51 protein-coding genes and 2 tRNA genes (2 of these 53 cut by a window edge) are annotated in these 57671 nt (G+C 68.9%); 37 read left to right on the top strand and 16 right to left on the bottom strand.

Annotated elements, in window-relative coordinates:
* From htpX to purH, 4 genes are all read left to right on the top strand, one after another.
* Positions 1-127, top strand: the end of a protein-coding gene (gene htpX, locus P2T65_RS12015; RefSeq protein ID WP_276199849.1) for a zinc metalloprotease HtpX. It extends 791 nt beyond the left edge of the window; the window shows 127 of its 918 coding nt (coding positions 792-918); the start codon falls outside the window, past its left edge; its stop codon occupies positions 125-127.
* Positions 128-130: 3 nt separating this feature from the next.
* Entirely contained in the window at positions 131-1486 is a 1356-nt protein-coding gene (locus tag P2T65_RS12010; RefSeq protein WP_346348317.1) for a transcription antitermination factor NusB, read from the top strand.
* Between the two features lie 137 nt (positions 1487-1623).
* Positions 1624-3402, top strand: coding sequence for a heparinase II/III family protein (locus tag P2T65_RS12005; protein ID WP_245280549.1), 1779 nt, complete (start codon positions 1624-1626; stop codon positions 3400-3402).
* A gap of 125 nt (positions 3403-3527) precedes the next feature.
* Entirely contained in the window at positions 3528-5120 is a 1593-nt protein-coding gene (gene purH / locus P2T65_RS12000) for a bifunctional phosphoribosylaminoimidazolecarboxamide formyltransferase/IMP cyclohydrolase (RefSeq protein WP_071923154.1), read from the top strand.
* A 64-nt stretch (positions 5121-5184) separates the two neighbouring features.
* Here purH and acs read toward each other — a convergent pair whose 3' ends face one another.
* The 6 genes from acs to hemC form a co-directional block, all read right to left on the bottom strand.
* Positions 5185-7134, bottom strand: coding sequence for an acetate--CoA ligase (gene acs / locus P2T65_RS11995; protein WP_055459818.1), 1950 nt, complete (start codon positions 7132-7134; stop codon positions 5185-5187).
* A 420-nt stretch (positions 7135-7554) separates the two neighbouring features.
* Positions 7555-7630, bottom strand: a tRNA-Thr gene (locus P2T65_RS11990).
* A 98-nt stretch (positions 7631-7728) separates the two neighbouring features.
* Positions 7729-9585 (bottom strand): heme biosynthesis HemY N-terminal domain-containing protein, encoded by a 1857-nt coding sequence (locus tag P2T65_RS11985; RefSeq protein ID WP_276199848.1) that lies wholly within the window; start codon positions 9583-9585, stop codon positions 7729-7731.
* 10 nt (positions 9586-9595) lie between these two features.
* Entirely contained in the window at positions 9596-10912 is a 1317-nt protein-coding gene (locus P2T65_RS11980; protein WP_276199847.1) for a hypothetical protein, read from the bottom strand.
* 114 nt (positions 10913-11026) lie between these two features.
* Positions 11027-11746 (bottom strand): uroporphyrinogen-III synthase, encoded by a 720-nt coding sequence (locus P2T65_RS11975; protein WP_071923151.1) that lies wholly within the window; start codon positions 11744-11746, stop codon positions 11027-11029.
* A 2-nt stretch (positions 11747-11748) separates the two neighbouring features.
* On the bottom strand, positions 11749-12678 hold the full coding sequence (gene hemC / locus P2T65_RS11970) for a hydroxymethylbilane synthase (RefSeq protein WP_276199846.1): 930 nt from the start codon (positions 12676-12678) through the stop codon (positions 11749-11751).
* Between the two features lie 213 nt (positions 12679-12891).
* Here hemC and tsaD point away from each other — a divergent pair, with 213 nt between their 5' ends.
* The 8 genes from tsaD (at position 12892) to P2T65_RS11930 (ending at position 19218) form a co-directional block, all read left to right on the top strand.
* On the top strand, positions 12892-13932 hold the full coding sequence (tsaD, locus tag P2T65_RS11965) for a tRNA (adenosine(37)-N6)-threonylcarbamoyltransferase complex transferase subunit TsaD (RefSeq protein ID WP_063188111.1): 1041 nt from the start codon (positions 12892-12894) through the stop codon (positions 13930-13932).
* Positions 13929-14927 (top strand): NAD(P)H-dependent glycerol-3-phosphate dehydrogenase, encoded by a 999-nt coding sequence (locus P2T65_RS11960; RefSeq protein ID WP_063188109.1) that lies wholly within the window; start codon positions 13929-13931, stop codon positions 14925-14927. Before tsaD ends, P2T65_RS11960 begins: the two co-directional genes overlap by 4 nt.
* Positions 14928-14943: 16 nt before the next feature.
* Entirely contained in the window at positions 14944-15357 is a 414-nt protein-coding gene (locus tag P2T65_RS11955) for an EVE domain-containing protein (RefSeq protein ID WP_055459825.1), read from the top strand.
* A 66-nt stretch (positions 15358-15423) separates the two neighbouring features.
* Positions 15424-15918: a TerB family tellurite resistance protein gene (locus tag P2T65_RS11950; RefSeq protein WP_157672340.1), complete on the top strand. Its 495-nt coding sequence runs from the start codon at positions 15424-15426 to the stop codon at positions 15916-15918.
* A complete protein-coding gene (locus P2T65_RS11945; protein WP_063188103.1) occupies positions 15918-16694 on the top strand; it encodes a glutamine amidotransferase in 777 nt (258 codons plus the stop codon). Before P2T65_RS11950 ends, P2T65_RS11945 begins: the two co-directional genes overlap by 1 nt.
* A 59-nt stretch (positions 16695-16753) precedes the next feature.
* Positions 16754-18160 (top strand): adenylate/guanylate cyclase domain-containing protein, encoded by a 1407-nt coding sequence (locus tag P2T65_RS11940; RefSeq protein ID WP_063188101.1) that lies wholly within the window; start codon positions 16754-16756, stop codon positions 18158-18160.
* A 19-nt stretch (positions 18161-18179) separates the two neighbouring features.
* Complete coding sequence (locus tag P2T65_RS11935) at positions 18180-18530, top strand: 4a-hydroxytetrahydrobiopterin dehydratase (RefSeq protein ID WP_063188099.1); 351 nt, start codon at positions 18180-18182, stop codon at positions 18528-18530.
* 55 nt (positions 18531-18585) lie between these two features.
* A complete protein-coding gene (locus P2T65_RS11930) occupies positions 18586-19218 on the top strand; it encodes a MarC family protein (RefSeq protein ID WP_276199845.1) in 633 nt (210 codons plus the stop codon).
* A 416-nt stretch (positions 19219-19634) separates the two neighbouring features.
* On the opposite strand, the gene P2T65_RS11925 is transcribed toward P2T65_RS11930, so the two are convergent.
* A tRNA-Ala gene (locus P2T65_RS11925) sits at positions 19635-19710 on the bottom strand.
* A 147-nt stretch (positions 19711-19857) separates the two neighbouring features.
* Between P2T65_RS11925 and P2T65_RS11920 the strand changes: the two genes are divergently transcribed.
* From P2T65_RS11920 to P2T65_RS11880, 9 genes are all read left to right on the top strand, one after another.
* Positions 19858-20148 (top strand): YggT family protein, encoded by a 291-nt coding sequence (locus P2T65_RS11920; RefSeq protein WP_063188095.1) that lies wholly within the window; start codon positions 19858-19860, stop codon positions 20146-20148.
* A 22-nt stretch (positions 20149-20170) separates the two neighbouring features.
* A complete protein-coding gene (locus tag P2T65_RS11915) occupies positions 20171-20497 on the top strand; it encodes a DUF167 family protein (RefSeq protein WP_276199844.1) in 327 nt (108 codons plus the stop codon).
* Positions 20494-21405, top strand: a complete 912-nt coding sequence (folD, locus tag P2T65_RS11910; RefSeq protein ID WP_276199843.1) for a bifunctional methylenetetrahydrofolate dehydrogenase/methenyltetrahydrofolate cyclohydrolase FolD — start codon at positions 20494-20496, stop codon at positions 21403-21405. The genes P2T65_RS11915 and folD overlap by 4 nt, the downstream gene beginning before the upstream one ends.
* Before the next feature lie 94 nt (positions 21406-21499).
* Complete coding sequence (locus tag P2T65_RS11905) at positions 21500-22546, top strand: MaoC family dehydratase (protein ID WP_276199917.1); 1047 nt, start codon at positions 21500-21502, stop codon at positions 22544-22546.
* A gap of 137 nt (positions 22547-22683) precedes the next feature.
* Positions 22684-23097 carry a succinate dehydrogenase, cytochrome b556 subunit gene (gene sdhC / locus P2T65_RS11900; protein WP_055459833.1) on the top strand — a complete coding sequence of 138 codons (414 nt, stop codon included), beginning with the start codon at positions 22684-22686 and terminating at the stop codon, positions 23095-23097.
* 11 nt (positions 23098-23108) lie between these two features.
* Entirely contained in the window at positions 23109-23504 is a 396-nt protein-coding gene (sdhD, locus tag P2T65_RS11895) for a succinate dehydrogenase, hydrophobic membrane anchor protein (protein ID WP_055459834.1), read from the top strand.
* Between the two features lie 4 nt (positions 23505-23508).
* Positions 23509-25533 carry a succinate dehydrogenase flavoprotein subunit gene (gene sdhA / locus P2T65_RS11890; protein WP_276199842.1) on the top strand — a complete coding sequence of 675 codons (2025 nt, stop codon included), beginning with the start codon at positions 23509-23511 and terminating at the stop codon, positions 25531-25533.
* Between the two features lie 75 nt (positions 25534-25608).
* The gene (locus P2T65_RS11885; RefSeq protein ID WP_055459835.1) at positions 25609-26394 is read left to right on the top strand and encodes a succinate dehydrogenase iron-sulfur subunit; all 786 of its coding nucleotides are present in this window, start codon (positions 25609-25611) and stop codon (positions 26392-26394) included.
* Positions 26395-26602: 208 nt separating this feature from the next.
* Positions 26603-27277 carry an AprI/Inh family metalloprotease inhibitor gene (locus P2T65_RS11880; protein ID WP_245280551.1) on the top strand — a complete coding sequence of 225 codons (675 nt, stop codon included), beginning with the start codon at positions 26603-26605 and terminating at the stop codon, positions 27275-27277.
* A 43-nt stretch (positions 27278-27320) separates the two neighbouring features.
* Here the strand turns inward: P2T65_RS11880 and P2T65_RS11875 are convergent, their stop codons facing one another.
* Entirely contained in the window at positions 27321-27908 is a 588-nt protein-coding gene (locus P2T65_RS11875; protein WP_055459837.1) for a GNAT family N-acetyltransferase, read from the bottom strand.
* Positions 27909-28096: 188 nt separating this feature from the next.
* On the opposite strand from P2T65_RS11875, the gene P2T65_RS11870 reads away from it, so the two are divergent.
* From P2T65_RS11870 to lpdA, 9 genes are all read left to right on the top strand, one after another.
* Positions 28097-28723: a glutathione S-transferase gene (locus P2T65_RS11870; RefSeq protein ID WP_055459838.1), complete on the top strand. Its 627-nt coding sequence runs from the start codon at positions 28097-28099 to the stop codon at positions 28721-28723.
* A 62-nt stretch (positions 28724-28785) separates the two neighbouring features.
* Complete coding sequence (gene zapE, locus P2T65_RS11865) at positions 28786-29994, top strand: cell division protein ZapE (protein WP_276199841.1); 1209 nt, start codon at positions 28786-28788, stop codon at positions 29992-29994.
* Positions 29991-30614, top strand: a complete 624-nt coding sequence (locus P2T65_RS11860) for a TetR family transcriptional regulator (protein ID WP_055459839.1) — start codon at positions 29991-29993, stop codon at positions 30612-30614. The genes zapE and P2T65_RS11860 overlap by 4 nt, the downstream gene beginning before the upstream one ends.
* 302 nt (positions 30615-30916) lie before the next feature.
* Entirely contained in the window at positions 30917-31882 is a 966-nt protein-coding gene (gene mdh, locus P2T65_RS11855) for a malate dehydrogenase (protein WP_055459840.1), read from the top strand.
* A 100-nt stretch (positions 31883-31982) separates the two neighbouring features.
* Positions 31983-33179: an ADP-forming succinate--CoA ligase subunit beta gene (gene sucC, locus P2T65_RS11850; RefSeq protein ID WP_071923147.1), complete on the top strand. Its 1197-nt coding sequence runs from the start codon at positions 31983-31985 to the stop codon at positions 33177-33179.
* Between the two features lie 3 nt (positions 33180-33182).
* Positions 33183-34067: a succinate--CoA ligase subunit alpha gene (gene sucD / locus P2T65_RS11845; protein ID WP_055459842.1), complete on the top strand. Its 885-nt coding sequence runs from the start codon at positions 33183-33185 to the stop codon at positions 34065-34067.
* Between the two features lie 203 nt (positions 34068-34270).
* A complete protein-coding gene (locus P2T65_RS11840; protein WP_055459843.1) occupies positions 34271-37231 on the top strand; it encodes a 2-oxoglutarate dehydrogenase E1 component in 2961 nt (986 codons plus the stop codon).
* A 72-nt stretch (positions 37232-37303) separates the two neighbouring features.
* On the top strand, positions 37304-38530 hold the full coding sequence (gene odhB, locus P2T65_RS11835; protein WP_055459844.1) for a 2-oxoglutarate dehydrogenase complex dihydrolipoyllysine-residue succinyltransferase: 1227 nt from the start codon (positions 37304-37306) through the stop codon (positions 38528-38530).
* A 100-nt stretch (positions 38531-38630) separates the two neighbouring features.
* Positions 38631-40031, top strand: a complete 1401-nt coding sequence (gene lpdA / locus P2T65_RS11830; RefSeq protein ID WP_276199840.1) for a dihydrolipoyl dehydrogenase — start codon at positions 38631-38633, stop codon at positions 40029-40031.
* Positions 40032-40327: 296 nt separating this feature from the next.
* On the opposite strand, the gene P2T65_RS11825 is transcribed toward lpdA, so the two are convergent.
* Positions 40328-41260 (bottom strand): tyrosine recombinase XerC, encoded by a 933-nt coding sequence (locus P2T65_RS11825; RefSeq protein ID WP_063188075.1) that lies wholly within the window; start codon positions 41258-41260, stop codon positions 40328-40330.
* 70 nt (positions 41261-41330) lie between these two features.
* Here P2T65_RS11825 and P2T65_RS11820 point away from each other — a divergent pair, with 70 nt between their 5' ends.
* Entirely contained in the window at positions 41331-43535 is a 2205-nt protein-coding gene (locus P2T65_RS11820) for a primosomal protein N' (RefSeq protein ID WP_082831651.1), read from the top strand.
* Between the two features lie 20 nt (positions 43536-43555).
* Here P2T65_RS11820 and P2T65_RS11815 read toward each other — a convergent pair whose 3' ends face one another.
* Together P2T65_RS11815 and P2T65_RS11810 are read right to left on the bottom strand one after the other, a co-directional pair.
* The gene (locus tag P2T65_RS11815; RefSeq protein WP_055459847.1) at positions 43556-44476 is read right to left on the bottom strand and encodes a pseudouridine-5'-phosphate glycosidase; all 921 of its coding nucleotides are present in this window, start codon (positions 44474-44476) and stop codon (positions 43556-43558) included.
* Positions 44473-45390, bottom strand: a complete 918-nt coding sequence (locus tag P2T65_RS11810; protein ID WP_276199839.1) for a carbohydrate kinase family protein — start codon at positions 45388-45390, stop codon at positions 44473-44475. The genes P2T65_RS11815 and P2T65_RS11810 overlap by 4 nt, the downstream gene beginning before the upstream one ends.
* Before the next feature lie 304 nt (positions 45391-45694).
* Here P2T65_RS11810 and P2T65_RS11805 point away from each other — a divergent pair, with 304 nt between their 5' ends.
* The 5 genes from P2T65_RS11805 (at position 45695) to P2T65_RS11785 (ending at position 50694) form a co-directional block, all read left to right on the top strand.
* Positions 45695-46255 carry a F0F1 ATP synthase subunit delta gene (locus tag P2T65_RS11805; RefSeq protein WP_055459849.1) on the top strand — a complete coding sequence of 187 codons (561 nt, stop codon included), beginning with the start codon at positions 45695-45697 and terminating at the stop codon, positions 46253-46255.
* Complete coding sequence (gene atpA / locus P2T65_RS11800) at positions 46255-47784, top strand: F0F1 ATP synthase subunit alpha (RefSeq protein WP_063188069.1); 1530 nt, start codon at positions 46255-46257, stop codon at positions 47782-47784. Before P2T65_RS11805 ends, atpA begins: the two co-directional genes overlap by 1 nt.
* A 56-nt stretch (positions 47785-47840) precedes the next feature.
* Positions 47841-48722, top strand: coding sequence for a F0F1 ATP synthase subunit gamma (locus P2T65_RS11795; protein ID WP_055459851.1), 882 nt, complete (start codon positions 47841-47843; stop codon positions 48720-48722).
* 35 nt (positions 48723-48757) lie between these two features.
* The gene (gene atpD / locus P2T65_RS11790; RefSeq protein WP_055459852.1) at positions 48758-50209 is read left to right on the top strand and encodes a F0F1 ATP synthase subunit beta; all 1452 of its coding nucleotides are present in this window, start codon (positions 48758-48760) and stop codon (positions 50207-50209) included.
* A gap of 83 nt (positions 50210-50292) precedes the next feature.
* Entirely contained in the window at positions 50293-50694 is a 402-nt protein-coding gene (locus P2T65_RS11785; RefSeq protein WP_055459853.1) for a F0F1 ATP synthase subunit epsilon, read from the top strand.
* A 68-nt stretch (positions 50695-50762) separates the two neighbouring features.
* Here the strand turns inward: P2T65_RS11785 and P2T65_RS11780 are convergent, their stop codons facing one another.
* From P2T65_RS11780 to P2T65_RS11760, 5 genes are all read right to left on the bottom strand, one after another.
* Complete coding sequence (locus P2T65_RS11780) at positions 50763-52379, bottom strand: acyl-CoA synthetase (RefSeq protein WP_276199838.1); 1617 nt, start codon at positions 52377-52379, stop codon at positions 50763-50765.
* Positions 52380-52458: 79 nt separating this feature from the next.
* Entirely contained in the window at positions 52459-53205 is a 747-nt protein-coding gene (locus P2T65_RS11775) for an ABC transporter permease (protein WP_063188321.1), read from the bottom strand.
* Positions 53206-53303: 98 nt separating this feature from the next.
* Complete coding sequence (locus tag P2T65_RS11770) at positions 53304-54092, bottom strand: ABC transporter ATP-binding protein (RefSeq protein ID WP_063188063.1); 789 nt, start codon at positions 54090-54092, stop codon at positions 53304-53306.
* A 79-nt stretch (positions 54093-54171) separates the two neighbouring features.
* On the bottom strand, positions 54172-55233 hold the full coding sequence (locus P2T65_RS11765; protein ID WP_276199837.1) for an ABC transporter substrate-binding protein: 1062 nt from the start codon (positions 55231-55233) through the stop codon (positions 54172-54174).
* Between the two features lie 201 nt (positions 55234-55434).
* Positions 55435-55893, bottom strand: a complete 459-nt coding sequence (locus P2T65_RS11760) for an Lrp/AsnC ligand binding domain-containing protein (protein ID WP_055459856.1) — start codon at positions 55891-55893, stop codon at positions 55435-55437.
* 123 nt (positions 55894-56016) lie between these two features.
* On the opposite strand from P2T65_RS11760, the gene putA reads away from it, so the two are divergent.
* On the top strand, positions 56017-57671 hold the 5' portion of the coding sequence (putA, locus tag P2T65_RS11755; RefSeq protein WP_276199836.1) for a bifunctional proline dehydrogenase/L-glutamate gamma-semialdehyde dehydrogenase PutA. The gene runs 1462 nt beyond the window's last position; 1655 of the gene's 3117 nt are visible here — the first part of the coding sequence; its start codon is at positions 56017-56019; its stop codon lies off the right edge, out of view.

Genomic DNA, 57671 nt, shown 5'->3' with positions numbered 1-57671 from the left:
GGCGACGGAGAACCGCATCGCCGCCCTCATCGACCTCGCTCGCCGCATGGGGCTGGGCGCGGCCGGCGGGAACGTGCCGCGCGGTCCCTGGGGTGGCAGCCAGCGGCCCCGCGGACCCTGGGGCTGAGCGCTGAAACCCGCCCGTCCCCCTCACAACGCGCGTATAAGGCCCACGCAGCCGGCGGGCCTTGCCGCGCGCGTCATCGCTGCCGAAGCGCTCGATGCGGTGCTGCGCCAGCGCGCGCCGCTCGACGAGACGCTGGAGCGGCTCGCCGTACACCACGACGAAGCGGGCCAACGGGACCGCGCGCTCGCCCGCGCCATCGCCACCGTCGCCTTGAGGCGGCTCGGCACCATCCGTCTCGGCCTCAAGCGCTTCCTCGAGCGCGGCCTGCCGCGCAATGCCGGGCTTCTCGAGGCAATCCTCATCGGGGGCGCGGCACAGCTCCTCTTTCTCGAGGTGCCCGACCATGCGGCGGTCGACCTCGCCGTGCGCCAGGCACGGGCGGACAAGCGCGCCTTCCCCTATGCCAAGCTCGTCAATGCCGTGCTCAGGCGTGTGGCCGGCGCGCGGGCGGAGATCCTGGCGGCCGGCGAGGCGCCGCGCATCGATACGCCCGACTGGCTCCAGCGGCGCTGGACGACGGCCTATGGCGAGGCGACAGCCGATGCCATCGCGGCCGCCAACAGGCACGAGGCCGCCGTCGACATCTCAGTGAAGCACAACCTTCCCGGCTGGGCCGAGACGCTCGGCGCCCACATCCTGCCCACCGGCTCGCTGCGCCTGCCGCAGCGCGTGCCCGTGACGGACCTGCCAGGCTATGCCGAAGGGGAATGGTGGGTGCAGGACGCTGCCGCAGCCCTGCCGGCGCGGCTCATCGCCGCCAAGGCAGGCGAGCGCATCATCGATCTCTGCGCCGCGCCAGGTGGCAAGACGGCGCAGCTCGCGGCCGCTGGTGCCTCGGTGCTCGCCGTCGACCGCTCACCCGAGCGCTTGGAACGGCTCGCCGAAAACATGCGGCGCCTGTCGCTGACCGTCGAGACGCTGGCCGCCGACGCGCTTTCCCTCGACGTGCCCGCGGCAGATGCCGTGCTGCTCGATGCCCCTTGCTCGGCGACTGGCACGCTGCGCCGCCACCCGGACGTCGCCTGGACGAAGCGCGCGGAGGACATCACCTCGCTCGCGCAGCTGCAGGCGCAGCTGATCGACAAGGCCGCAAGCCTCGTGCGCCCGGGCGGGCGGCTCGTGTACTGCACCTGCTCGCTCGAGCCGGAGGAGGGCGAGCGCCAGGTCGCGGCCTTCCTCGACCGCCATCGCGACTTCACGCGCCTGCCGGTCGCTGCGGAGGAGATCGGCGGGCTCGCGCAGTTCATCACCGCCGACGGCGATCTGCGCACCCTGCCGCACGCACTGCCGGGCGCAGAGCCGCGCCTGTCCGGCCTCGACGGCTTCTACGCCGCGCGGCTCGTGCGCGCTTCATCATGAGCAGCAGGCGGCAGCGGCACGGGACGGTCAAAGGGCACGTGAGCGCGAACGGAAACGTTAACCATCCTGCAGTAATTTATGTGGGCTAAGTGTTGACGAAAGCGCAAGCGATGCACGCGGACAAGGCGGGAGCGATCGTGGCCGGAAGCGCCGATCGGTGGCGGCTCATGGGACTTGCCCTCGGCGAGATCGCTCGGCGTGCGCGCAACCTCGCCACCGGCTCGCTGCGCGCCCTGCTGCAACCGGTGCGCCGTCAGGCGCCGAGCCGCCTCATCATCGCCCCGCAGGACCTGCGCACCACCGATCCGACCGTCGCAGGCGACATTTACGCCGGCTATTTCGCCTTCGCTGGCCGCGTCGTTCAGGCCCAGGGGCGCTCGCCCTTCGAGGCGGCGCCGCCGAGCCGGGCCTGGGCCGAACAGCTCTACAGCTTTGGCTGGCTGCGCCACCTACGTGCCGCCGATTCCGCCCTGGCCCGTGCGAACGCGCGTGCGCTCGTCGACGATTTCCTCGCCAGCGGCCATGACCGGCGCGGTCTCGCGGCAGAGCCGACCATCGTCGCGCGCCGGCTCATCGCCTTCCTCACCCAGTCGCCGCTGCTGCTCGAGGGGGCGGACCATGCCTTCTACCGGCGGCTGATGAAGGCGCTCGGCCGCTCGGTCAGTCAGCTGCAGCGGGCGCTCGCCGGCGGCGCGCGCGGCGAGGAGCGGCTGACCGCGGCCATCGCCCTCGCCTATGCGGGCCTGTGCCTCGACGGCTATGCCCGGCTGCAGCGCGGCGTCAGCCGCACGCTCGCGGACGAACTGTCGCGCCAGATTCTGCCCGACGGCGGCCATGTCAGCCGCAACCCGCGCGTCCTGATCGACCTCCTTGCCGATCTCCTGCCGCTGCGCCAGACCTATGCGGCGCGCAGCGTCGAGCCGCCGGCGCCGCTCCTGCGCGCCATCGATCGCATGATGCCAATGCTGCGCCTCTTCCGGCACGGGGACGGCTCCATTGCCTTGTTCAACGGCATGGGCGGCACGGCGCCGGATCTCATCGCGACCCTCCTCGTCTATGACGATGCCCGCGCGCAGGGCATGGAGCACGCGCCACACAGCGGCTACGAGCGGCTGCAGGCCGGTGGCACGGTGGTCATCGCCGACACCGGCGGCCCGCCGCCCGCCGCCTTCTCGGGCGAAGCCCATGCGGGCTGCCTCTCCTTCGAGCTGACGGCCGGCTTCTGCCGTATCGTGGTCAATTGCGGCGCGCCGCGCGGCACGGGGCCGGTTCCGATCGCCACGCGTTCTACCGCCGCCCATTCAACGGCGACGGTGCACGATGCTTCCTCCTGCCATTTTGCCGGAGCGGGCGACGACCTGTCGCTCGGCGCCCGCCTCGGCCGATGGATCGGCGCGCCCATCCTCTCCGGCCCGCAGGACGTGCCGGTGTCGCGCAAGGACGAGGACGGCGACGTCATTCTCGTCGCGGCGCACGACGGCTACGTGCAGCGCTTCGGCATCGTGCACGAGCGCCGCCTGCGCCTCGCCGCCGGCGGCGAGCAACTCGCGGGCGAAGACACCTTCATCCTCATCGATCCGACGCCGGGCATGACGGATGTCACCATCCGCTTCCACCTCCACCCTTCCGTGCGCGCCAGCCGGCTGCAGAGCGGGCAGGCGGTGATGCTGCTTCTGCCCGATGGCGAGGCCTGGACCTTCGAGGCCGAACATGTGCCCCTTGCCATCGAGGAAAGCGTCTTCTTCGCCGCCCCGGACGGCACGCGCCGGACCGAACAGATCGTGCTCTCGCTCGATGCGGCCGAAACCCATGCGGTGCGGTGGTCCTTCCAGCGCATCGGCCGCCACAACAGCACAGACGCAAGGCGCTCGGCCGCCCGCCCGGACGAGGAACCGCTGCCCCTCCGGGGCATCTGACAGCGCCTCGCACCCGCATCCGCGTTTTGTCGGCGACGCATTCGTGCTAAGCGCCGGGGCGACGGCGCCGGCAGAAGGCTCTGCGGCCGGCTGCCGGGAGCCAGAATGCCGAAGGACATCGCGTAATGCCGAGTGAAGTCAGGCGCGTCACCCGCGCCCTCCTGTCCGTCTCCGACAAGACGGGCCTCGTCGAATTCGCCGCCGCGCTCGCGGCCCGGGGCATCGCCCTCGTCTCGACCGGGGGCACGCGCAAGACGCTCGTCGACGCCGGCCTCACCGTGGCTGATGTCTCGGACGTGACAGGCTTCCCCGAGATGATGGACGGGCGCGTCAAGACGTTGCACCCGGCCGTACACGGCGGGCTCCTCGCCGTCCGCGCCAATCCCGAGCACCAGGCGGCCATGCTCGCCCACGGCATCGGACCCATCGACCTGCTCGTCGTCAACCTCTATCCGTTCGAGGCGACGGTGGCGAAGGGCGCCGCCTATGACGACTGCATCGAGAACATCGACGTCGGCGGCCCGGCCATGATCCGCGCCGCCGCCAAGAACCACGACGACGTCGCCGTGGTCGTCGAGCCCGACGACTATGCCGCCGTGCTGACCGATCTCGAGGCGCATGACGGCGCGACGACTCTGACGCTGCGGCGGCGCCTGGCGCAGAAGGCCTACGCGCGCACCGCCGCCTATGATGCTGCCATCTCCAACTGGCTCGCCGGGCAGCTCGGCGAGACGGCGCCAGCCTTCCGGGCGCTCGGCGGCGCGCTGGCCGAGCCGATGCGCTATGGCGAGAATCCCCATCAGTGGGCCGCCTTCTACCGCACGCCGGAGCAGCGCCCCGGCGTCTCCACGGCGCGCCAGCTGCAGGGCAAGCAGCTCTCCTACAACAACATCAACGACACCGACGCCGCCTTCGAGTGCGTGGCCGAGTTCGACCCGGCCCGCACCGCCGCCGTCGTCATCGTCAAGCACGCGAACCCGTGCGGCGTCGCTGAGGGATCGAGCCTCCTCGACGCCTACGAGAAGGCACTCGCCTGCGATCCCGTTTCGGCCTTCGGCGGCATCGTCGCCCTCAACCGCCGGCTCGATGCGGAGGCGGCGAGGAAGATCGTCGAGATCTTCACCGAGGTGATCATCGCCCCCGAGGCGAGCGAGGAGGCGGTTGCCATCGTCGCGGCGAAGAAGAACCTGCGCCTGCTCGTGACCGGCGGCCTGCCCGACCCGCGCGCCGGCGGGCTTGCCCTGCGCACGGTCGCTGGCGGCTTCCTCGCCCAGGCGCGCGACAGCGCCGTCATCGACGACATGAGTCTCAAGGTGGTGACGAAGCGCGCCCCGACGGCGGCCGAACTCGCGGACCTCAAGTTCGCCTTCCGTGTTGCCAAGCACGTCAAGTCGAACGCCATCGTCTATGCCAAGGGCGGCGCCACGGTGGGCATCGGCGCCGGCCAGATGAGCCGCGTCGATTCCTCGCGCATCGCGGCCTGGAAAGCGGCGGAAGCGGCGAAGACGGCGGGTCTTCCCGAGACGCTGGCCAAGGGCTCGGTCGTCGCCTCCGACGCCTTCTTTCCCTTTGCCGACGGGCTACTCGCCGCAGCCGAGGCCGGCGCCACGGCCGTCATCCAGCCTGGCGGGTCCATGCGCGACGACGAGGTGATCAAAGCGGCCGACGAGGCAGGCCTCGCCATGGTTTTTACCGGCCACCGCCACTTCCGGCACTGATGCTGCGAACCACCCCTCTCCCCACAAAAAGGGGGGAGGGGTGGTGACTTCTTCCCCGACGGCCTCAGGCCGGCACGCGCTTGTTCTGCCTATTGTGGATGAGATCGTCCACCACGGACGGGTCGGCCAGTGTCGAGGTGTCGCCGAGGTTGGAGAACTCGTCCTCGGCGATCTTGCGCAGGATACGGCGCATGATCTTGCCCGAGCGGGTCTTCGGCAGGTTGGGCGCGAACTGCACGAGGTCGGGCGACGCGATCGGGCCGATCTCCTTGCGGACCCACTGGACGAGCTCCTTGCGCAGCTCTTCCGTCGGCTCCACGCCTGCCATCAGCGTCACGTAGGCGTAGATGCCTTGGCCCTTGATGTCGTGCGGATAGCCGACAACGGCCGCTTCCGACACCTTGGCGTGGGCGACCAGCGCCGATTCGACCTCGGCCGTGCCCATGCGATGGCCGGAGACGTTGATGACGTCGTCGACGCGGCCGGTGATCCAGTAATAGCCATCGGCGTCGCGCCGGCAGCCGTCACCGGTGAAATACTTGCCGGGATAGGTGGAGAAGTAGGTGTCCATGAAGCGCTGGTGGTCGCCGTAAACCGTGCGCATCTGGCCCGGCCAGGAATCGGCGATGCACAGATTGCCCTCGGTCGCGCCCTCCAGCACCTTACCCTCGGCGTCGACGATCTCGGGCCTGATGCCGAAGAACGGCCGCGTGGCGGAGCCGGGCTTCAACGCAATGGCGCCTGGCAGTGGCGAAATCAGGATGCCGCCAGTCTCGGTCTGCCACCAGGTGTCGACGATGGGGCAGCGCCCGTCCCCGACCACGCGATAGTACCACTCCCAGGCCTCCGGATTGATCGGCTCGCCGACTGAGCCGAGCAGGCGCAGCGAGGTGCGTGAGGTCTTCTTCACCGGCTCGTCCCCGGCCTGCATCAAGGCGCGGATGGCGGTGGGGGCGGTGTAGAAGATGTTGACCTGGTGCTTGTCGATCACGCGCCAGAAGCGGGAATTGTCCGGATAGTTCGGCACGCCCTCGAACATAAGGGTCGTCGCGCCATTGGCGAGCGGGCCGTAGAGGATGTAGCTGTGCCCGGTCACCCAGCCGACGTCGGCCGTGCACCAGAAAATGTCGCCGTCGTGATAGTCGAAGACGTACTGATGCGTCATCGACGCATAGACCAGATAGCCGCCCGTGGTATGCAGCACGCCCTTGGGCTTGCCGGTGGAACCCGAGGTGTAGAGGATGAAGAGCGGATCCTCCGCCTCCATCGGCTCGCAGGGGCACTCGCTCGTCACCAGTGCTGCCGCCTCATGGTACCAGACGTCACGGCCCGGCTCCATGGCGACATCGGCGCCGGTGCGGCGTACGACGACGACGTGGTCGACACCGCCCACCTTGGCGATGGCTGCGTCGACATTGGCCTTGAGCGGCACCTTGCGCCCGCCGCGCAGGCCCTCGTCCGCCGTGATGACGACCTTTGAGGCGCAGTCCTCGATGCGGCCGGCGAGCGAGTCGGGCGAGAAGCCACCGAAGACGACGGAGTGGATGGCGCCGAGCCGCGCGCAGGCCAGCATGGCGAAGGCCGCCTCGGGGATCATCGGCATGTAGATGGTGACGCGGTCGCCCTTCTCGACGCCGCGGTTGCGCAGCACGTTGGCGAAGCGGCAGACCTCGTCGTGCAGCTCGCGATAGGTGATGAGGCGGGATTCGGAGGGATCATCGCCCTCCCAGATGATGGCCGTCTGGTCGCCGCGCGTCTCCAGATGCCGGTCGATGCAGTTGTAGGCGACGTTCGTTACGCCATCCTCGAACCAGCGGATGGAGACCTCGCCCGGCGCGTAGGAGACATTCTTGACCTTCTCGTAGGGCGTGAACCAGTCGATGCGCCGGCCGTGCTCGTCCCAGAACGCTTCGGGATCCCGAATCGAGGCCTCGTACATCTCGTTGTAGCGAGCCTCATCCACGTAGGCGCGCTTCGCCCAATCGGCCGGCACCTCGTAGACCTTCTCCTGCATGACGTCCTCCCGAAACCTCGGCCGGGCCTTCAGTCGGCACCGGTCCAAACGCAGCCTCCGGCCCGCCATCCGGACGGATAGCGGCCTTGAAGCGATTGATCGGGCGGCATTATGCGAAGGGCGACCGGCACCGGCAAGGCGCCAAGGGTCACACTTTCGTCTCTTCGACGTTGGGAGAAGGCTTCACCAGAGGCGCGTGCCGGGGCATCCTCGCGGGTCATGGCCGGACTTGTTCCGGCGATGCGCGCCTTTCAGCCTTGCGCAACGGCGAGGTGTGGATGCCCGCGACAAGCGCGGGCATGACGGGGAGGAGCGGTTGCCCTTCACGCCTCAAGGGCCCCTCCGGCAAGGCTCCGTGGCATCCCGCTTCGCTCGGCGAAGACGGACAAATCTGCGTGGTGGGCTGGCGCGAAGCAGGAATGGTGCCGCGGAAGGGATTCGAACCCCCGACCCACGCATTACGAATGCGTTGCTCTACCAGCTGAGCTACCGCGGCACGCGCGCGCCTTCTAGCGTCAATCACCCCGCCTTGGCAAGTGCCTCGCGCGATTCCGAGCCAGCGGCCGCGCGAGGCCTGTGCACGAGCAGCCGCGGTCAGGTCACGATGGTGCGGCGCACGGGGCCGGCCTCGTCCTCCCCGGTCACCGGCCCGGGATCATCGGGCGGACGGCTGACCGGGAAGATGACCGGGCTCGCCCGCCGTGCGCGACGGGGCGTGGCGTTCTCGGCGGGCTGCGCAGGTGCCGCCGTCTCCGATATACCGCGTCGCGCCGATGCCTTCGCCGCCTCGGTCACATATTGCGGCACGGGAGCAGCCGGCGCGGGCGACGGCTTTTCCTCTGGCGGGACGGGAGGGGCGGCCGATGCCTGTGCCCGTTCAGGCGCGGCGGGCTCGCCGGTCTCCGGTGGAGGAGCTGGCGCAGCCGGCTGCGGCGATTTATCTGCCGGTTCAACCACGGTCACCGGTTCAGGCTCGGAACGCGCATCAGGCCCCGCAGCCCGGGAAGGCGGCCGGGCCTCGGCAGCCGTTGCGGGAAGCTCACGGGAGGGCCCTTCCCGCGCTGGCGGCACGATTTCAGGCAGCGCCTCGGCTGCATGGCGCTCGTCGACGTCGCCGATGACGGCGTCGGCCCGGTGCGTCTCCTGCGCCTCGCGATGCTGGGCGGCGATCTGCTCGCTCGGCGTTCCCCAGACGAAGGCGTCGAGCCGGCCGCTGACCGGCGAGACCGGCGACCAGGTGTCGGAGATGACGCCGTCGGCGAGCCAGGCGGGATCGCGCGGCGCGCGCGAGGCACGGGCCAGCCAGGCGCGTACGGCCCCCGTCTCGCCGTGCTCGGCCTCCTCTATGTCGGCCATCAGCACGCAGGTGCGCAGCGTAGGACGCTCGGCGATGAGCGGGGCCAGCGCCTCGCGGGCGCGGGCGAATTCGCGCGCGTCGAGCGCGGCCCGGGCCAGCATCAGCCGCGATTCGGCGGAATCCGATGCCAGCCGCGCCAGCGTCTCGGCGCGGGCGAGCCGATCACGCGCCGAATCGCCGGAGCGGATCTCGACATAGGCCGCGGCGATATCAGGATGCGGCAGCCGCACCCAGGCCGCCTCGAGGATCCTGGCCGCCTTGCGGTATTTGCCGGCGCGGGCGAGAAGGCGGCCGGCCAGCACGGCGGCGGGCACGAGATCGGGCGCGAGCTTGACGGCCTCGCGCACAGCGGTGAGCGCGGCGTCGGGGTCCTTCTCCGCCCGGTCGATGGCATCGGCCGTCAGGAGCACGGCGCGCTGGCGGCGCGCCTCGGCGCGGTCGATGAGCCGCAGCGCGGCGCGCCGCTCGAGGGTCATGAGCGCCCCGCGCCAGTCGCGTTCGGCGGATTGGAATTCGAGCACCGCCTCGTTGGCCCAGCCGACACTCGGCGCAAGCTCCGCCGCCTTGGCCGCATGGGCCCGGGCGGCGACGAGATCGCCCTTGCGTCGCGCCTCGACGAACAGGCCGCGCAGGCCGAGCACCCGCGTCTCGGGCTCGTCGAGCATGTCGTTGAAAGCGGCCTCGGCGCCTGCCCGATCGCCGGAGATCTGGGCGGCCTGGGCCTTGAGCAGCAGCGTCAGCGGCTCGCGGCCGAGCCAGCGCTCGGCATCGCCCGCGTGTCGGCGCGCGGCGGCGGGATCGCCCGAGCCGACGGCTACCATGCCGCGCGACACGGCGGCAAAGCCGCGCGCCCGGCGGCGGGCGCGCGAGGCGATGGTGACGAGGTCCGGCAGCTTGAAGACGAAGCGCACCACGCTCCACACGATGACAAGCGCGGTGACGATACCGATGAGCGCCGCCACGGCGACGCTGAGCGGGGTGCTGATGCGATAATCCTGCCAGGTGAGCACCACCTCCCCCGGATGGTCGGCAAGCCAGGCGGCGCCGAGCGCGACGAAGGCGAGAAGGACGAGGAAGACGAGAACGCGAATCATGGCTGCGCCCTCACCCGTTGCCGCCGAAGGCGTCGACGGCCGAACGACGCACGGCGAGCGCCGCCTGCTCCGCTTCCGCGCGGGCCCTCAGCGCCGCGACCCAATCACGCGTCGCCTGCTGCTCGGCCGGCGACAGCCGCTCCCAAGCCGCGAGCGCCGCCGCCGCGTCGCCGCGGGCGAGCGCCGCATCGACGGCGTCGGCCGGCTGCTCCCCGCTGCCGACGCGCTCGACCCGCACGAGGCCGGCTGCACTGTCGCTCAGACGCTCCCAGAGGCTGCCCTCCGGACGGCTGCGGCGCTCGGTTTCGGCCGCCCGAGCCAGACCTTCGCGCAGGCCTGGACGCAGGCTCTCGGTGGTCGGCAAGCCGGCCCCCGCCTGCGGCTGGAGCGGGGACAGCAGCTCTGCCGGCGTGCCGAGGCGCTCGAGCACCGCAATCTCCTTCTCGAAGGGCTGGCCGGAGCGGATCGCGGTCAGCAATAGCTCCGCCACGGCGAGCCGGCCCGCGGCATTGCCGATCGGCTCGGCAGCGCCGTCGGCGATCTGCCTTTCGGCGGCGTCGAGCCGGGCGCCCAGGGCCTCCAGCCGGCGCGAGACGTCGCTGATGACGCCCGGATCGAGGCTGCGCACGGCCCCTTCGACCGCGTCGACACGTCGGCTCAGCTCGTCGCGGATCGCGCGAAGCTCCGCCGGCGACGCGCCCTCGACGGACCGCAGCCCCTCGATCTCGTTGGCGAGGCCGTTGATGCGCGCCGTCAGGCCGTCGTCCTCGCGGGAGGCGGAGGTCATGCGCGCCTCGAGCGCCTCGAGATCCTCACGGCCGACGACATTGGCGAGGCTGCGCTCGACGACGGCAAGGCGCGCCGCGGTGTCGTTGGCCGGACCGACGAGCACCGGCAGCAGTATGGCTGCGGCGGCGCCGACGATGCCGCCGACGGCAGCCGCCACGAGGAGCGAACTTTGGAGGCCCTGGCGGGGCGCCGCAGCCGGTTCGGCGGGCCGTACGCCATGAGCGGTGGTGTCGACGGGCGCCTCGTCAGCCGGCGCATCCCCGAGGCGTTCCTTGCCTTGAAGCCTCTCGTCTCCGCCGGGCACATCCTCGGCGGCCGGCATGTCGCCAGGTGGGACTTGTGCGGCCGGCTGCGCGACGGCGGGTGCGTCCTCGCCCGCAGAAACCGTCCGGGGGGTGGTGGCCGCCTCTGCAGCCGCGCCATCGGCGGAAGGCAGCGCGGTGGCCTCGGTCATGGCGCGGTCGGTCGTCTGCGCGGCGCGCTCCGCCTTCGTGCGGGCTGTCCGGGACGTCCGGCCCGTCGGCTTCTCGTCGCTCATGCAGACCTCTCTCCATCATTTCCTCGGCACCGCCGGTGCTCCCGGGCAGGCCATGATGAACCCTCAAGCTCTTAACATCAGCCGCCCGTCCATGGCGAGCCCGCAGGCTGCGCGTCATCTGTCGCCATGTGCCGGCAGCAAAGCCAGCAAGGCTTCCTCGTGCGGAGCGGCCGCGGCCGCGACCCGCCGGATACCAGCGGCCCTGAGTGGCGCGGCAACATCCTCCGACAGGCACAGGTGTCGCAGGGCACGGAATGCCTCGCCGCAGCCGGCCCGCTCGGCGAGATTGAGCGCCAGGGCTGCGCTTCGGCGGGAATAATGCAGCGCGACCGTGACTTTGCCGCCGCCAAGCGCCACCACTGCGGCCGGCGGCAGCGATTCCTCCGCCTCGGCGACATAGGCGATCCAGGGCACGACCGCAAAGCCGGCGGCGGCGAGAAGAGCGGGCGTATCGGCCTTGTGATCGCGGCCGAGGACGAGGAGAAGCCGCGCGCCTGCGGGGAAGACCGACGGGGCGAGCGCCGCGAGGGCGATGCGGTCGCCCGCCGCCGCCATGACGGCCGCAAAGCCGGCCTCGCGCGCCACCTCGCCCGTGCGCTCGCCGACCGCAAGGAGAGGCAGCGCGGCGAGTGCCGCGACATCCCCCTCGCCCAAAGCTTCGAAGGTGTTGGGGCTGGTGACGACGACACCGTCGAAGGCTCCCGCCGGGCGCGGCTCATCCGTGGAATGGATGGTCAGGAGCGGAGCGATGACGACCGCATGGCCGCGCTCGCCAAGGCGCTGCGCCGTCCGGCGCGCCGCCGTTTCCGGCCGCAGGACGAGGACGCCCGCCATGTCTACTTTCCCAGGAGCGCCGGGCGCGCGCGGGCCACCACCTCGCGCCCCGCATCCTCTCCGAGACCGAGTGCCTCGGCGACCGGGCCGCTCCGCTCGACGGCCACCCAGTCGCTGCCATCGGGCGCCAGCAGCATGCCGCGGAAGGAGAGACTGGCCCCCTGCACTCGCGCCAGACCCGCAATGGGCGTGCGGCACGAGCCGTCGAGCACGCGCAGGAAGGCTCGCTCGACCTCCAGCGCCACACCTGTCGCGGGATCGGTGAAACGCATCAGCATCTCGCGCAGGGCAAGGTCGTCGGCGCGCGTCACGATGGCGATGGCGCCCTGGCCGATGGCGGGCAGGAAATCCTCCGTATCGAGCACGGCGGTCGCCTTGTCGGCGAGGCCGAGCCGCCGCAGCCCGGCGAGGGCCAGCAAGGTCGCGTCGATCTCGCCGCTCTCGACCTTGGCGAGGCGAGTGCCGACATTGCCGCGCAGCAGCGTGACCGAGACATCGGGCCGCAGGCGCCGCACCTGCGCCTGCCGGCGCAGCGAGGCGCTGCCGACCACGGCGCCGCGCGGCAGCTCGGCGATGCTGCGCGCACCGCGGCTGATGAGAACGTCGCGCACATCCTCGCGGGCGAGAAAACCCGCGATGACGAGCCCTTTCGGCAGGACGGTCGGCAGATCCTTGGCGGAATGGACGGCAAGGGCGATGCGCCCGTCGAGGAGCGCGCTGTCGAGCTCCTTCGTGAACAGACCCTTGCCGCCGGCCTCCGACAGCGCCCGGTCCTGGATCATGTCGCCCGTCGTCTTGATGACCGAGAGCGCGACCGCCTCGGCTGGGCAGCCAAGCGCTCCGGCGAGGAGCGCCTGCACCTGCCGCGCTTGGGCCAGGGCGAGCGGGCTGCCGCGCGTGCCGATGACAGGTGCGCCGGTCGATGCGATCATGGTTCCGTCCAACTCCAATTACGGCCCCGCGGCCGGCGGGCGATTCGTGCAGGCGGGAGGCCGCAGAGCCGCTCCCGCACCTCACTATCGCATGCCCTACCACCCTGCTGCGGCGAAAAACCGGTTCCCACGGCTTTACGCCATGCTCTATAGGGGGAAGCGGCGCTTTTGCGAACCGCGACCGATCGCAGCCCCTTCAGAACCCAGCGAATCATGCGCGTTCTTGGCATCGAGACCACCTGTGATGAAACGGCGGCCGCCGTCGTCGGCCTTGCCGGCGACGGGCGCGGCGTCATCCTGTCGAACGAGATCCTCAGCCAGATCACGGAACATGCCGCCTATGGCGGCGTGGTGCCGGAGATTGCGGCGCGCGCCCATGTCGAGGTCATCGACCGGCTGGTGGCGCGGGCGCTGAAGGCGGCCGACGTGACGCTGAAGGACATCGATGCCGTCGCCGCCGCCGCCGGCCCCGGCCTTATCGGCGGTGTCATCGTCGGCCTCACCACCGGCAAGGCTCTCGCCCTCGTCTCCGGCAAGCCTTTTATCGCCGTCAACCACCTCGAGGCGCACGCGCTGACGGCACGAATGACCGACGGCGTCGCCTTTCCCTATCTGCTGCTGCTCGCCTCGGGCGGGCATACGCAATTGCTCGCGGTGCGTGGCGTCGGCGACTATGTGCGCCTTGGCACCACGATCGACGACGCCATCGGCGAGGCCTTCGACAAGACGGCGAAGATGCTCGGCCTGCCCTATCCCGGCGGGCCGGAGGTGGAACGCCAGGCGCTCCACGGCGACCCGGCGCGCTTCGCCTTGCCACGGCCGCTGGCCGGCCGGCCGGACCCGGATTTCTCGCTCTCCGGCCTCAAGACCGCCGTGCGCATCGAGGCCGAGCGCATCGCCCCGCTCTCGGCACGGGACGTTGCCGATCTCTGCGCCTCCTTCCAGGCGGCCGTGGTCGACGTCGTCGCCGACCGGGTGCGCATGGGCCTACGTGCCTTCCGGCAGAAGGCGGGGCACCCGACCGCGCTCGTCGTCGCCGGTGGCGTTGCCGCCAACCAGGCGATCCGCCGCGGCCTGACGCGGCTTGCCTCCGAGGCCGGCCTGCCCCTCGTCACGCCGCCGCCGGCCCTGTGCACGGATAACGGCGCGATGATCGCCTGGGCGGGGCTCGAGCGCCTGCGGCTCGGCCTCACCGACGACCTCACCGCCCCCGCCCGCGCCCGCTGGCCGCTCGAGGCGGCCTCCGCGGCATGATGACCGATCCTGTCGTCATCGTCGGAGCCGGCGCGTGGGGCACGGCCCTCGCCAACGCGGCGGCCCAGGCCGGACGCTTCGTCACCCTCGTCGCGCGCGATCCCGAGCACGCCGGCACGATGCAGGCGGCCCGGGAGAACATGCGCTTCCTGCCCGGCGCGCCGCTCCATGCCGCGATCACCGTCACCGCCGACCTCGGCGCAACGACGGCCGCGCGGGCGCTGCTCCTCGTCGTGCCGGCACAGGCCCTGCGCGAGGCAGCCCGGGCGCTCGCGCACCGGCTCGCCCCGGGCACACCCGTTGTCATCTGCGCCAAGGGCATCGAGCGCACGTCGAGCCGCTTCATGAGCGATGTCGTCGGCGAGGAGCTGCCGGCGGCGGTGCCCGCCGTCCTGTCGGGCCCGAGCTTCGCCGAGGACGTGGTGCGGGGCCTGCCGACCGCCGTGGTGCTGGCCTGCGCGCAGGAGGAGACCGCGCGCAGCCTCGCCGCGACGCTGACGAGCCCTACATTCCGCATCTATCACGGCACCGACGTGCGCGGGGTCGAGATCGGCGGTGCAGCCAAGAACGTGCTCGCCATCGCCTGCGGCATCGTCATGGGCTGCGGCCTCGGCGAGAGCGCCCGGGCCGCCATGGTGGCACGGGGCTTCGCCGAGCTGATGCGCTTCGCCCGCGCCCTCGGCGCCCGTCCCGAGACGCTGATGGGGCTGTCCGGGCTCGGCGACCTCGTGCTCACCTGCGGCTCTGCGAAATCGCGCAACTTCGCCTTCGGCGAGGCGCTGGGGCGCGGCGTGCCGCTTTCCGAAGCCTCTGGCGGCAAGCTGGCGGAAGGCGCCTTCACCGCCGCGGCACTCGTGGCGATGGCCGGCCGGCACGGGGTGGAGATGCCGATCTCAGAGGCTGTCGCTGCAATCGTCGCTGGGGAGGTTTCCGTGGAAGCGGCGATCGGCGCGCTGCTCAACCGGCCGATCCGCGCCGAGCACGAGATCATCTGACGAACGGGGAGAGGTCATGGCGCACTGGCTGTTCAAATCGGAACCGGCCACCTGGTCCTGGGACCAACAGGTCGCGGAAGGCGAGAAGGGCACGTTCTGGAACGGCGTGCGCAACCATTCCGCCAAGCTCAACATGATGGCGATGAAGAAGGGCGAGACCGGCTTCTTCTACCACTCCAACGAGGGCAAGGCGATTGTCGGCATCGTCGAGGTGATCAAGGAGTACTATCCCGACCACACCGATGCGAGCGGTCGCTTCGGCATGGTCGACATCAAGGCGGTGAAGGCGCTGCCGCGGCCGGTGACGCTCGACGAGATCAAGAATACGCCCGCGCTCGCGGATATGGTGCTCGTCAACAATTCGCGCCTGTCGGTACAGCCGGTGAGCGACCCCGAATGGGACATCATCTGCAGGATGGGCGGATTGTGAAGAAGGCGGGGTTGAGCGCCGCCGTCCGATCGGACAGGATGCCAGTCTGAAATCGTTCCTATGTCCATGACTCGTCCCGTCCGCCTCATCGCCAGCATCGCCCGGCTCTTCGAACGCCTGCCCCGGCACCAGGCCGTGCCGCCGCGCGAAGATCGGGACCCGACCCCCGACACCCTCCTGTCGCTTGCCATCGTCCTCGTGCACATCGCCGGAGGCGACGGGCGCCTGACGGGAGAGGAACGCGCCAGGCTCGCCGACCTCGTCGGACGCCGCTTCCGCCTCTCGCCGCGCGAGGCGCTCCGGATCATCGAGGCTGCCATCGTGGCCGAGGGCTCGCGCGAGGACGTGGACGACGCCTTCGAGGACCTGAAGCGCCTGCTGCCGCCGGACGGGCGCCGCGAGCTGATGGCCGCCGCCTGGGAACTCGCGAAGATCGACGGTCACGTCGCCGAACTCGAGGACGACCTCCTGTGGCGCTCCGCCCGCCGGCTCGGGCTGAGCGAGCGCGAGGCCGAGGCGCTGCGTCAGAGCGCGCTGACGGACGTCGACGGAGGGGTCTGATGGGTGCGGCGACCCCGCTGCCCGTTCTCATCGTCCTGCACCAGGAACATTCGACGCCCGGCCGGGTTGGCCGGCTCCTTGTGGAGCGTGGCCACCCGCTCGACATCCGCCGGCCGCGCTTCGGCGATCCCTTGCCGCAGACGCTCGCACTGCATGCCGGCGCCGTCGTCTTCGGCGGGCCCATGAGCGCCAACGACCCCGATGACTGGGTGAAGCGCGAGATCGACTGGATCGGCGTCGCGCTCGATGAGAAAAAGCCGCTGCTCGGCCTCTGCCTCGGCGCGCAGATGCTGGCGAAACACCTCGGCGGGCGGATCGATCCGCATCCCTCGGGCCTTGCCGAGATCGGCTATTATCCGCTCAAGCCGACGGCGACGGGGCGACGCTTCGCCAGCGAGACGGGCGCGCCATGGCCGTCGCACGTCTACCAGTGGCATCGGGAGGGGCTCGACTGTCCGCCCGGCGGCGAACTTCTCGCCGAAGGCGCGGATTTTCCGAACCAGGCCTTCCGCGTCGGACCCGCCGCCTTCGGCCTGCAGTTCCATCCCGAGGTGACGCACGCCATGATCTATCGCTGGACGACGCGCGCCAGCGAAAGGCTAGGCCTGCCGGGCGCCCAAGCCGCGCACCTGCACCACCGCGGGCGCTTCATGTACGACCCCGACGTCGCCCTTTGGCTCGATGCGTTTCTCGACCACTGGCTCGCCGCCGGCACCCCACAGGCCCGATCACAACCAGTCGCGGAACCGGGGAGCGCCTGCGCCCCAGCGATCTGAAAGCCGCAACGGTCGCTTCATGGTATACTTATTAAATTGTACATGCGGAGCACCGTCCGATGGCCGAGACGGAAGCGCTCTTCTCACTCCTGCGTCAGACCGCTGATCCTGCGGCGGCCATGGCAATCGAGCGCGTTGTCCGGCATGGCGCCGACCGCGCGCTCAACCGCATCAACGTGCTCGCCTTCGCGGCGCGCGAGGGTCTCGACGAGGAAGCTGCCATCGCCGCCTTCCTCCATGCCGCCCATCTCGGCCTGTTCGACCTGTCGTGGAACGTGCTGTGCCCGGGGTGCGGCGGCGTGCTCGACGCCAATGCGACACTCGGCACCCTCGACCGCTCCTCCTATAGCTGCACGCTGTGCGCCGCAGGCTACGAGCCGACCCTCGACGAGATGGTGGAGGTGACCTTCACGGTGAACCCCCGCGTGCGGCAGATCGCGGCGCATGAGCCGGACCGGCTGCCGATGCACGAATATTTTCGCCAGATCTTCTGGAGCTCGGGGGTAGACCTGCCGGACGAAATCGAGGCGCAACTCGACGAGATCATCATCGAGGCCATCGAATTGCCACCCGGCGAGAAGGCCCTCCTGTCACTTCAGCTGCCGCGGGGCTTCATTATCGTCTTCGACCCCGTCACCCATTCCGTGCAGTTCATCGACGCCGACAGCGAGGAGACGCGCGAGCGGCGCTCCCTCTCCCTTGTCATCGACGCCGTGCATGCACCGAACGAGACGGTTCGCCTGCAGCCCGGCCCGCTGCGCCTGACGCTCGAGAACCGCACCGGCCGGCGCGTCCTGCCCGGCCTCTTCATCGCGGGCGAGGCGCTGCACACGCTCATCGGCCGGCGCCGGCCGTTCCTCACCGCCAAGCGGCTCCTCAGCAACCAGACCTTCCGCGACATCTATCGGACGGAGACGCTCAACGTCGACCAGCGGCTGAAAATCACCAGCCTCACCTTCCTCTTCACCGACCTCAAGGGATCGACCCGGCTCTACGAGCGCGTGGGCGACCTGGCCGCCTTCGACCTCGTGCGCGAGCACTTCCGGGTGCTCGGCGACATCGTGGCGGCGGAAGCAGGCGCCATCGTCAAGACCATCGGCGATGCGGTGATGGCGACCTTCCCGACGCCGGAACGGGCTGTCGCCGCCGCGCTACGCATGCGCGAGGCCATGCGCAGCCTCAACGCCGCCCACGGCAGCGAGGACCTGGTGCTGAAGATCGGTCTGCACGAGGGTCCCTGTCTGGCCGTCAGCCTCAACGAGCGGCAGGACTATTTCGGCCAGACGGTGAACATCGCCTCGCGCGTGCAGGGCCTCGCCGAATCGCCGGCGATCTACGCCACGGGCTCCGTCGTCGAGCGGCCGGAAGTGTCGAGCCTGCTCGCCCGCACCGGCCTGACGCCGCTGGCGCGACGACGCGCCTTGCGCGGCATCGACGACGAGGTCACCCTGTACGAGATTCCGTGACCCGGCCGCGGGAACAGCCATGACCGACAATCTCGCCACGAAGACCTGCACGCCCTGCAAGGGCGGAACGCCGCCTTTGTCCCCCGAAGCCGTCGCGCATTACGCGAAACAGGTGCCGCAGTGGGAGGTCAACGGCGATGCCACGCGCATCGCACGCACCTTCCGCTTCAGGAACTACGCGGGAGCCTTCGATTTCGTGGCGCGCGTGTCGGAGCTTGCCGAGGAGCAGGGCCACCACCCGGACATCGCCTTCGGCTGGGGCTATGCGACGGTCACGCTGCAGACCCACAAGATCAAGGGCCTGCACGAGAACGACTTCATCATGGCGGCCCGGATAGACGAGATTGCCGGCGGCGAACCCGCCGCCTGAGACGCCCCGTCCGGTCCCTCCCCCACGCCCTCATCTTCCTCTTCCGGAGCCGATCGTGCTGATCGACCAGACCCTGCTCGTCACGCAGTTCATGACGCTTCTCGCCGTCCTCGACCCGATCAGCCACACCTCGCTCTTCCTCTCGGTCACCGGCGGGCTCGACCGGGCCGAGCGGCGCAAGGCGGCCCTCATCGCCGTCCCCGTCGCCTTCGTCATCCTCCTCGTCTTCGCCGTCATCGGCCAATATGCGCTGGCGGCGATGAACATCTCGCTCATCTCCTTCCAGATCGCCGGCGGCATCATCCTGCTCATCTTCGCCTTGTCGATGACCCTCGGCGACAAGGGACCGGCGCCGGCTGCCGAGGCGGGCGCACGCGACGCGGCGAGCGTCGCCGTCTATCCGCTGGCGGTGCCGATCATCGCCGGGCCGGGCGCCATGCTCGCCATCGTCATCCTCATGGACAACAACCGCCTGACCTTCGTCGAGCAGGTGGAGACGGTCGCCATGCTGGCGCTCAACATGCTCATCCTGCTTGGCCTCTTCCTGTCGGGCGGGACCGTGTCACGCCTCATCGGCCGCCACGGCGCCAACGTGCTGCGGCGCGTGATGGGCATCGTGCTCGCCGCCCTGTCGATCAACCTGATCCTGGAAGCGATGGCGAAATGGCTGGGACTGCCGGCGATTTGAGGAAGGTGCAGGACGGCGGAAGAGGCATCGCCAACGCTTCTTCGCGAGGGCCTGCCGGAGCCAGACTTCAAATATTGCTCCAATGCGTGGGCCGTTTTCTCCACCGCACCGACCGTCTGAGCGGCGCGGATGAATGCACGGCCCCAACATGATTTCCGATCGTCTCCGCCGTCATGCCCGCGCTTGTCGCGGGCATCCACGCGGCAAAGCCCGCGCCAGGCGAAAAGGCGTGGATGGCCGCGACAAGCGCGGCCATGACGGGCGGGAGGTTGTAACACTCTGAAAAGGCGCAGCGATCCCGACCGGATAGCCGCGAGGCGGCGCCGTTCACTGCGCACCCCGTGGCGGTCGGCAAGCTTCTACGGCTGCTGCGTCGGGCGTCGGCCTTTGGACTGCCATCCCAAGCTAACGTGGAATGGTGGAGCTGAGGGGATTCGAACCCCTGACCTCTGCAGTGCGATTGCAGCGCTCTCCCAACTGAGCTACAGCCCCTAAAGGTCGGCGCGTTTTAGGCCGGCGCGGGGGCGGCTGTCAATTGCTGTTTCGCGCGAGCGCGCGGCGAGCGCGACGGGTTGTTCACAGCGGCGGAGAGCGCTAAACGGAAGCTCCCGTCCGTCCTCACCATCCTCCGGATTCTCAATGCGCGCGATTCTCGATGTTCTCATGGTCGTGCTCGACCTCTACACATGGCTCGTGATCGCCTCAGCCATCATCAGCTGGCTGGTCGCTTTCAACGTCATCAACACGCGCAACGACGTGGTGCGGGCGATCTGGAACTTCCTCTACCAGATCACCGAGCCCGCGCTCAGGCCCATCCGTTCCGTCCTGCCCAATCTCGGCGGCATCGACGTCTCGCCCATCATCCTGTTGCTCATCATCTTCTTCCTCCAGCGGGTGATCGTGCTCTACGTCTACCCGGCCGTCATCTGAGGACGGCCGGCGCGAGGCAGGCATGAGCGGCGCCTTCACGCGCACGGGCGAGGGGCTGACGCTCACGGTGCGCCTGACGCCGCGCGGCGGGCGCGATGCGATCGAGGGCGTCGATGAGCTGGCGGACGGCCGCGCCGTCATCAAGGCGCGCGTCCGCGCCGTGCCGGAGGACGGGGCGGCCAATGCGGCACTCACCCGGCTGCTCGCCAAGAGCCTCGGCGTCGCCGCCTCGGCCGTCACGCTCGTCTCCGGGCACACCGCCCGCATCAAGATCCTGACCGTCGCCGGCGACGCCGCTATGCTGGAAGCGCGGCTCGCGGCACTCATCAAGCACGAGGACCGGCCATGACGACGCTCCCGACGTCCCGAATCATCGACGGCAAGGCCTTCGCCGAGGGCCTGCGCCGGCGCGTGGCGGATGCCGCGGCCGACTTCCTTGGCCGGTCCGGCCGCGCGCCCGGCCTTGCCGTCGTGCTCGTCGGCGAGGACCCGGCGAGCAGCGTCTATGTCCGCAACAAGGCGCAGCAGACGGTGGAGGCCGGCATGGCCTCCTTCGAGCACCGCCTGCCGGCAGAGACGAGCGAGGCCGAGCTCCTCTCCCTCGTCGCGCGCCTCAACGCGGACGATGCGGTCGACGGCATCCTCGTGCAGCTGCCGCTGCCGGCGCATATCGACGCGCAGAAGGTGATCGAGGCGATCGACCCGGCGAAGGACGTCGACGGCTTCCACCCGGAGAATGCCGGGCGGCTGATGACCGGCCTTCCGGCGCTCGTGCCCTGCACGCCGCTCGGCTGCCTGATGCTCATCAAATCCGTCCAGCCGGCGCTCGCCGGGCTCGAGGCAGTCGTCGTCGGGCGCTCCAACATCGTCGGCAAGCCGATGGCGCAGCTGCTCCTCGCCGAGAGCTGCACGGTCACCGTCGCCCATTCGAAGACGCGCGACCTGCCGGCCGTGTGCCGCCGCGCCGACATCCTCGTCGCGGCCGTCGGCCGGCCGCAGATGGTGCGCGGCGACTGGGTGAAGCCCGGCGCCATCGTCATCGACGTCGGCATCAACCGCATCCCGGCGCCCGAGCGCGGCGAGGGCAAGACGCGGCTCGTCGGCGACGTGGCCTATGACGAGGCGGTGCAGCATGCCGGCGCCATCACGCCGGTGCCGGGCGGCGTCGGGCCGATGACCATCGCCTGCCTCCTGCGCAACACGCTCGCGGCGGCGGTCGCCCGCACCGGCGTCGTGGTGGACGTGCCGTCGGCCTGAACGCCTCCGCCCAAGGTCGCAATGGCGCAGTGCAGCATGTAGGCTAGTCTCCCGCGAAACAGCGAGGGAGGAGCCGATGGACACAGCACTGCCGATGAAGACCAGCACCGGCCGGTTCTTCGAGGATTTCCGCCTCGGCGAGGTGATCCGTCATGCGACGCCCCGCACGGTAACGGCGGCCGATGCCGCGCTCTATTCGGCGCTCTACGGCACGCGCTTCGCCGTGCAGTCCTCGGACGTCCTCGCCGCGCAGATCGGCTACGAGCGCAGCCCCCTTGACGATCTCCTCGTCTTCCATGTCGTCTTCGGCAAGACCGTGCCGGACATCTCCCTCAATGCGGTCGCCAACCTCGGCTATGCGGAAGGCCGCTTCCTGAGGTCCGTCTATCCCGGCGAGACACTGTCGGCCGTCTCCGAGGTCATCGGGCTCAAGGAAAATTCCAACGGCAAGACCGGCGTCGTCTACGTGCGCACGCGCGGGCTGCGCTCCGACGGGGCCGAGGTGCTCGAATATGTGCGCTGGGTGATGGTGAAGAAGCGCGACGAGGCGGCGTCCGTCGCGGACCAGCACGTGCCGCAGCTCGCGGACAGCGTGGAACCGTCGCATCTCGGCATCGGGTGCCCGCCCATCGACGTCGAGGCCTATGATTTCGGACTTGCCGGCAGCCCCTGGCGCTGGGGGGACTTCCGCATCGGCGAGCGCATCGACCATGTGGACGGCATGACGGTGGAGGAGGCCGAACATCAACTCGCGACCCGGCTCTATCAGAACACGGCGCGGGTGCATTTCGACCAGCACGCTGCCACGGGCTCGCGCTTCGGCCGGCGGCTGATCTACGGCGGCCATGTGATCTCGCTGGCCCGTGCGCTGTCCTTCAACGGCCTTGGCAATGCCTTCCACATTGCCGCCATCAACGGTGGACGCCATGTGGCGCCGCTCTTTGCCGGCGACACCGTCTATTGCTGGAGTGAGGTGATCGACACCGCCGAACTCGAGGGGCGCAGCGACATGGGCGCCCTGAGGCTGCGTACCATCGCCACGAAGAATTTACCCTGCGCTGGTTTTCCGGGCCACAACGGCACCGAATACGACCCTGCTGTGGTGCTTGACCTCGACTATTGGGCCCTTCTGCCGCGATAGGACGGCGCAAGGAAGCAGTTACAAAGCTGGAAAAATGTCACCGCCTTTGGCGGCATGTTGCATTGCGGTTGCGGCCCACATTCGTTACGAAGCCGATAGCTTCGAGCAACTCCAGACTGCAAGCGGGGAGGCCCCACATGGCCGAGGCGAAAGCGCCCGGGACGAGACCGGAAGACATCCGCCCCCTCTCGCCGCACCTCCAGATCTACCGCTGGACGTGGACGATGGCGATGTCGGTGGCCCATCGTGTCACCGGCGCGGCCCTCTACGTGGGCACCCTGCTGCTGGTCGCCTGGCTGCTGGCGCTGGCCAGCGGGCCGGCAGCCTTCGAGACCGCGCAGTGGTTGTTCGGCTCCTTCCTGGGACGGCTCATCCTCTTCGGCTACACTTGGGCGCTGCTGCACCACATGTTCGGCGGCATTCGCCACTTCATCTGGGACGTCGGGCTCGGCTTCGATGCCCCTGCCCGCCAGAACCTCGCCCGCATGACCCTCATCGCCTCGGCCGCGCTCACGCTCCTCGTGTGGGTGATCGGCTACGCGGTTTCGTGAGGAGACATTCCATGGCTTCGACGAAGCATTCGTTGCGCACGCCGCTCGGCCGCGTCCGCGGGCTGGGCTCCGCCCGGTCCGGCACGTCGCATTTCTGGCACCAGCGGCTCACGGCGCTCGCCAACGTGCCGCTGGCGCTCGCCTTCATCGCCATCGTGGTCTGCGCGGCCGGCGGCGGCTACGACGAGGCGCTCGCTCTCGTGCGCAGCCCGCTCGTGGCGCTCCTCCTGCTCCTCTTCATCCTCTCGGCGACCTATCACATGCGCATTGGCATGCAGGTCATCATCGAGGACTACGTTCACGGCGGCGCCAAGGTCGCTGCGGTGATCGCCAACACATTCTTCGCCCTGCTCGTGGCAGCCGCCGCGGTCTTCGCGGTTCTCAAGATCTCCTTCGGCGGGATGTAAGTTCATGGCCAAGGCACCCAGCAACGGAACCACCTCCGGCACCGAGACGAGCGCCCCGACGCGCCGCAGCACGAGGGCCAGAGCCGCCGCGTCGGCCACTCCCGCACCGGAGGTCGCCGGCGCCGCCGTGGAGACGACGCCGTCCAAGGCCGTGCGCATGCCGCGCGCACGGGCCGCGCAGGCCGATGGCGCCGGCCCAAGCGGCATCCTGCGTATTCCCCGCCCGGCCTATACGGGCCAGGCCTATCCGATCACCGATCACACCTTCGATGTCGTCGTCGTCGGCGCCGGCGGCGCCGGGCTGCGTGCCACCGTCGGCTGCGCCCAGGCGGGCCTCAAGACCGCCTGCGTCACCAAGGTCTTCCCCACGCGCTCGCATACGGTGGCCGCCCAGGGCGGCGTTGCCGCCTCGCTCGCCAACATGGGGCCGGACGACTGGCGCTGGCACATGTACGACACCGTGAAGGGGTCCGACTGGCTCGGTGACCAGGATTCCATCGAGTATCTGGTGCGCAATGCGCCTGCCGCCGTCTACGAGCTCGAGCACTGGGGCGTGCCCTTCTCGCGTACCGAGGACGGGCGCATCTACCAGCGCCCCTTCGGCGGCATGACGACCGATTTCGGCAAGGGTCCGCCGGCCCAGCGCACCTGTGCTGCCGCCGACCGCACCGGCCATGCCATCCTGCACACGCTCTACGGCCAGGCGCTGCGCAATAACACCGAATTCTTCATCGAGTATTTCGCCATCGACCTCATCATGGATGACGAGGGCCGCTGCCGCGGCGTGGTGGCGCTGAAGATGGACGACGGCACCGTCCATCGCTTCCGCGCCCATCTCGTCATCCTGGCGACGGGCGGCTACGGCCGCGCCTATTTCTCGGCCACCTCCGCCCATACCTGCACGGGCGACGGCAACGCCATGGTGCTGCGCGCCGGCCTGCCGCTGCAGGACATGGAATTCGTGCAGTTCCACCCCACCGGCATCTACGGCGCCGGCTGCCTCATCACCGAGGGGGCCCGCGGCGAGGGCGGCTATCTCACCAATTCCGAGGGCGAGCGCTTCATGGAGCGCTATGCCCCGTCGGTGAAGGACCTCGCGCCGCGCGACATGGTCTCGCGTTCCATGACCATGGAAATCCGCGAGGGCCGGGGCGTGGGCAAGAACAAGGACCACATCTTCCTGCACCTCGACCACCTCGACCCGGCCGTGCTGCACGAGCGCCTGCCCGGCATCTCGGAGAGCGCCAAAATCTTCGCCGGTGTCGACGTGACGAAGGAGCCGATTCCGGTGCTGCCGACGGTGCACTACAACATGGGCGGCATCCCGACGAACTTTCATGGCGAGGTGGTGACCAAGGCGGGCGACAACCCCGACCATGTTGTGCCAGGGCTGATGGCCATCGGCGAGGCGGCCTGCGTGTCGGTGCACGGGGCGAACCGCCTCGGCTCCAACTCGCTGATCGACCTCGTGGTCTTCGGCCGCGCCGCCGGCCTTCGCGCCGCCGAGATCGTCAAGCCGGGCGAATCGCACCCCGACCTGCCGAAGAACTCGGCCGATCTGTCGCTGTCGCGGCTCGACCGCTTCCGCAATGCTCGCGGCAGTACGCCGACAGCTGAGCTGCGCCTTCGGATGCAGCGCACGATGCAGTCGAACTGCGCCGTCTTCCGCACTGGCGAGGTGCTGGAGGAGGGACAGAAGCTCATCCGCGAGGTCTGGCAGGGGGCTGAAGACGTGTGCGTCAGCGACCGCTCGCTCGTCTGGAATTCGGACCTCATCGAGACGCTCGAGTTCGACAACCTGATCACCCAGGCCGTCGTGACGATGGACGGCGCGGCCAACCGCAAGGAAAGCCGTGGCGCCCACGCGCGCGAGGACTATGCGGAGCGCGACGACGTCAACTGGATGAAGCACACCCTGGCCTGGGTCGACGACACGGCCAAGACCGTCACCATCGACTACCGCCCGGTGCACAACTACACGATGTCGAACGACATCGAGTACATCGAGCCGAAGGCGCGCGTCTACTGAGGCCGCACGCGACAGATCCCATCCGGCCCGTGGCGCAGGCCACGGTACGCCGGCAGGTTCGAGGACAGAGACAACATGGCCAAGTTCTCCCTCCCCAAGAATTCGCAGATCAAGGAAGGCAAGGCCTGGCCGAAGCCGGACGGGGCGGCGAACACGACCGCCTTTCGCATCTATCGCTGGAACCCGGATGACGGGCAGAATCCGCGCGTCGACACCTATCACGTCGACCGCGACGATTGCGGGCCGATGGTCCTCGATGCACTCATCTACATCAAGAACAACATCGACCCGACGCTGACCTTCCGCCGTTCCTGCCGCGAGGGCATCTGCGGCTCCTGCGCCATGAACATCGACGGCGCCAACACGCTCGCGTGCACCAAGGGCATCGACGAATGCACGTCGAAGGGCGACGTCCGCATCTATCCGCTGCCGCACATGCCGGTGGTGAAGGACCTGGTGCCCGACCTCACTCGCTTCTATGCCCAGCACGCCTCGATCGAGCCCTGGCTCAAGACGACCACGCCGGAGCCGGAGAAGGAGTGGCGCCAGAGCCGCGAGGACCGCGAGAAGCTCGACGGCCTCTACGAATGCATCCTGTGCGCGTGCTGCTCCACGTCCTGCCCGAGCTACTGGTGGAACGGCGACCGCTATCTGGGCCCGGCCGTGCTGCTGCAGGCCTATCGCTGGCTCATCGACAGCCGCGACGAAGCCACGGGCGACCGCCTCGACAACCTCGAGGATCCGTTCCGGCTGTATCGCTGCCACACGATCATGAACTGCGCCAACGTATGCCCGAAGGGCCTCAACCCGGCCAAGGCGATCGCCGAAATAAAGCAGATGATGGTCACGCGCCAACTCTGACGGAGCGCCGGACGGCCCCAGGTCGGGTGTGACCCGCGCGCCACGCTGCGTGCCGGGCAGACCCTCCCGGGGCCAGCGCATCCGCCATTTCACCCGCCCGGGCTTGCCCGACCAAGCCGTTTACGGCATGACGAACGTGGTGTCTTGCGTGCCTGCGCTGCCTTGCGAGGAGGCAGGTGCGCCGAAGGAAGAGCGGGAGCGGGACAGCATGAGACCGACGATGCACGATGCGACGACCGAACTGGCCCGGCGCGGCGCGAGCGCCATGCGTATCGCGCCGCGCCTGGCGGCCCTCGCGCCGCTGCTCATCGTCGCCGCCTGCGCATCGGACCGCTTCGCCAGCTCGCCAGGTCCTGCTACCGGATCGGGCTACCGCAGCGCCGGCGCGGCCACGAGCGGATCGGACTTCGAGCCGCTACCGCCATCTGCCTCGGCTGAGGTGATCGCCAGCCCGCTGCCGCCCGCGCCGGGGACGGCCGCGGCACCCGATGGCTCCACCGTCGCGCCCGGCACGCTCGGCCCGGACGGTACGCTTTCGGGCACCGGCGGCACCCCGGGGCCCGTCGCGAGCCTTGGCAGCCAGCCGACGAGTGCGCCTGCCGCGCCGACGCGCAGCGCGGTGACAGGGGGCTGGACGGCGCGCGAAGCCGCCGGCGGCTCCTGTCGCATCACGCTGTCGAGCGCACCCGCGCTCGATCTCTACAAGGCCTCCACCTCGGGCTGCGCCGGGCGCGACCTGCAGAGCGTCAATGCCTGGGACCTGCGCGACGGCGAGGTCTATCTCTATTCGCGCGGTAGCGTCGTGGCGCGCCTCAAGGGCGGCGGCAGCTCGTTCAACGGGGTGCTCGCCAAATCCGGGGCGCCCCTCACCTTGTCACGCTGAAGGCGATACAAGCTGACGCGAAAGGGCGCCACGGCGCCCTTTTTCAGTTTTGAGCCTGAGGCGGAGCCATGAAGTGTCGCTGGTAGTCGAGCGCGCTCATGGCAAGGCCGTGCGCATCGTCAATCATTTCTTCGGCCAGGGAGAAAGGCGTCGGCCCGAGGCCTCTGATCGTGCCGATGAGATCGCCGCGCTCGAAGGCGATCTCGGCCGAGAAGCGCCGCGCCAGCGCGCGCATGGCGCCGTTTTCGCTCATGCAGTTGACGACGAGCGCGGCAACGCCGCGGTTGCGGGCGCTGACGAGGAGGCGGGCAAAGAGCGCGCTGCCGATGCCGCGCCGACGCCAGCCGCGCTCGACGCTGAAGGCGGCCTCGGCCCGCCGCTCGCCGCCGATCTCGAAGGGCTGCAGTTCGGCCGCGCCGCGCACGATCCCGCCCTCGACATAACCGAAGACGAGCCCGCGCGAGGCCAGGCATCGGTCGGCATAGTCGGCGAGATACGCGTCGGTCACCACCCCGATAAAGCGGCTGTGGCGGCTGGCGGGATCGAGGCGCAGCAAATGGGCGCGGAACGCGGGCAGATCGGCCGCGAACAGCTTGCGAATAGTGCCGGAAAGCCCGGAGAATGTGTCCATCGTCGTTCTCTCGGTGGTCGATGTTGCTTCGACCCCCGAGGGCGCGGTTTCCCTAGACCCGGCACATATTGTGCAATGCAACATGAAATTCAAGCACCGGGATGCCGCAACACTCTGGTGCCGAATGCCCGTTTGCGTTCAACTGGCGCGCGAGATCGGCATGCGAGAGAGAGGCGCAGGGCCCAGCGATGAGCGACTACATCCTCCACTGCTTCGGCCAGTCCGGGAACGCCTACAAGGTGGCCCTGATGCTCAACCTGTGCGGTTGCGACTGGCAGCCGCGCTTCGTCGACTTCTTCAACGGTGAGACGCGCAGCCCGGCCTTTCGCGACAGTTGCAACGAAATGGGCGAGGTCCCGGTGCTGGAGCACGGCGGGCAGCGACTCAGCCAGAGCGGGGCGATCCTCACCCTTCTCGCCGAACGGCATGGACGTTTCGGCGGGCACGACGCCGGGGAGCGCTACGATATCCTGCGCTGGATCCTCTTCGACAACCACAAGTTCACCAGCTATTTTGCCACGCTGCGCTTCATGGTCGGCCTCAAGAAGATGGGCGAGAGCCCGGTGACAGAGTTTCTGCGTGGCCGCGCGCTCGCCGCCTTCGACATCGTCGAGAAGCACCTCGCCAAGCGCTCTTTCATGGTCGGCGAGACGCCGACCATCGCCGACATCTCCATGGTCGGATATCTCTATTATCCAGAGGACACCGGCATCGACCGGTCCGCCTTCCCCAACATCGACGCCTGGACACGGCGCATCGCCGCCCTGCCCGGCTGGGCCCATCCTTACGACCTCATGCCACGCGAGCCGGGCTGAGCGGCCGCCGCACGCCAGAGAGGCGATTGTGCGGCGCGGTGCGAGGCGCTAAATCCTCTCCCGTGACCATCGAGCCTCGTCTTTCCCGGCAGACCGCCGCCAGCGTGCGCGCACGCTACGACGCCCTCGTCAGCGAGGGCGTGATCGAGCGCGACCCGGCGCAGGAAAGGCTGGTAGCGCGGCTCGACGAACTCGCGCAGCGGCTCGGCGAGCGGCGCCTCGCGCGCAAGGCGAGCCCGCTCGGCTGGCTGTTCGGCAAGCGCAACGAAAAGGCCGTGCCCCTCAAGGGTCTCTACATCTGGGGCTCGGTGGGCCGCGGCAAGACCATGCTGATGGACCTCTTCTTCGAGGTCGCGCCGCCCGAGCGCAAGCGCCGCGCCCATTTCCACGCCTTCATGGCCGATGTGCACGAACGCATCTTCACCCATCGCCAGAAGGTCAAGGACGGCCGCGAGAGGGACGGCGACCCCATTCCGCATGTGGCGGATGCGCTGGCAGCCGAGGCCTGGCTCCTGTGCTTCGACGAGTTCACTGTCACGGATATCGCCGATGCGATGATCCTCGGCCGGCTGTTCACGGCCCTCTTTGCCCGCGGCGTCACTGTCGTGGCCACGTCGAACGTGGAGCCGAACCGCCTCTACGAAAACGGACTCAACCGGGCGCTGTTCCTGCCGTTCATCGACCTGCTGACGAGCCGGGTCGAGGTGATCCGGCTCGATTCCCGCACCGACTACCGTCTGGAGAAGCTGGCCGGCAGCCCGGTCTATCACGTGCCGGCCGACGCGGCGGCCGAGGCGGCGCTGGACGAGGCCTTCTTCCGCCTCACCGGCCGGCACGAGGGCAGGCCGGCGGCGGTGCACGTGAAGGGGCGCACGGTGCCGGTGCCGGAAGCGAGCGATGGTGTGGCGCGCTTCTCCTTTGCCGAGCTCTGCGAGCGTCCGCTCGGCGCCTCGGACTACCTCGCTCTCGCCGAGCGCTACCACTGCATCATTCTCGCCGGCATTCCGGTAATGGACCTTGCCCAGCGTAATGCGGCCAAGCGTTTCATCACGCTCATCGACACGCTCTACGAGAAGCACGTGAAGCTCATCGCCTCGGCCGAAGCGGAACCGCACGCGCTCTACCGGGCGGACCAGGGACGCGAGGTCTTCGAGTTCGACCGCACGGTGTCGCGGCTCATCGAGATGCGGTCGGAAGACTATCTCGCCCTGCCGCATGGCCAGGGCGATTCCCGCGCCTCGGGCGACACGACGGGCCTCGTCGAGACATGAACATCCCGCGCCGGGCAGCCCGCACGACACCGCAGACGGCGGACGTAAGGCTGCTCGACATCGCGGCCGAGCACGTGCGCCGCCTGGGGGCGACGCGCGTCACGGTCGTCGGCGTCGCCCAGGAAGCGGGCATGACGCATGCCAATGTGTACCGCTACTTCCCCTCCAAGCGCGACCTGCTCGACGCCGTGGTGCAGGCGGCCCTGCGCCCGGTCGAGACATTCCTCGCCGACGTCGCGAGCGCGCCGGACCCGGCGGACGACAAGCTGGAGCGGCTCATCCTCGCGCTCGCGCGCGACTATCGCGACCTTGCCGAGAACGACCCGCCGATCTTCGACCTCTTCGTCGCCGCCGCCGAGGCGAACCGCGGCGTCGCCCGGCGCCACCGCGGCCGCGTGCGCATGTTCGTCGGCCGCGTCGTGGACGAGGGGCTGGCGACCGGGACCTTCAACCCCAAGGACCGCGAGCAGGCGCTGACCTTCCTCACCGACATCCTCTTTCGCTTCACCCATCCGACGGCCGTCAAACTCGACACCGAGCGCCCGCGCGACATGCTGGAGGAGCGACTGGCAACGACCATGCGTATCGCGCTGAGGGCGCTCAAAGCCGGCTATGTATGAATGCGCTCCGACGCGCCCGACGAGCCTCGCGGGGGGCGAGCCTGCTTCGAGTTACAATATCTGAAAACTGTAACAAAAAGACTCGGCGGGCGGCAGACCCGGGCCATGGGCCGCTGGAAATCGCCAAGCCCTTGCACCATCTTTCTTTTCGGCGCCGAGACCGGTGCGTGCGAACGGCCCTGCCGGCAAAGGCCATCACCGCGGCGGGTTTTGCACGTCTTGAAGCAGAACCCCGTTTGAGTCAAAGAAACCGCGGTTTTCCGGGATGCGTCCCCTCCTCGAACTGAAGGACGGTTTCTCACATGGCCCGTAAGAAGATCGCGCTGATCGGCGCCGGCCAGATCGGCGGCACCCTCGCCCATCTCGTCGGCTTGAAGGAGCTCGGCGACGTCGTGCTCTTCGACATCGCCGAAGGCATTCCGCAGGGCAAAGGCCTCGACCTCGCCGAGTCCTCCCCGGTGGACGGCTTCGACGCCGCCTACAAGGGCACCCAGTCCTATGCGGATATCGAGGGCGCGGACGTCATCATCGTCACCGCCGGCGTACCGCGCAAGCCAGGCATGAGCCGCGACGACCTGCTCGGCATCAACCTCAAGGTGATGGAATCGGTCGGCCAGGGTATCAAGCAGTATGCCCCGGACGCCTTCGTCATCTGCATCACCAACCCGCTCGACGCCATGGTGTGGGCGCTGCAGAAGGCCTCCGGCCTGCCGAAGAACAAGATCGTCGGCATGGCCGGCGTGCTCGACTCGGCCCGCTTCCGCTACTTCCTCGCCGAGGAGTTCAAGGTCTCGGTGGAGGACGTAACCGCCTTCGTGCTCGGCGGCCACGGGGACGACATGGTGCCACTGGTACGTTACTCGACGGTCGCCGGCATCCCGCTGCCGGACCTCGTCAAGATGGGCTGGACCAGCCAGGACAGGCTCGACGCCATCGTCGAGCGCACCCGCAAGGGCGGCGGCGAGATCGTCAACCTGCTGAAGACCGGCTCAGCTTTCTACGCACCTGCGGCCTCGGCCATCGCCATGGCCGAAAGCTACCTCAAGGACAAAAAGCGCGTGCTGCCCTGCGCCGCCCACCTCGACGGTGAGTACGGCGTCAAGGACATGTTCGTCGGCGTGCCGATCGTCATCGGCGCCGGCGGCGTGGAGCGCATCGTCGAGATCGAACTGGACGGCGCCGAGAAGGCGATGTTCGAGAAGTCGGTCGCGTCCGTGCAGGGCCTCGTCGAGGCCTGCAAGGGCATCAACCCGGCCTTCGCCGGCTGATCGGGGAGGCAGTCGGCCGCAGGCAGCCGGCGATGGAGACGCGACGACTGCCCGCTGCCGACGGCGATTGCCGACTGCCCCGCCAAGAAGGGACACCCTCATGAACATTCACGAGTACCAGGCCAAGGCCGTCCTGAAGGAATTCGGCGCCCCGGTCTCGGCCGGCAAGGCCGTGTTCTCCGTCGACGAGGCGGAAGCCGCGGCGAAAGAGCTCGGCGGGCCGCTGTGGGTCGTCAAGAGCCAGATCCACGCCGGGGGACGCGGCAAGGGCAAGTTCAAGGAGCCCGAGGCGGGCGAGAAGGGCGGCGTCCGCCTCGCCAAGTCCGTCGAGGAGGTGAAGACCTTCGTCGGCCAGATGCTCGGCAACACGCTCGTGACTGTTCAGACCGGCCCCGCCGGCAAACAGGTCAACCGCATCTACATCGAGGACGGCTCGGACATCGAGCGCGAGTTCTACCTCTCAGCCCTCGTCGACCGCGCCACGAGCCGCGTCGCCTTCGTCGTCTCGACGGAAGGCGGCATGGACATCGAGGAGGTGGCACACAGCACCCCCGAGAAGATCCACACCTTCTCGATCGACCCTGCGACCGGCGTGATGCCGCACCACGGCCGCACGGTCGCCAGGGCGCTCGGCCTTTCCGGCGACCTCGCCAAACAGGCCGAGAGCCTCGTCGCCAAGCTCTATGCCGCCTTCGTCGCCAAGGACATGGCGATGCTCGAGATCAACCCGCTGATCGTCACCAAGGGCGGTGAGCTGAAGTGCCTCGACGCCAAGGTGTCCTTCGATTCCAACGCTCTCTACCGGCACCCGGACGTCGTCGCCCTGCGCGACGTGACCGAGGAGGACGAGAAGGAGATCGAGGCGTCCAAGCACGACCTCGCCTACATCGCCCTCGACGGCACTATCGGCTGCATGGTCAACGGCGCCGGCCTCGCCATGGCGACGATGGACATCATCAAGCTCTACGGCGAGGAGCCGGCGAACTTCCTCGATGTCGGTGGCGGCGCCTCGAAGGAGAAGGTCACCGCGGCCTTCAAGATCATCACCGCCGATCCGAACGTGAAGGGCATCCTCGTCAACATCTTCGGCGGCATCATGAAGTGCGACGTCATCGCCGAGGGCGTGATCGCCGCGGTGAAGGAGGTCGGCCTCAAGGTGCCGCTCGTCGTGCGCCTGGAGGGCACCAATGTCGAGCTTGGCAAGAAGATCCTGAACGAATCCGGCCTCAACGTCATTTCCGCCGACGACCTCGACGACGCGGCGCAGAAGATCGTCAAGGCCGTGAAGGGAGCCTGACCGATGTCCATCCTCATCGACAAGAACACCAAGGTCATCTGCCAGGGCTTCACCGGCAAGAACGGCACCTTCCACTCCGAGCAGGCTATCGCCTACGGCACCAAGATGGTCGGCGGCACCTCGCCGGGCAAAGGCGGCTCGACGCATCTCGGCCTGCCCGTGTTCGACACGGTGGCCGAGGCGCGCGAGAAGACCGGCGCCGACGCTTCCGTCATCTACGTGCCGCCGGCGGGTGCGGCGGACGCGATCTGCGAAGCGATCGCGGCCGAGATCCCGCTCATCGTCTGCATCACCGAGGGCATCCCGGTGCTCGACATGGTGAAGGTCAAGCGCGCCCTCTCGGGCTCCAAGTCGCGCCTCATCGGTCCGAATTGCCCGGGCGTCGTGACAGCGGGCGAATCGAAGATCGGCATCATGCCGGGTAACATCTTCCGCCCCGGCAACGTCGGCATCGTCTCGCGTTCGGGCACGCTGACCTACGAGGCCGTGTTCCAGACGACCCAGGAAGGCCTCGGCCAGACCTCGGCCGTGGGCATCGGCGGCGACCCGGTGAAGGGCACCGAGTTCATCGAGGTGCTCGACCTGTTCCTCTCCGACCCCAAGACCGAGTCGATCATCATGATCGGCGAGATTGGCGGCTCGGCCGAGGAGGAGGCCGCCGAGTTCCTCAAGGCGGAGGCGAAGAAGGGCCGCAAGAAGCCGATGGTCGGTTTCATCGCGGGCCGCACTGCCCCGCCCGGCCGCCGCATGGGCCATGCCGGCGCCATCATCTCCGGCGGCAAGGGCGGCGCCGAAGACAAGATCGCAGCCATGGAGGCGGCAGGCATCCGCGTGTCGCCCTCCCCGGCGCGGCTGGGCAAAACCCTCGTCGAAGTCCTCAAGGGCTGACGAAGCGGCGATGCGTGGGCGACGGCAACCTTTTGCTCACGCATCCTTCATAAGGTTCGACTTGATTTCGCCATTCTCGGACCGCTCTTGGGCGGTCCTTCCACCATCCGCAGCCCAACCGGAGGCTGCGGATCCGGGGCCGGGCAACCGGCCCTGACATCCGTCGAGGATCCTCCTCGAAGGTTCCGGCAGGACCAGGACCAATGGCACGCCAGGACGCCAACGATCTCTTCGCCCAAACCTCGTTCCTCTACGGCGGCAATGCCGCCTACATCGAGGAGCTGTACGCCCGCTACCAGCAGAACCCGACCTCGGTCGATGCCGAGTGGCAAACGTTCTTCGCAGGCCTCAAGGACGAGGCCGCGCTGATCACGAAGAATGCGCGGGGCGCCTCCTGGAAGAAGCCGCACTGGCCCGTGCCGCTCAACGGTGAGCTTGTCTCGGCGCTCGACGGCAACTGGGCGCCGGTCGACAAGGCCGTCGGCGACAAGATCAAGGCGAAGGCGCAGAAGTCGGGCGTCGAACTGTCCGAGGCGCAGGTGCTGCAGGCGACGCGCGATTCCGTGCGCGCCCTCATGATGATCCGTGCCTACCGCATGCGCGGCCATCTGCATGCCGACCTTGACCCGCTCGCCATCGAGCCCCGCAAGGATCACGAGGAGCTGCATCCGGCGACCTACGGCTTCACGGAAGCCGACTACGACCGGCCGATCTTCATCGACAATGTGCTCGGCCTCGAGTTCGCGACCATCAATCAGATGCTCTCGATCCTGCGCCGCACCTATTGCCAGACGCTCGGCGTCGAGTTCATGCACATCTCGGACCCGACCGAGAAGGCGTGGATCCAGGAACGCATCGAGGGACCGGACAAGGAGATCGCTTTCACCGACCGCGGCAAGCGGGCGATCCTCAACAAGCTCATCGAGGCCGAGGGCTTCGAGAAGTTCCTCGACATCAAGTATACCGGTACCAAGCGCTTCGGCCTCGACGGCGGCGAGGCGATCATCCCGGCGCTGGAGCAGATCATCAAGCGGGGCGGCGCGCTCGGCGTCGAGGACATCGTCTTCGGCATGGCCCACCGCGGCCGCCTCAACGTACTCGCCCAGGTGATGGGCAAGCCGCACCGCGCCATCTTCCACGAGTTCAAGGGCGGCTCCTTCGCCCCGGACGACGTGGAAGGCTCGGGTGACGTGAAGTACCACCTCGGCGCCTCGGCCGACCGCGAGTTCGACGGCAACAAGGTGCACCTGTCGCTGACCGCCAACCCCTCGCACCTCGAGATCGTCGATCCCGTCGTGCTCGGCAAGGTGCGTGCCAAGCAGGACCAGCTCGGCGACACCATCGAGCGCTCCAAGGTGCTGCCGCTCCTCATCCACGGCGATGCGGCCTTCGCCGGCCAGGGCGTCGTGGCCGAGTGCCTCGGCCTCTCGGGCCTCAAGGGCCACCGCACCGGCGGCTCGCTGCACTTCATCATCAACAACCAGATCGGCTTCACGACCAACCCGCGCTACTCGCGCTCCTCGCCCTATCCGTCCGACGTAGCGAAGATGGTTGAGGCGCCGGTCTTCCACGTCAACGGCGACGATCCGGAGGCCGTGACCTTCGCTGCCAAGATCGCGACGGAGTTCCGGCAGAAGTTCCACAAGCCGGTCGTCATCGACATGTTCTGCTACCGTCGCTTCGGTCACAACGAGGGCGACGAGCCGGCTTTCACCCAGCCGCTGATGTACAAGAAGATCCGCCAGCATCCCTCGACGCTGGAGATCTACGCGAAGAAGCTCGTCGACGAGAAGGTCGTCACCCAGGCCGAGGTCGACGAGGCGCGCGAGCAGTGGCGTGCCAAGCTCGACATGGAGTTCGAGGCGGCCCAATCATACAAGCCCAACAAGGCCGACTGGCTCGACGGGCGCTGGTCCGGCCTCAAGGCCGTGCGCGAGGACGCCGACGATCCGCGCCGCGGCGCCTCGGGCGTCTCGGTCGACACGCTGAAGACGATCGGCGAACGCATCTGCGACGTACCGGAAGGCTTCAACGTGCACCGCACGATCAAGCGCTTTCTCGACAACCGTCGCAAGATGGTTGAGACCGGAGAGGGTATTGACTGGGCGACCGCCGAGGCGCTCGCCTTCGGCTCGCTCGTGCTCGAGGGGCACCCCGTGCGCCTGTCCGGCCAGGACAGCGAGCGCGGCACCTTCAGTCAGCGCCATTCCGTCCTGGTCGACCAGGAGAACGAAGATCGCTACACACCCCTCAACAACATTCGCGAGGGACAGGCGCGCTACGAGGTCATCAACTCGATGCTCTCGGAAGAGGCGGTACTCGGCTTCGAATACGGCTACACCCTGTCCGAGCCCAACGCGTTGACGCTGTGGGAGGCGCAGTTCGGCGACTTCGCCAATGGCGCGCAGGTCGTCGTGGACCAGTTCATCTCCTCGGGCGAGCGCAAGTGGCTGCGCATGTCCGGTCTCGTCCTGCTGCTGCCGCACGGCTACGAGGGCCAGGGGCCGGAACACTCCTCCGCCCGTCTCGAGCGCTACCTGCAGATGTGCGCCGAAGACAACATGCAGGTCGCCAACTGCACGACGCCGGCAAACTACTTCCACATCCTGCGCCGGCAACTGAAGCGGGACTTCCGCAAACCGCTCATTCTGATGACACCAAAGTCGCTGCTGCGCCACAAGCGCTGCGTGTCGAGCCTTGCCGAGCTCGGCGAGGGCACGACCTTCCACCGCATCCTCAAGGACGATGCCGAGCGGCTCCCGGGCGAGGCGATCAAGCTTGTCAAGGACGACAAGATCCGTCGCGTCGTTCTGTGCTCGGGCAAGGTCTATTACGACCTCTACGAGGAGCGGGAGAAGCGGGGCATCGACGACGTCTATCTGCTCCGCACCGAACAGCTCTACCCCTTCCCGGCCAAATCGCTGGCCACCGAGCTGCAACGCTTCCCGCGCGCCGAGGTGATCTGGTGCCAGGAGGAACCCAAGAACATGGGCGCCTGGACCTTCGTCGAGCCCTATCTCGAGTGGGTGCTCGACCATGCCGGCTCCAAGGTGAAGCGTCCGCGCTACGTCGGCCGGGCGGCCTCCGCCGCCACCGCCACGGGCCTGATGTCGAAGCACCTCGCCCAGCTGCAGGCCTTCCTCGACGAGGCTTTCGCCGCGTAACGCCGGGGCGGCGGCAAGGCCGCCCCCTGCCCTTTCAACCCGGCCGCGTGGCCTAGAGACGAAACGAAGATCATGGCGACCGAAATCCGCGTGCCCACCCTGGGCGAATCCGTCACCGAGGCCACCATCGGCCGCTGGTTCAAGAAGCCCGGCGAGGCCGTGAAGGCCGACGAGCCGCTCGTCGAGCTCGAGACCGACAAGGTCACGCTCGAGGTCAATGCACCCTCCGCCGGCGTCCTCGCCGAAGTGACGGTGAACGAGGGCGACACGGTGGAGGTCGGCGCTCTCCTCGGCTCCATCACCGAGGGTGCGGGCGGCGCGGTCGCCAAGACGGCCGAGAAGCCTGCGGAGAAGAAGGAAGAGGCGCCCAAGGCGGAAGCCTCAAAGGCCGCGGCGCCCGGCGCCGCCGACGACCATGGTCCGGCGGTGCGCCGCATCGCCGAGGAGACGGGCGTCTCCCCGGCCACCGTCGGCGGTACCGGCAAGGACGGGCGCGTGACCAAGGGTGACATGCTGGCCGCCGTCGCCTCGGGCGTCTCCGCCTCGCCGGCGCCGTCCGCCCCGGTGCAGGTCCGCGCCCCCTCGGCGCCGGACGATGCCTCGCGCGAGGAGCGCGTGCGCATGACCAAGCTGCGCCAGACCATCGCCCGCCGCCTCAAGGACGCTCAGCAGACCGCCGCCATGCTGACGACGTTCAACGACGTCGACATGTCGGGCGTGATGGCACTGCGCAGCCAGTACAAGGATGCCTTCGAGAAGAAGCATGGGGTCAAGCTCGGCTTCATGGGCTTCTTCGTGAAGGCCTGCGTGCAGGCGCTGAAGGAGCTGCCGGCCGTCAACGCCGAGATCGACGGCAGCGACATCATCTACAAGAACTACTATCACGTCGGCGTCGCCGTCGGCACCGACAAGGGCCTCGTCGTGCCGGTGGTGCGCGATGCCGATCAGCTCTCGGTCGCCGGCATCGAGAAGACGATCGGTGACTTCGGCAAGCGCGCCCGCGACGGCCAGCTGAAGATCGAGGAGATGCAGGGTGGCACCTTCACCATCTCCAACGGCGGCGTCTACGGCTCGCTGCTCTCGACGCCGATCCTCAATGCGCCGCAGTCGGCCATCCTCGGCATGCACCGCATCGAGGAGCGCCCGGTCGCCCGCAACGGCCAGGTCGTCATCCGCCCGATGATGTATCTCGCGCTCTCCTATGACCACCGCATTATCGACGGCAAGGAAGCCGTCACCTTCCTGGTGCGCGTGAAGGAGAACCTCGAGGACCCGGCGCGCCTCGTGCTCGACCTCTGATCACGCCCGACCGGCATTCCGCCGGATCCTCTCCCGCTCGACCGGGACGCATCCGTGGCCGGGGCGACCCGGCCATGACGTCTCACACGGAGCCCGCCCCATGTCCTACGACACAATCGTCATCGGCACCGGCCCCGGCGGCTATGTCTGTGCCATCCGCGCCGCCCAGCTCGGCCAGAAGGTTGCCGTGGTGGAGAAGCGCAAGACGCACGGCGGCACCTGCCTCAACGTCGGCTGCATCCCCTCCAAGGCGCTGCTGCACGCCTCGCACCGCTTCGAGGAAGCGGGGCACGCCTTCGCCGGGATGGGCATCTCCGTCGCCGCGCCGAAGCTCGACCTCAAGCAGATGCTCGCCTTCAAGCAGGAGGGCATCGACGGCAACACCAAGGGCGTCGAGTTCCTGCTGAAGAAGAACAAGATCGACGCCTTCAACGGCACGGGCCGCATCCTCGCCCCCGGCAAGGTGGAGGTGAAGGCCGAGGACGGCACGGTCCAGACGCTGGAGACGAAGAACATCGTCATCGCCACCGGCTCGGACGTCGCGCAGCTGCCGGGCGTGACCATCGACGAGAAGGTCGTCGTCTCGTCCACGGGCGCGCTGGAGCTTTCCAAGGTGCCGGGCAAGCTCGTCGTCGTCGGTGCCGGCGTCATCGGCCTCGAGCTCGGCTCGGTATGGCGGCGCCTCGGCGCCGAAGTCACCGTGGTCGAATTCCTGGACCGCATCCTGCCCGGCATGGACGGAGAGGTGGCCAAGAACTTCCAGCGCATGCTGGCCAAGCAGGGCTTTGCTTTCAAGCTCGGCAGCAAGGTGACAAAGGTCGAGACCGGCGCCGATGGGGCCAAGGTCACCGTCGAGCCCGCAGCCGGCGGCGCGGCCGATGTGATCGAGGCCGACATCGTGCTCGTCGCCATCGGCCGCGTGCCCTACACCAAGGGCCTGGGGCTCGACGACGTGGGCATCGAGACCGACAAGCGCGGCCGCATCGTGGTCGATGCCCATTTTCAGACCAAGGTGCCGGGCATCTACGCTATCGGCGACGTCATCGCCGGTCCCATGCTCGCCCACAAGGCCGAAGATGAGGGTGTCGCGGTGGCCGAGATCATCGCCGGCAAGGCGGGTCACGTGAACTACGACGTCATCCCGGGCGTGGTCTACACATTCCCGGAGGTCGCCGCCGTCGGCAAGACGGAGGAGGAGCTGAAGGAGGCCGGCATCGCCTATTCAGTCGGCAAGTTTCCCTTCACCGCCAACGGCCGCGCCAAGGTGAACCAGGAGACCGACGGCTTCGTGAAGGTGCTCGCCGACGCGACCACCGACAAGGTGCTCGGCGTGCACGTCATCGGTGCCGAGGCTGGCGAGATGATCCACGAGGCGGCCGTGCTGATGGAGTTCGGCGGCTCGTCCGAGGATCTCGCCCGCACCTGCCACGCCCACCCCACCCGCTCGGAAGCGGTGAAGGAGGCGGCGATGGCCGTGGAGAAGCGCGCCATCCACATGTGAGCGCGGCGCCCGGTCGAGACGGCGGCCGCCAGGGCCGGCCCGACCGTCCGCTGTTCAGGGATGGAAGCGGGGCCGATCGGCGCACCATCCGTCGTGGCCGGGCTGTCCCGGCCATCGCCCAGATGTTGCACATCGTGACAAGGCGTGGATGCCCGCGACGAGCGCGGGCATGACGGTGGGAGGCGACGCCTCAACAGGCCAGCAGAACTGCGCCGAAGCGCATGGCGCCGAGCGACAAGGGGACCCGGAGCGTCACTCCAGGCCCTCTCCTTGCCGGGCCTCACGGTTGCAAAGCCTCATGCCCGCGGGTGCGCCGCGTCGTAGGCGGCGAGCAGCCGGGTGGCGTCGACCTTGGTGTAGATCTGCGTCGTCGACAGCGAGGCGTGGCCGAGCAGTTCCTGGATGGCGCGCAGGTCGCCACCGCGGCCGAGCAGGTGGCTGGCGAAGGAATGGCGCAGGGCGTGCGGCGTCGCGCTCGCCGGCAGGCCGAGGGCGCCGCGCAGGCGCTCCATGGCGAGCTGGATGATGCGCGGCGACAGCGGGCCGCCGCGGGCGCCGACGAAGAGCGGCCCGTCCGCCTTGAGCTGGTAGGGGCAGGCGGCGACATAGTCCGCCACCGCCCGCGCCACCTGCGGCAGCACCGGCACCTCGCGCATCTTGCCACCCTTGCCGGTGACGATGATGCTGCCTGCCGCGAGCGCCTTGGCGTCCGCCCCCTTGAGGCCGAGCGCCTCGGAGATGCGCAGGCCGCAGCCGTAGAGCAGCGTCATCACGGCCGCGTCGCGCTGGAGAATCCAACCGTCCCGCTCTTCGCCGGCACGGCTGTCGGCATCCGCCACCGCGCGCGCGGCCTCGGCGGTCAGCGGGCGGGGCAGGCCTTTCGACACCTTCGGCGCGCGCATGGCGACGAAAGCCGATGCAGTGCCAAGACCGCCGCGTTCCAGATGCCGGGCGAAGGAGCGCAGCGCCGCGAGCTGGCGCATCAGCGAGCGCCCGGTGACACCGGCCGCGCGGCGGGCGGCGAGGAAGGCGCGCAGGTCCATCGGCTTCAGCCGCGCGATGGCGTCGAGCGTCGGCGGTCCGCCGAGATGATCGGTGAGGAAGGTGAAGAACTGGCGCGCGTCGCGGCCATAGGCTTCCAGCGTCTTCGGCGACAGGCGCCGCTCGCCGGCAAGATGGGCGAGCCACGACTTGCAGGCACGGAAGGTGTCGTCGGGTAGGTCGATCATGGACGAAGCATCCACCGGCTGCCCTAACGGCGCGTGAACAGGCGGGCGAATCGGTGTTATGCCAGGGCGCATGGACATGCCTTCCGAAAACGGCGCAGTGAACGAGGGGCGGGCGGGAAGCCGCATCGCCGACATCGTCGTGCCCGTGGCGCTCGACAAGGCCTATTCCTACGCCGTGCCCGCCGGCGCGGCGCTGGCGGAGGGCGATGTCGTTGTCGTGCCGCTCGGCCCGCGTGAGACGGTTGGCGTCGTCTGGGCGTTGCGCGAAGGCGCGGGCGCCAACCTCAAGAGCGTCCTCGGCCGGGTGGACGTGCCGCCCATGGGGGAGGACCTGCGCCGGCTCATCGACTGGATCGCCTGGTACACGCTCGCCCCGCTCGGGCTTGCCATGCGCCTCGCCCTGCGCATCCCGGGCGAGGACCGGGCGGAACAGGTGCGCGTCGGCGTGCGCCTCGCCGGCGAGCCGCCCGAGCGCCTGACCGCGGCCCGTCTCCGAGTCATCGCCGCGGCCGAGGGCGGGCTCGTCTACACCAAGGGGGACCTCGCCGAGCGCGCCGGCGTGAGCCTTGCCGTGATCAACGGCCTCGTCGATACCGGCACGCTCGAGGCGGTCGCCCTGCCGCCGGAACCGGTGGCGGGCCTGCCGGATCCGGAGCATGCGCCGGCGGCGCTGTCGCCGGATCAGGAGCGGGCCGCGGCGGTCCTGCGCGCGGCCGTCGCCGAGCGCAATTTCTCGGTGACGCTCGTCGAGGGCGTCACCGGCTCGGGCAAGACGGAGGTCTATTTCGAGGCGGTGGCCGAGGCCCTGCGGCAGGGTCGGCAGGCGCTGATCCTGATGCCCGAGATCGCGCTCACGGCACAGTTCCTCGGCCGTTTCGCCGCCCGCTTCGGCACGGCCCCGGCCGAGTGGCACTCGGGCATCTCCAGCCGCAGGCGCGAGCGCCTGCACCGGGCCGTCGCCTCGGGGGAGGTGAAAGTGGTTGCCGGCGCCCGTTCGGCCCTCTTCCTGCCCTTCAGCGACCTCGGCCTCGTCGTCGTCGACGAGGAGCACGAGCAGGCCTACAAGCAGGAGGAAGGGGCGCTCTACCACGCGCGCGACATGGCCATCGTGCGGGCGCGCATCGACAAGGCACCCGTCGTCCTCGCTTCCGCCACCCCATCGGTCGAGACGCGCGTCAATGCGGCGCGCGGGCGCTATCGCCACCTCGTGCTGCCCGAGCGTTTCGGCGGCCGCACCTTGCCGACGATGCGCGCCATCGACATGCGCAAGAAGGCCCCCGAGCGCGGCCGTTGGCTGTCGCCGCCGCTCCTTGCCGCGATGCGCGAGACGCGCGCGGCCGGCGAGCAGAGCCTGCTCTTCCTCAACCGGCGTGGCTATGCGCCCTTGACGCTCTGCCGCAGCTGCGGCCACCGCTTCCAGTGCCCCAACTGCTCGGCCTGGCTGGTGGAACACCGCTTCCGCCGCGCCCTCGTCTGCCACCATTGCGGCCACGTGGAGCGGCGGCCGGACAATTGCCCGGAATGCGGCACCGTCGATGCGCTCGCCGCCTGCGGACCGGGCGTCGAGCGGCTCGCCGAGGAGGTCGTGGAGCATTTCCCGGATGCGCGCGTCATCACGCTGTCGAGTGACTTTCCCGGCGGGATCGAGCGCCTGCGCCGCGAGCTCGAGGCCATCGCCGCGGGCGAGGCCGACATCATCATCGGCACGCAGTTGGTCGCCAAGGGCCACAACTTCCCGCAACTGACACTCGTCGGCGTGGTCGATGCCGATGTGGGCCTTGCGAGCGGCGACCCGCGCGCCTCCGAGCGCACCTTCCAGCTCCTGCAACAGGTGACGGGACGGGCCGGGCGCGGCGACCGGCCGGGGCGAGCGCTGCTGCAGACCTACCAGCCCGACCATCCGGTGATGCGCGCGCTGCTGTCGGGCGATGCCGCGGCCTTCTACGCCGAGGAGGAGGCGGTGCGCGAGGCTGCCGGCCTGCCGCCTTTCGGGCGCCTCGCTGCCATCATCGTCTCGGCGCCCGACCGCGGCGAGGCCGAGGCGCATGCCCGGGCCCTCGCCCGCTCGGCCGAAGCACCGGAGGGCATCGACGTGCTCGGCCCGGCGGAGGCGCCGCTCGCCCTCATCCGAGGCCGCTACCGCTTCCGCCTCCTGGTGCGGGCAGCGCGCGACAGCGACCTGCAGGGCTACCTGCGCGCCTGGATCGCGCGAACGCCGAAGCCGCCGCAGCGCATCCGCGTGACGGTGGACGTCGACCCGATGAGTTTCATGTAAGGCCCATCTCCGCCGGCTTCTCACCGGCCTTCCGCGGCGAGCGCCACCGCGATCTGCGCGGCGAGCACGGCGTTGTTCTCGACAAGTGCAATATTGGCCTTGAGGCTGCGACCGGCGGTAGCCTCGGCGACGCGTGGCAGGAGAAAGGGCGTCACCTCCTTGCCGGTAATGCCCTGCGCGGCGGCCTCGAGCAAGGCCGATTCGATCACGGGGGCGATCTCGGCGCCCGGGATCTCGTGCTCTGCCGGAATGGGATTGGCGACAAGCACGCCCGAGGTCAGGCCGAGCGCCCGATGCGCCCGGACGAAGGCGGCGATCTCGCCCGCCGTGTCGAGCCGCGCCGGGGCGGTGAGGCCGCTGTCGCGCGAGTAGAAGGCGGGGAAAATGTCCGTGCCGACCGAGACCACCGGCACGCCGAGCGTCTCCAGCATCTCCAGCGTCAGGGCGAGGTCGAGGATGGCCTTCGCCCCGGCCGAGACGACAGCGACCGGTGTGCGCGAGAGCTCCGTCAGGTCGGCGGAGATGTCGAAGCTCGTCGCCGCACCGCGGTGCACGCCGCCGATGCCGCCGGTGGCGAAGACGGCGATGCCCGCCATCGCGGCGAGGCGCATGGTGGAAGCGACAGTCGTCGCGGCGTCGCGCCCCGTGGCGAGCGCGAGCGGCACCTCGCGCGTGCTCGCCTTCATGACGTCGCGGGCGGTGGCGAGCCTCTCGAGGCCGGCGTCGTCGAGGCCGATGCGGATGCGCCGGTCGAGGACGGCGATGGTCGCCGGCACGGCGCCGCCGGCGCGCACGATGGCCTCGACCCGGCGCGCCGTCTCCAGATTGGCGGGATAAGCCATGCCGTGGGCGATGATGGTGGATTCGAGGGCGACCACGGGCCGCCCGGCCGCGAGCGCATCGGCCACCTCGGGCGACAGAAGGGGGGTGACGTCGGTCATCGCGCAAACTCCTCCTGCACGGCCTCATCACGCCCGGTGACGACCGCCGCCGCCATTCTCTGCCCCTCGCACGCCGCCGTCGTAAAGTCCCATCCGCTGAGAAGGCCGAAGACAGTGCCGGCGAGCGCCGCATCGCCGGCGCCCGTGACATCGCGCGCCCGGCCGGCGGCAGGGGCCGGCAGAAGGGCGGTTTCGCCCTCCGCCGTCGACAGGAAGACGCCGTGGGCGCCCAGGCCCACGGCGAGGCGGTGCACGCCGCGCCTATGGAGCGTGCGCGTCGCTGCCGCAAGGGCCGCCTCGCCATCCACCGGCAACCCCGCGAGGGCGGCAAGCTCGTCACGGTTCGGGGTCATCAGAGCCACGGGCACGCCCGCGGCGAGGATCGGCGCGAGGCGCGCCGCCTTGGCGACCGAGACCGGCTCGAGCGCCAGGGGGCGGCCATGGGCGCCCGCAAGGCGGGCCAGCCGCGCGAGCGCCGGTGGCGAGAGATTGGCGTCGGCGACGATGAAGGCGGCTTCCAGGACCGCCTCCTCCCGCGCGGCGATGGCGGCCGTGTCGAGCGCATCGAGGATGTGCATGGCTGCCACGGCGACCACCAGTTCCCCTTCATGGTCGAGCACCGCCGTATAGCTGCCCGTCGGCAGCGCCGCGCGGAGACAGAGCGACATGTCGACGCCCGCCGCCTGCGTTTCGCGCCAGATGCGCTCGCCCGCGGCATCCTCGCCGAGGACCGTCAGGAGGCGCACGGCGGCACCGCGGCCGGCGAGGTGCTCGGCAACGTTGCGGGCAACCCCGCCGCAGGCGACGGTGGCCGTGCCCGGATTGGACGTGCGCATCACCACCGGCCCGTCGGCCCGGCACTTGATGTCGAGATTGGCGCCGCCGGCAACGAGAACGGACGGTCCCATTGTCATGGCCCACCTCGGGGTGACAAAGGCGGAGTCATGCCCTCGTCTCTAGCCTCATTCGTCCCTTCTTCCAATGTCGGCTCGCTTCGCGCAAGGCGGCCGGCGTTGTGGGGAACTGGCCTTTGTGGCAACGCGAAGGCGCAAGGAGCGCCTGCGATGTTGCACGCGCCCGATCCTTATGTTAGGGCACCGGCGCCTTCCGGGCAGATCGTGTCTGTCCTCGCCATTTCCGTGTCCCCGCGCGAAGGATCAGGCGCCGCCGAGGCAATCGGTGACGACCGTTGGTTCTTGAGAGCAAGAGAGAAGCCCTGTGGCTCAAGGCGGAACTATTATAGCAGGAGTTGCCGGGCGCTACGCCTCGGCGCTGTTCGACCTGGCCAAGGAAGCCGGCAGCCTCGAAGCGGTCGAGGGCGACCTCAAGCGCTTCGATGCGCTCGTGGCCGGAAGCCCCGACCTTGCCCGCCTCGTGACGAGCCCCGCGTTCAGCGCGGAGGAGCAGGAACGGGGCGTCGCCGCCGTTCTCGCCAAGGCCGGCATCGGCGGGCTCGCCGCCAACTTCATCCGCCTCGTTGCGTCGAAACGTCGCCTCTTCGCGGTGCGTGACATGGTGCGTGCCTACAGCGCGCTCGTCGCCCGCGAGAAGGGCATCGTGCACGCCGAGGTCACCCTCGCCGAGGAGCCCTCGCAGAAGGCGCTCGACGAGATCAAGGCGGCGGTCAAGGCCGTTGCCGGGGGCGAGATCGCCCTCGACGTCAAGATTGATCCCGCCATCCTCGGCGGTCTCATCGTCAAGCTGGGCAGCCGCATGGTCGATGCGAGCCTTCGCTACAAACTGAATTCGATCCGTTTCGCCATGAAAGAGGTCGGCTGATGGACATCCGCGCCGCGGAAATTTCCGCAATCCTCAAGGAGCAGATCAAGAACTTCGGCTCCGAGGCCGAGGTCACCGAGGTCGGCCAGGTTCTGTCGGTCGGTGACGGTATCGCCCGTTGCTACGGTCTCGACAATGTGCAGGCCGGCGAGATGGTCGAGTTCGAGTCGGGCGTGCGCGGCATGGCCCTGAACCTCGAGGCCGACAATGTCGGCGTCGTCGTCTTCGGCTCCGACCGCGAGATCGCCGAAGGCCAGACGGTGAAGCGCACGGGCGCCATCGTGGACGTGCCGGTGGGCAAGGGCCTGCTCGGCCGCGTCGTCGACGCGCTCGGTAACCCGATCGACGGCAAGGGCCCGATCCAGGCCGACGAGCGTCGCCGCGTGGACGTCAAGGCGCCGGGCATCATCCCACGCAAGTCCGTTCACGAGCCGATGGCCACCGGCCTCAAGTCGATCGATGCGCTCATCCCGATCGGCCGCGGCCAGCGCGAGCTGATCATCGGCGATCGCCAGACCGGCAAGACGGCGATCGCCCTTGACACCATCCTCAACCAGAAGCCGCTGCACGCGACCGGCGACGAGAGCCAGAAGCTCTACTGCGTCTATGTCGCCGTCGGCCAGAAGCGCTCCACAGTCGCCCAGTTCGTGAAGGTGCTGGAAGAGAACGGCGCGCTCGAATACTCGATCATCATCGCCGCAACCGCCTCCGACCCGGCGCCGATGCAGTTCCTGGCGCCGTTCTCGGGCTGCGCCATGGGCGAGTTCTTCCGCGACAACGGCATGCATGCCGTGATCGTCTACGACGACCTGTCCAAGCAGGCCGTCGCCTACCGCCAGATGTCCCTGCTTCTGCGCCGCCCGCCGGGCCGCGAGGCCTATCCGGGTGACGTGTTCTACCTGCACTCGCGCCTGCTCGAGCGGGCAGCGAAGATGAACGACGACAACGGCAACGGTTCGCTCACCGCCCTGCCGGTCATCGAGACGCAGGCGAACGACGTGTCGGCCTACATCCCGACCAACGTCATCTCGATCACCGACGGCCAGATCTTCCTCGAGACCGACCTGTTCTACCAGGGCATCCGCCCGGCCGTGAACGTCGGCCTCTCGGTGTCGCGCGTCGGCTCCTCCGCCCAGACCAAGGCGATGAAGAAGGTCGCCGGCAAGATCAAGGGCGAGCTTGCGCAGTACCGCGAGATGGCAGCCTTCGCGCAGTTCGGCTCCGACCTCGACGCCACGACGCAGCGCCTGCTCAACCGCGGCGCGCGCCTCACCGAGCTCCTGAAGCAGCCGCAGTTCTCGCCGCTGAAGATGGAAGAGCAGGTCTGCGTGATCTACGCCGGCGTCAACGGCTACCTCGATCCGCTGCCGGTCAACAGGGTGCGCGATTTCGAGGAGGGGCTGCTCGGCGTCCTGCGCGCCAAGCACACCGACATCCTCGATGCGATCCGCTCCTCGAAGGACCTGTCCGACGAGACGGCCGCCAAGCTCAAGGACGTCGTCGAGGCCTTCGCCAAGACGTTCGCCTGAGGGGCGTCCGCGTGAGCCGCACCTGCCATCGCAGCAACGGGGAATAGGCGCTCGTCATGCCGAGCTTGAAGGATCTGCGCAACCGCATCGCCTCGGTGAAGGCGACGCAGAAGATCACCAAGGCCATGCAGATGGTGGCGGCAGCCAAGCTGCGCCGTGCCCAGACGGCGGCCGAGGCGGCCCGTCCCTATGCCGAACGCATGGAGACGGTCCTCGCCAACCTCGCCTCGCGCATGACGGTGACGGAAGGCGCGCCGCGCCTTCTCGCCGGCACGGGCCGTGACGAGACGCACCTCTTGATCGTCTGCACGGCCGAGCGCGGCCTGTGCGGCGCCTTCAACAGCTCCATCGCGCGTCTTGCCCGCGACAAGGCCAATGCGCTGATGGCGCAGGGCAAGACGGTGAAGATCCTGTGCGTCGGCAAGAAGGGCTACGACATCCTGCGCCGGCAGTTCAAGGATCAGATCATCGAGCTCATCGAACTGCGCTCGGTGCGCCAGATCGGCTTCGAGAACGCCGACGCCGTGGGCCGCAAGGTGCTGCAGATGTTCGACGCCGGTGCGTTCGACGTGGCGACGCTGTTCTACAGCAAGTTCAAGTCGGTGATCTCGCAGGTGCCGACGGCGCAGCAGATCATTCCGGCCGAGTTCGACGGCGAGACGAAGGCGGCGACCGGCCTCGATGCCGTCTACGACTACGAGCCGGGCGAGGAGGAGATCCTCGCAGCACTCCTGCCGCGCAACGTCTCGGTGCAGATCTTCCGGGCGCTGCTCGAGAACGGTGCCTCCGAGCAGGGCGCGCGCATGTCCGCCATGGACAACGCGACGCGCAATGCCGGCGAAATGATCAAGAAGCAGACGCTGACCTACAACCGGACGCGTCAGGCGATGATCACCAAGGAACTCATCGAAATCATCTCGGGCGCCGAGGCTCTTTGAGGCCCCGCTCTGATTGGACCGTGAGGGTTTAGAAAATGGCGAACAAGGCGAGCGACAAGGCGGTCGGACGCATCACCCAGGTCATCGGCGCGGTCGTCGACGTGCAGTTCGACGGGCACCTGCCGGAGATCCTGAACGCGCTCGAGACGACGAACCAGGGCAACCGGCTCGTGCTCGAGGTGGCCCAGCAGCTCGGCGAGAACACCGTGCGCTGCATCGCGATGGACACCTCCGAGGGTCTTGTGCGCGGCCAGGCCGTGACGGACACGGGCGCCCCGATCAAGGTGCCGGTCGGCGACGGCACACTCGGCCGCATCATGAACGTCATCGGCGAGCCGGTGGACGAGGCCGGCCCTGTCCCGGCCGAGGACACGCGCGCCATCCACCAGCCGGCCCCGAGCTATGCCGAGCAGTCCACCGAAGCGCAGATCCTCGTCACCGGCATCAAGGTCATCGACCTCCTCGCCCCTTACGCCCGTGGCGGCAAGATCGGCCTCTTCGGCGGCGCCGGCGTCGGCAAGACCGTGCTCATCCAGGAGCTCATCAACAACGTCGCCAAGGCCCACGGCGGCTACTCGGTGTTCGCCGGCGTCGGAGAGCGTACGCGCGAGGGCAACGACCTCTACCACGAGATGATCGAATCGGGCGTGAACAAGGACCCGAAGGAGCACGGCGGCTCGACAGCCGGCTCCAAGTGCGCCCTCGTCTACGGCCAGATGAACGAGCCGCCCGGCGCCCGCGCCCGCGTTGCGCTCACCGGCCTCACCGTCGCTGAGCATTTCCGCGACAAGGGCCAGGACGTGCTGTTCTTCGTCGACAACATCTTCCGCTTCACGCAGGCGGGCTCCGAGGTGTCGGCGCTTCTCGGCCGCATTCCCTCGGCGGTGGGCTATCAGCCGACGCTCGCCACAGACATGGGCGCACTGCAGGAGCGCATCACCACCACGACGAAGGGCTCGATCACCTCGGTGCAGGCGATCTACGTGCCGGCCGACGACCTGACCGACCCGGCGCCGGCCACGTCCTTCGCCCACCTCGACGCCACGACCGTGCTGTCGCGCGCCATCTCCGAGAAGGGCATCTACCCGGCCGTCGACCCGCTCGACTCCACCTCGCGCATGCTCGACCCGCGCATCGTCGGCGAGGAGCACTACCAGGTGGCCCGCCAGGTGCAGCAGATCCTGCAGCGCTACAAGTCGCTGCAGGACATCATCGCCATTCTCGGCATGGACGAACTCTCGGAAGAGGACAAGCTCACGGTAGCGCGCGCCCGCAAGATCGAGCGCTTCCTGTCGCAGCCGTTCTTCGTCGCCGAGGTGTTCACCGGTGCGCCGGGCCAGCTCGTCGCCATCGAGGACACCATCAAGGGCTTCAAGGGCCTGTGCGAAGGCGCCTATGACCACCTGCCGGAGGCCGCCTTCTACATGGTCGGCACGATCGAGCAGGCGGTCGAGAAGGCCAAGCGCCTCGCCGCCGAAGCCGCGTAAGCTTCAAGCGTCCGGCCGCGGCCCCCGCCTTGGCCGGGCCTGACGGCGCAAAGGCCCGATTCCTGTTTCGGAGACAGATCGACATGGCGACTTTTACGTTCGAGCTCGTCTCACCCGAGCGGCTTCTCTTCTCCGGCGAGGTCGAGAGCGTCGTCGTGCCTTCGAGCGAGGGCGAGATGACGGTGATGGCCGGCCACGCGCCGGTGATGGCCGTGCTCAAGCCCGGCGTCGTCGCCGTCAGTGAGGGCAAGGGCGCCGTGCGCCGCCTCTTCGTGCGCGGCGGATTCGCCGATGTCGGCCCGGATGGCCTCACCATCCTCGCCGAAGTGGCGCTGCCGATGGAAGAGCTTGACGTCGCGACACTCGCCCAGCACGTCCGCGATGCCGAGGAAGACGTGGCCGACGCCAAGACCGACGAAGCTCGCCAGGCGGCGGCCGAGCGCCTCTCCCAGCTCACCGAGCTGCGCGACGCGCTGGTGCACTGAGCATTCTCGCCACAGCCTTTTGAAAGGCCGCCCTGCAGGGCGGCCTTTTGCGTCGAGGCGGCTTGCCGTCAGGCCTCGGACCGCAGCAGCCGGCGGATCACCTTGCCCGTGGTCGTCAGCGGCAGTTCGTCGCGAAAGGCGATCTCGCGCGGGTATTCGTGGGCTGACAGACGCTCGCGCACGAAGGCCTTGATATCGGCGGCGAGGGCCTCGGATGGCACATAGCCGTCGCGCAGCACGATGAAGGCCTTGACGATCTCCGTGCGCACCGGATCCGGCTTGCCGACCACGGCCGCGAGCGAGACGGCCTCGTGCTTGATGAGGCAATCCTCGATCTCTCCTGGACCGATGCGGTAGCCGGCCGAGGTGATGACGTCGTCGTCGCGGCCGACGAAGTGGATGTAGCCGTCGGCGTCCAGGCTGCCCTGATCGCCCGTCGTCATCCAGTCGCCGACGAACTTGTCGCGCGTCGCCTCGGGCCGGCGCCAGTATTCGAGGAACATCACGGGATCGGGCCGCAGCACCGCGATCTGCCCGAGTTCCCCCGCCTCGCAGCGCGTGCCGTCCCGCCGGATGACCGCCACGGTGTGGCCCGGCACCGGTTTGCCGATCGCCCCGGCACGCGAGACGCCGATCGCGGCGCAGGAGGCGAGCACGAGGTTGCACTCGGTCTGGCCGTAGAACTCGTTGATGGCGAGCCCGAGCTCCTCCCGGCCCCAGGCGAAGGTCGCCTCGCCCAGCGCCTCTCCGCCCGAGGCGAGGGTCCGCAGGCGGAGGTTAAAGCGCGCCCGGGGCCGCGGCACGCTGCGCAGCATCCGGAGCGCCGTCGGCGGAATGAAGGTGTTGCGCACCTCAAGGCGCGCCATGAGGTCGAAGGCTTCTTCCGGGTCGAACTTCTCGAACTTGCGCGCCACCACCGGCACGCCGTGATGCAGGCCGGGCAGCAGCACATTGAGCAGGCCGCCCGCCCAGGCCCAGTCGGCCGGCGTCCACAGCCTGTCGCCCGGCCGGGGCAGGAACTCGTGCGGCATCTCCACACCCGGCAGGTGGCCGAGCAGCACGCGATGGCCGTGCAAGGCGCCCTTGGGATTGCCGGTGGTGCCCGAGGTATAGATCATCATGGCGGGATCGTCCGGCCCCGTGTCACGCGGCACGAAGTCCTCATCCGCCTCCGCGAGCATCTCGTCGAAGCCGATCGCCGTGCCGTCCGGTCCGTCGGTGCTGACGATCACGGCGAGGTCGGGCAACGGCACGTCGATGGCCTCGAGCGTCGCAAGGCCGGCGGCATTGGTAATGATGGCGCGGGCGCCCGCATCCACGAGGCGGTAGCTCAGCGCGTCGACGCCAAAGAGCATGGCAAGCGGCAGGGCAACGGCGCCGAGCTTGTAGATGGCGATATGGGCGATCGCCACCTGCTGCGACTGCGGCAGGAGGATCGCCACCCGGTCGCCGGCCGCGATGCCACGGCGGCCGAGCGCATGGGCAAGACGGTTCGAGCGGCGCCGCAGGGTGCCATAGGTCAGGGCCTCGACCGTGCCGTCGCGAGCGACATCGAGGATGGCCGGCCGCTCGGGATCCGCCGCCGCCCAGCGGTCACAGCAATCGACGCCGATGTTGTAGCGCTCGGGAATACGCCAGCGGAAGCCGGCAACGAGCGCATCATAGTCGCGAATATCGGGCAGCATCGGCACCCTCATGTGGGACGTGCCGTGTTTATAGGCAAAACGCCGCAAAATCACCATGCCGGCCGGGGGCGCCGGACGATCAGGCGGCGAACTGCGAGCGCTGGGCCCAGCCGGTCATGCGCCGCTCCAGCCAGGCCATCACGGCGTAGATCATGATGCCGAGGACCGCGAGCGCGATGAGGGCGGCGAAGAGCAGCGGCACGTTGAAGTCCGCGCTGGCGCGCGCCATCAGGTTGCCGATGCCGTTGCGCGAGGCATTGTACTCCGCGATCACCGAGCCGACATAGGCGAGCGTGATCGCCACCTTCAGCGAGCCGAAGAAGTAGGGCAGCGAGCGCGGCACGCCTACCTTCAGCATGATGTCGAGCTTCCTCGCGCCGAGCGCTCTGAGCACGTCCTCCACCTCCGGCTCGATGGTGGCGAGGCCGGTGGCGACATTCACGACGATGGGGAAGAAGGAGATCATGAAGGCGGTGAGCACCGCCGGCAGCCAGCCGACGCCGAACCAGATGACGAGGATCGGCACCACCGCCACCTTGGGAATGGCATTGAAGCCGACGAGGAGCGGATAGAGCCCGGCATGGACGAAACGCGAGGCGCCGAGCGCGAGCCCCAGCACCAGGCCGAAGACGATGGCGAGGATGAAGCCGGCCGTGGTCATCCACAGCGTGTGGAAGGAGTGGAACAGGAGCGGCCACCAATAGGCGATGGTCGCGTCGAGGATGTCGCTCGGCGCCGGCAGCACATAGGAGGAGACGCCGAAGACGCGGCAGAACACCTCCCATAGCAGGAAGAAGCCGATTGTGCAGAGCCAGGGCGCCAGCATGAGCCGGCGCGCCTGCGATGCCCGGGCGCGCGCAGCGGCGTCACGCACGGCGCGCGCCTCAGCTTCAGCTGTAGCGGAGACGGTATCGGCCTCGGCGCTCATGCTGTTTTCCTCGCATCGGCGATGTGACCGCGCAGCTCGTGCACGATGTCGATGAACGCCTTTGTATAGGTGACCTCGAGATCGCGCGGACGGGGAAAGTTGACTACCCGCTCGGCGACGATGCGGCCGGGGCGAGCGCTCATGCAGAAGATGCGGTCGGCGAGGAAGGTGGCCTCGCGCAGATCGTGGGTGACGAGCACCACCGTCATCCGGCGTTCGGCGTGCAGGTCGCGGATCACGCACCACAGCTCCTCGCGCGTGAAGGCGTCGAGCGCGCCGAAGGGTTCGTCGAGGAGAAGGAGCTGCGGCTCATGGATGAGCGCCCGGCACAGGGAGGCACGCTGCTGCATGCCGCCCGAGAGCTCCCACGGATATTTCCCGCCCTGGCCCTTGAGCCCCACCTGGGCGAGCAGGCGCTCGGCCTTGGCGACGTAGCTGCCGCGCTCGCGCTTTAGCCGGCTGCGGTGCGGCTCGACGATCTCGAGCGGCAGGAGCAGGTTCTCGAGCGTGGTGCGCCACGGCAGCAGCGTCGGGTTCTGGAAGGCCATGCCGGCGATTCTCACCGGCTGTGTCACCGGCGCACCGCCGACGAGGATGGTGCCGGCGCGCGGGAACTGCAGGCCCGTGGCGAGCTTCATCAGCGTGGACTTGCCGCAGCCGGAGGGGCCGACGACGGCGGCGAACTCCCCCTCCGCGATGGAGAGCGACAGGTGCTCGACGGCGGGAAAGCCGTCACCGCTGCCATAGGCGTGGGTGACGTCCTTCAGGGCGACGAAAGCATTCAAGCGGGTCACCTTTCCCTTGGCCCCGGAGCCGGCCGCCGGGAGACGGCGGCCGGGCGAGGCGGACGACGCGACGGAACGGTCAGTCGATCATCCGCTCGGTGTGCGGGGGCAGGTAGGTGTCGACGAAGATCTCGCCGGCGACCGGCTTCTTCTTGAAGGTGAAGGTGAGGCCGATCTGCTCCAGCGCCTTCTCGAACCGCGCCGCGTCGATGCCGCCGAAGCCGTTCTCCTTGACCCACGGCGTGATGACGTTCTGGGCGAGGTTCATCTGCAGGCGCTCGAGTTCCACCTCCTTCTTGGCGACGTCGTTACGCTTGATGACGCTGTCGACCGCAGCGGAGGGATTGGCGACGGTGTCCTTGAGGCCGCGCACGAAGGCGCGCAGAAAACCCTTCACCGCCTCCGGCTTCTCCGCCGCGAACTTGGCGGAGACCATGATGGCATTGCCGTAGAGCTCGACGCCATAGTCGCCCATCAGCATGACGACAATGTCGTCCACGGCGACGCCACGCGACTTCAGGTTGATGAGCGACGACATGGCGAAGCCGAAGATGGCGTCGACCTCGCCGGAGGCGAGCATGGGCTCGCGCACCGGAAAGCCGACGTTCTCGAACTTCATCCTGGAGTCGTCGAGCCCGTTGACCTGCTTGAAGATCGGCCACTGCGCGAAGGCGCCGTCGGCGACCGGGGCGCCGAAGGTCTTGCCCTCGAGGCTCTTGGGATCAGAGGAGATGCCGCGGCTCTTGCGGCCGATGATGGAGAAGGGCGGCCGGTCGTAGACCATCATCACCGCCTTCACATCGACATTGGGGTTCTCGTCGCGGAAGCGCACCAGCGAGTTGATATCGCCGAAGCCCATGTCATAGGTGCCCGAGGCGACACGCGGGATGGCCTCGCGCGAGCCGTTGCCGGTGTCGATGGTGACGTCCAGCCCCTCGTCCTTGAAATAGCCCTTGTCGATGGCGACCAGGAACGGCGCCGCCGGCCCCTCGAACCGCCAGTCGAGCGTGAAACGCAGGGGCGTTTGCGCCGCCGCGGCGCCCGTCCAGAACACAGCGGCACCGGCCACGACACCGGCGAAGGTCCTCAAGGCGGTACGCCGGCACTGACCGAAGGGGCTCAATACGGACGGAAGGGACATCGGACGGACTCCAGACTGGAAGCGTGCGGACGCGTAAGGCGCGTCATCGTTGTCGAAGCAATATTCGTACCGGGCCGAAACCGGCGAAAGAGCTCCTTCCTGCTGATCGTGACGGCACTGCCGCGCCTGTCAAGGACGATGGCTGGCCAGCCGGTCACAAAGCGTATCTTTTCCTAACGTTTCAGTCCTCCGCCCGGCCGCCTATGCCACCGGCAGCGCGCCGTCGCTCTTCACCTCCTCCATCACGGCATAGGTGCGCGTCTCGGTGACGCCGGGCAGCGACAGCAGCACGTCGCCGAGGAAGCGGCGGTAGGCGGCCATGTCGGCGACGCGCGTCTTGACGAGATAGTCGAAGCCGCCGGCCACCATGTGGCACTCCAGCACCTCCGGCGCGCGGCGCACGGCTTCGGCGAAACGCTCGAAGATGTCGGGTGTCGTCTTGTCGAGGGACACCTCGACGAAGACCATCAGTTCGAGGCCAAGCTTGCGCGGGTCGAGCCGTGCGCCATAGCCGGTGATGTAGCCCTCGCGCGTCAGGCGCTTCAGCCGCTCGCTCGTCGCGGTCGGCGACAGGCCGATTCGCTCGGCGAGTTCCACGGTGGTGATGCGCCCGTCCGCCTGCAGGACGGCGAGGATGCGCTTGTCAGTGCGGTCGATCACTTATCATTCTCACTATCCTGATTTCTTTTTATAGCGATTTCTGCTGACAATTCCCGCTTTCGTCAAATCGAACCACGGCGATATCCGCGGTATCCTGACGATCTCTCAAGGAGTTGATCGTCAATGCATTCCGCCTCTTCCGCCAGCAACCCGCCTGACGCCCCCCTGCCGCCCTTCCGGGCCCCCTTCGCGCCCGACGATGCGGCGATCGCCCGTGAGCTCATGGCCAGGGCCGCGCTGGTGCCGGAGCGCGAGCGTGGCATCGATAGGCTGGCGGGAAGCCTCATCGAGGCGATCCGCTCCAGGAGTGGCGGCCTCGGCGGCGTCGAGGAACTGCTGCGCGAGTATTCGTTGTCGACGCGCGAGGGGCTCGCGCTGATGGTGCTGGCGGAAGCGCTGCTGCGCGTGCCCGACAGCGTCACCGCCGACCGACTGATCGAGGACAAGCTCGGCCAGGGCGACTTCGCCCGCCACGAGTCGAAGTCCGATGCCTTCCTCGTCTCAGCCTCGGCCTGGGCGCTCGGCGTGACGGCACGCATCATCCAGCCCGGCGAGACGCCCGAGGGCATCCTCGGCCAGCTTGCCAAGCGCATCGGCCTGCCGGCGGTGCGCACGGCGACGCGCCAGGCCATGCGGGTGCTCGGCAACCATTTCGTGCTCGGCCAGACCATCGAGGAGGCGCTGAAGCGTGCCCAGTCCGGCGCGGGCCGCATCTACCGCTATTCCTTCGACATGCTGGGCGAGGGGGCGCGCACGCAGGACGACGCTGACCGCTACTGGCGCTCCTATGCGCAAGCCATCGACGCCATCGGCCGGGCCGCCGGCAACGAGCCGCTGCCCAACCGCCCGGGCATCTCCGTGAAGCTCTCGGCGCTTCACCCCCGCTACGAGGCGGTGAGCCACGCGCGGGTGATGGCGGAGCTCGTGCCGCAGGTGATCGCGCTCGCCGAAAAGGCCAAGGGCTACGACCTCAACTTCACGATCGACGCCGAGGAGGCGGACCGGCTGGAGCTGTCGCTCGACGTCATCGCCGCCGTCGTCGCCGCTCCCTCGCTCGCCGGCTGGGACGGCTTCGGCCTCGCCATCCAGGCCTACCAGAAGCGCGCCGCGGCCGTGATCGACTGGATCGCCGCTCTCGCCGAACACCATAACCGCCGCTTCATGGTGCGCCTCGTCAAAGGCGCCTACTGGGACACGGAGATCAAGCGCGCCCAGGAGCGCGGCCTTGCCGGCTACCCCGTCTTCACCCGCAAGGCGATGACGGATCTGAACTACATGGCCTGTGCCGAGAAGCTGCTTGCCTTGCGGCCGCGCATCTTTCCGCAGTTCGCCACCCACAATGCGCTCACCGTCGCCAGCATCGTCGAACGGGCCGGCAATACGGACGGATTCGAGTTCCAGCGCCTGCACGGCATGGGCGAGGCGCTCTACGGCAAGCTGTTCGAGGCCGTGCCGGGCACCGCCTGCCGTACCTATGCGCCGGTCGGGGGGCACCGCGACCTCCTCGCCTATCTGGTGCGCCGCCTGCTCGAAAACGGCGCCAATTCCTCCTTCGTCTCGGTGGCCGCCGACCCGAACGTGCCGATCGCCGAGATCCTCAAGCGGCCGGCGGCGATCATCGGCACGCCCGAGGCGGCTACCCACCCGCGCCTGCCTTTGCCAGCGGCGCTCTATGGCTCGCGCGTCAATTCCGCCGGCGTCGAATTCGGCCACGCGGAGGAGTTGTCCCGTCTCATGGACGACCTGAAGAAGGCGGGCCTGCCGACGGCACCGGCACG

It is taken from the genome of Chelatococcus sp. XZ-Ab1, from assembly GCF_029309855.1.
Taxonomy (GTDB): domain Bacteria; phylum Pseudomonadota; class Alphaproteobacteria; order Rhizobiales; family Beijerinckiaceae; genus Chelatococcus_A; species Chelatococcus_A sambhunathii.
This window is presented reverse-complemented; position numbering and strand designations above follow the sequence as displayed.

Coding starts and splice junctions, on each gene's coding strand:
- purH (WP_071923154.1), top strand. CDS start 3,528: ATGCCGAGTGAAGTCAGGCGCGTCACCCGCGCCCTCCTGTCCGTCTCC.
- acs (WP_055459818.1), bottom strand. CDS start 7,134: ATGCAGGAGAAGGTCTACGAGGTGCCGGCCGATTGGGCGAAGCGCGCC.
- P2T65_RS11985 (WP_276199848.1), bottom strand. CDS start 9,585: ATGATTCGCGTTCTCGTCTTCCTCGTCCTTCTCGCCTTCGTCGCGCTC.
- P2T65_RS11980 (WP_276199847.1), bottom strand. CDS start 10,912: ATGAGCGACGAGAAGCCGACGGGCCGGACGTCCCGGACAGCCCGCACG.
- P2T65_RS11975 (WP_071923151.1), bottom strand. CDS start 11,746: ATGGCGGGCGTCCTCGTCCTGCGGCCGGAAACGGCGGCGCGCCGGACG.
- hemC (WP_276199846.1), bottom strand. CDS start 12,678: ATGATCGCATCGACCGGCGCACCTGTCATCGGCACGCGCGGCAGCCCG.
- tsaD (WP_063188111.1), top strand. CDS start 12,892: ATGCGCGTTCTTGGCATCGAGACCACCTGTGATGAAACGGCGGCCGCC.
- P2T65_RS11960 (WP_063188109.1), top strand. CDS start 13,929: ATGATGACCGATCCTGTCGTCATCGTCGGAGCCGGCGCGTGGGGCACG.
- P2T65_RS11955 (WP_055459825.1), top strand. CDS start 14,944: ATGGCGCACTGGCTGTTCAAATCGGAACCGGCCACCTGGTCCTGGGAC.
- P2T65_RS11950 (WP_157672340.1), top strand. CDS start 15,424: ATGACTCGTCCCGTCCGCCTCATCGCCAGCATCGCCCGGCTCTTCGAA.
- P2T65_RS11945 (WP_063188103.1), top strand. CDS start 15,918: ATGGGTGCGGCGACCCCGCTGCCCGTTCTCATCGTCCTGCACCAGGAA.
- P2T65_RS11940 (WP_063188101.1), top strand. CDS start 16,754: ATGGCCGAGACGGAAGCGCTCTTCTCACTCCTGCGTCAGACCGCTGAT.
- P2T65_RS11935 (WP_063188099.1), top strand. CDS start 18,180: ATGACCGACAATCTCGCCACGAAGACCTGCACGCCCTGCAAGGGCGGA.
- P2T65_RS11920 (WP_063188095.1), top strand. CDS start 19,858: ATGCGCGCGATTCTCGATGTTCTCATGGTCGTGCTCGACCTCTACACA.
- P2T65_RS11915 (WP_276199844.1), top strand. CDS start 20,171: ATGAGCGGCGCCTTCACGCGCACGGGCGAGGGGCTGACGCTCACGGTG.
- folD (WP_276199843.1), top strand. CDS start 20,494: ATGACGACGCTCCCGACGTCCCGAATCATCGACGGCAAGGCCTTCGCC.
- P2T65_RS11905 (WP_276199917.1), top strand. CDS start 21,500: ATGAAGACCAGCACCGGCCGGTTCTTCGAGGATTTCCGCCTCGGCGAG.
- sdhC (WP_055459833.1), top strand. CDS start 22,684: ATGGCCGAGGCGAAAGCGCCCGGGACGAGACCGGAAGACATCCGCCCC.
- sdhD (WP_055459834.1), top strand. CDS start 23,109: ATGGCTTCGACGAAGCATTCGTTGCGCACGCCGCTCGGCCGCGTCCGC.
- sdhA (WP_276199842.1), top strand. CDS start 23,509: ATGGCCAAGGCACCCAGCAACGGAACCACCTCCGGCACCGAGACGAGC.
- P2T65_RS11885 (WP_055459835.1), top strand. CDS start 25,609: ATGGCCAAGTTCTCCCTCCCCAAGAATTCGCAGATCAAGGAAGGCAAG.
- P2T65_RS11880 (WP_245280551.1), top strand. CDS start 26,603: ATGAGACCGACGATGCACGATGCGACGACCGAACTGGCCCGGCGCGGC.
- P2T65_RS11875 (WP_055459837.1), bottom strand. CDS start 27,908: ATGGACACATTCTCCGGGCTTTCCGGCACTATTCGCAAGCTGTTCGCG.
- P2T65_RS11870 (WP_055459838.1), top strand. CDS start 28,097: ATGAGCGACTACATCCTCCACTGCTTCGGCCAGTCCGGGAACGCCTAC.
- P2T65_RS11860 (WP_055459839.1), top strand. CDS start 29,991: ATGAACATCCCGCGCCGGGCAGCCCGCACGACACCGCAGACGGCGGAC.
- mdh (WP_055459840.1), top strand. CDS start 30,917: ATGGCCCGTAAGAAGATCGCGCTGATCGGCGCCGGCCAGATCGGCGGC.
- sucC (WP_071923147.1), top strand. CDS start 31,983: ATGAACATTCACGAGTACCAGGCCAAGGCCGTCCTGAAGGAATTCGGC.
- sucD (WP_055459842.1), top strand. CDS start 33,183: ATGTCCATCCTCATCGACAAGAACACCAAGGTCATCTGCCAGGGCTTC.
- P2T65_RS11840 (WP_055459843.1), top strand. CDS start 34,271: ATGGCACGCCAGGACGCCAACGATCTCTTCGCCCAAACCTCGTTCCTC.
- odhB (WP_055459844.1), top strand. CDS start 37,304: ATGGCGACCGAAATCCGCGTGCCCACCCTGGGCGAATCCGTCACCGAG.
- lpdA (WP_276199840.1), top strand. CDS start 38,631: ATGTCCTACGACACAATCGTCATCGGCACCGGCCCCGGCGGCTATGTC.
- P2T65_RS11825 (WP_063188075.1), bottom strand. CDS start 41,260: ATGATCGACCTACCCGACGACACCTTCCGTGCCTGCAAGTCGTGGCTC.
- P2T65_RS11820 (WP_082831651.1), top strand. CDS start 41,331: ATGGACATGCCTTCCGAAAACGGCGCAGTGAACGAGGGGCGGGCGGGA.
- P2T65_RS11815 (WP_055459847.1), bottom strand. CDS start 44,476: ATGACCGACGTCACCCCCCTTCTGTCGCCCGAGGTGGCCGATGCGCTC.
- P2T65_RS11810 (WP_276199839.1), bottom strand. CDS start 45,390: ATGACAATGGGACCGTCCGTTCTCGTTGCCGGCGGCGCCAATCTCGAC.
- atpA (WP_063188069.1), top strand. CDS start 46,255: ATGGACATCCGCGCCGCGGAAATTTCCGCAATCCTCAAGGAGCAGATC.
- P2T65_RS11795 (WP_055459851.1), top strand. CDS start 47,841: ATGCCGAGCTTGAAGGATCTGCGCAACCGCATCGCCTCGGTGAAGGCG.
- atpD (WP_055459852.1), top strand. CDS start 48,758: ATGGCGAACAAGGCGAGCGACAAGGCGGTCGGACGCATCACCCAGGTC.
- P2T65_RS11785 (WP_055459853.1), top strand. CDS start 50,293: ATGGCGACTTTTACGTTCGAGCTCGTCTCACCCGAGCGGCTTCTCTTC.
- P2T65_RS11780 (WP_276199838.1), bottom strand. CDS start 52,379: ATGCTGCCCGATATTCGCGACTATGATGCGCTCGTTGCCGGCTTCCGC.
- P2T65_RS11775 (WP_063188321.1), bottom strand. CDS start 53,205: ATGCTGGCGCCCTGGCTCTGCACAATCGGCTTCTTCCTGCTATGGGAG.
- P2T65_RS11765 (WP_276199837.1), bottom strand. CDS start 55,233: ATGTCCCTTCCGTCCGTATTGAGCCCCTTCGGTCAGTGCCGGCGTACC.